The sequence below is a fragment of the Ruegeria sp. BHSA123 genome (assembly GCF_059613425.1).
Genome location: NZ_JBXWSL010000020.1, coordinates 1 through 50,618 on the forward strand (window position 1 = coordinate 1; position 50,618 = coordinate 50,618).

The window sequence follows — 50,618 nt, forward strand, 5'->3', positions numbered from 1 at the left end:
ATCGCGATGGAGCAGGGCCTGCGCTTCGCCATCCGCGAAGGCGGCCGCACCGTCGGCGCCGGCGTCGTGTCGAAGATTACTGAATAATTCGCACAAGCGAATGAACCAACGAAAAGGGCTTCCCTCGGGACGCCCTTTTTTCGTTTTTGCCTAAGCTGATTGTAATGCTACTTCTCTCATATTGAGGCATCACAATTAGAAAGAGGTCACAGCATGCACTTATTGGCGCGTTCAGTTGGTCTAGTTGCTGCACTTGTTTATTTATCCACATCAGCGTCCGCACAGCAGATCGCGGACAGGATTTATCTCGGAGGGCCTGTGTTAACGATGAACGATAAGGCTCCGTCCGCTGAAGCGGTCGCAGTCAAAGACGGACGCGTTCTTGCTGTGGGGTCGTTGTCTGATTTGTCGATGCATCGCGGTGAAGAAACCGAAACGTTTGACCTGGAAGGCCGCGCGATGCTTCCGGGTTTTGTAGATAGCCACGGTCATGTGGTCATGGGGGGGTTGCAGGCATTGTCCGCCAACCTTCTTGCGCCGCCTGATGGGAAAGTCGTTGATATCGCCAGTCTGCAAGCCACGTTGACTGACTGGGCCGACGAAAATGCGCAAGCCGTTGAACAGGTCAAAATGATCATCGGCTTTGGTTACGACAATGCTCAATTAAAGGAACTGCGCCACCCTACGCGACAAGAACTGGACATTGTGTCTGAGGACTTGCCGGTCGTTATCGTTCATCAGTCCGGGCATTTGGGAGTAGCAAACTCGAAAGCTCTAGAGTTGGCAGGCATCACAGCCGCTTCAAAAGCCCCTCCGGGCGGAGTGATTCAACGCGATGACGCCGGTGAGCCAAACGGTGTTCTGGAAGAGTATGCGTTCTTTTCGGTCCTTGTGCCCATGTTAGGAAATCTGGGTGAAGAAGGCCTGGCGGCATTTGCCAAAGCTGGAACCGAACTTTGGGCACAGTTTGGATACACGACCGGACAAGAAGGCCGAACCTCAGGAGAAATTGTTGACGTTCTCAAGAAAGTTGCCGCCGAAGATGGGCTCCCAATTGACGTGGTAGCCTTCCCGGATGTTCTTGAGGCCAGGGAATATATAGGTGCAAACACCTCCAAGAACTACGACGACCGGGTTCGGGTCGGGGGCTGCAAGCTAACGATTGACGGCTCGCCTCAGGGTTTCACGGCTTTGAGGGATCGGCCCTATTATGATCCAGTCGGAAGCTACTCCGCCGGTTATGCAGGGTATGCTGCTATTACGATGGAGCAGCTACAGGACGCCGTTAATTGGTGTTACGAAAATGGGTTCCAAATCCTTGTGCACTCTAACGGGGAAGGGGCTTCTGACATGCTGATAGCAGCTCTCGAAGAGGCACAGATGAAGTATGGCGACCCGGGGAATCGTCCGGTTCTGATCCACGGTCAGTTTCTAAGAGAGGATCAGGTTGCGAGTTTTAAACGCCTCGGCGTATTCCCATCGCTTTTCCCGATGCACACGTTTTACTGGGGGGATTGGCATCGTGATCACACCGTTGGGCCGGTCAATGCAGACAATATCTCACCCACAGGATGGCTGCTTGAGCGGGACATGATGTTTGGTACACACCACGATGCCCCGGTGGCCTTTCCAGATAGCATGCGTGTTCTTGCTGCGACGGTTACTAGACGCACACGCTCTGGAGATATTTTGGGGCCGCATCAAAGGGTCGATGTTATGACTGCCTTGAAAGCCATGACAATCTGGCCCGCTTGGCAGCATTTCGAGGAAGATGAAAAGGGGTCCATTGAGGTTGGCAAAGTTGCGGATTTCGTGATCCTGTCAGACGACCCCACATCCGTTGACCCAGAAACACTGGCGGAACTAGAAGTGCTTGTAACCGTGAAGGGCGACGAGATTGTTTATGAAGCCGAAGTGGGTGTCCGAGAGGGCAAATTGGATTACTCGCCGTTCTCAAATGATCCTGTGATTGCCCATCTGTATCTGCATGCGGTTTACCAAGGGATGAAGGTAGAAGACGCATGGCTAACCAATGGCGTGTCTGGCGGCGAATAAAACGGTGTTCTTTGTGACGTTTGCCCCTTGTCAAACCCCGCCAACCCCACTAATACGCGCAGGTTCTCAACAAGAACATCAAGGCGGGATGATTCCCGCCTTTTGGGTTCGATGAGGGTTGGCGATGCGCGTCTGTCCTCCTCTCAACCTCAACGCCTGATAAAAGGCTGTTACTATGCAAAGCCAAAATATCCGTATTCGGCTGAAGGCATTTGACTATCGCGTTCTGGATGCCAGCACGCAAGAGATCGTCAACACTGCCAAGCGGACCGGCGCGAACGTGCGCGGCCCGATCCCGCTGCCGAACAAGATCGAGAAGTTCACGGTTCTCCGTGGCCCTCACGTTGACAAGAAATCCCGCGACCAGTTCGAGATCCGCACGCACAAGCGTCTGCTCGACATCGTTGATCCGACCCCCCAGACTGTGGACGCGCTGATGAAGCTCGACCTGGCTGCTGGTGTGGATGTCGAGATCAAGCTGCAGTCGTAAGATCGGAGGGTATAGATTATGCGCTCTGGTATTATCGCAAAAAAAGTTGGCATGACCCGCCTGTTCATGGAAGACGGCAAGCAGATCCCTGTGACCGTTCTTCACCTGGACAACCTGCAGGTTGTTGCACAGCGGACCGCTGAAAAAGACGGCTACACCGCCGTTCAGCTGGGCGCTGGTGCTGCCAAGGCAAAACGCACCTCGAAGGCCATGCGCGGCCACTACGCCGCTGCCAAGGTCGAGCCCAAGCGCAAGCTGGCCGAGTTCCGCGTCTCCGAAGATGGCCTGATCGAAGTGGGAGCCGAAATCTCGGCCGAGCACTTCCTGGCTGGTCAGAAGGTTGACGTTTCGGGCACCTCGATCGGTAAAGGCTTTGCCGGTGCGATGAAGCGCCACAACTTCGGTGGTCTGCGCGCCTCGCACGGTGTGTCGATCAGCCACCGTTCGCACGGCTCGACCGGTCAGTGTCAGGATCCGGGCAAGGTGTTCAAAGGCAAGAAGATGGCCGGTCACATGGGTGCTGCCCGTGTTACCACCCAGAACCTCGAGGTTGTCAAAACCGACGCCGACCGTGGTCTGGTCTTCATCAAAGGCGCCGTTCCCGGACCGAAATCGGGCTGGGTCACCGTCAAGGACGCCGTGAAGAAGAAAGCACCGGAAGGCCTGCCTTTCCCGGCTGCTGTGAAATCGGCTGCAACCGAAGCACCTGCGGAAGAAGTATCCGCGGAAGGTGGTGAAGCATGAAACTTGATGTAATCAAACTGGACGGCGGCAAGGCCGGCGACATCGAGCTGGATGCAGACCTGTTCGGCCTCGAGCCGCGCGCGGACATCCTGCACCGTGTGGTCCGTTGGCAGCGCAACAATGCGCAGGCCGGCACCCACAAGGTCAAGACCCGCTCGGAAACCAGCTACTCGACCAAGAAGATCTATCGCCAGAAGGGCACCGGTGGCGCACGCCATGGTGACCGTAACGCACCGATCTTCCGCAAGGGTGGTGTTTACAAGGGCCCGACCCCTCGTTCGCACGGCCACGACCTGCCGAAGAAGTTCCGTAAGCTTGGCCTGCGCCATGCTCTGTCGGCAAAAGCCAAAGCAGGTGAACTGGTTGTGATCGAGAACGCCGAAGCAGAAGGCAAGACCGCCGCACTGGCCAAACAGGTTGCAAACCTGGGCTGGAAACGCGCTCTGGTCATCGACGGCGCGACCGTGAACGAAGGGTTCCTGAAGGCGTCGCGCAACATCGAAGGTCTGGATATCCTGCCGTCGATGGGTGCAAACGTTTATGACATCCTCAAGCGTGACACCCTGGTGCTCACCAAAGCGGCTGTCGAAGCACTGGAGGCTCGTCTGAAATGAGCGCGAAGGCAGAACACTACGACGTGATCCGCAAGCCGATCATCACCGAAAAGTCGACCATGGCGTCCGAAAATGGCGCGGTTGTCTTTGAAGTGGCGATCGAAAGCAACAAGCCGCAGATCAAAGAGGCCGTTGAGGCGCTGTTTGGTGTGAAGGTCAAGGCGGTGAACACCACCGTGACCAAAGGCAAGGTCAAGCGGTTCCGCGGCCAGCTGGGCCGTCGGAAGGACGTCAAGAAAGCATATGTGACCCTGGAAGAGGGTAACACAATCGACGTAAGCACCGGTCTCTGATCCGACGCTTACAGCGACACTTTACGGCCCCGGTGGATCACTCCGCCGGGGCCGATTTCGTTTCAGGCGTCGAAGCTGGGGACGCGCGTCAGGGCAGGGCGGTCACACGCCCTCCAGCGGTCGCCTCAGGGCGGTTCTGACGTTTCGGGCTCATTGGCCGCCTCAACAGCCATCGCACCCTCTGGCGGCCTCTGAGCGGCCTGCAAGCGGGGCAGAGCCAGCAACGGATATAGAAAAGGCGCCGTCAAGGCGCCTTTGGGTCGTTTTAATTGTGTGCGTGGTTATGAGCAATATACGTGCCGGTGCGCGATATCTGCGATGTCGCAGCGGCGGATGCCGATATCGTCCAGCTCACGGTTGCTCAGACGCTGCAACTCGGTATAGGTGCGCTGATACTCAGCAGCACGAGCGCGGGCTGTTTTGATCCGTGTGATCATGTCAGCGATCCGGGTGCCGAAGTTGAAGCCGGTATGGGTCAGTGTCGCAGTTGTCATCTCTGTATTCCTTTCTCGTATCAGGGCGTATTCCCTGACGTTTCCTTTTGAGTTCCTTCATTGGACAAGGCAGAGATAGGAGCGTTTGCTATCGCTAACAACGCAGATTTTGGTCTAGCCGGTATGCATGCGGCGAATAACTTTCGCTGGTTGGATTGCTCGTAGCCTGGTTCCTGTTCCTATTGGCATGGATTTTGCAGTTGACCTGCAGATTGACGCGATGGCCATCTGCGGTTTGCAGCGACTTTCAGTTTGTTCCCAATACCGGACCCACCTGCTGAAATGCAAAATAAAGTCCCGTCGGATCACGAAACACACGCGGTGCATGCTGCGCGCTTTGCCGTGATCGAACACGCACTTCGGACGCTCCAAGCGTCAAAGCATCACGTACCGCATCCTCGATAGCGGTGACCTTAATTCCAGGTAGCCAGGCGCATCTTTCACGTATCTTTATATCTGGTGAAGCAACCACAGGAATATGTGTAAGCCACTGACCTGGCCCGGCCGCGCCCGTGCCATCCGTCTTCGAAGATGTTCGGTCAAACAACGATTGGTAGAATTCGACTGGAAACTCCGGGCTTTCGCTCAGATAAACCTCTGTTGTGAACTGTTGTGTAGGTATCGGGTAATCGTGTTGTGAAACGGAAATGCCAAACCTGGCTCCCAAGGGGTCCAACAATAGGCAGTTTCGCCCAACGCCGGGCACATCAAAGGGGCGTCGAATGATGTGCGCGCCCAGCTTCTCGGCACGCTTTGAATACTTGTCAACATCGGGAACTTCGAAATAGGGAAGCCAGCCGGCATCAAAACCCGCTGGAGTTTTGGTCAATCCACTTCCGGCCTCCCCATTCAGAAGAGCAAGAGTGAATTCCCCTTTTCCCCGACCCCAGACATAGTCTTCGGTGCTTTCCTTAATGAAATCCCACAACGCTACACGGCCATAGAAAGCCTCGGAAGCGTTCAGATCAGGCGTAAAGAGGTCATGCCATACGATCCGTCCTGTCTTATCCGCACTCACTTCAAGAACCTCCTGCGTGGAACACGCTGGGTAGTTCATCACAACCCATTTGGTCATTGATACAGATCAATCAGAACACGCCGCTCCTGAGATCCGGGTTGGAGGAAGGAATCCCCAAGAAGCTGAAGTGCCAACAAAAAACGCCCCCGAATTGACCGGAGGCGTTTTTGTTCTTTCCGATGAAGGCGGGCTTAACCGCGCTCTTCGACGATCTCAACCAGATGCGGGATCTTGCGGATCATGCCGCGCACCGAAGGAGTATCCTCCAGCTCACGGGTTCTGTGCATCTTGTTCAGGCCCAGGCCGATCAGGGTTGCGCGCTGTTCGGCGGGGCGACGGATCGGCGAACCGACCTGTTTGACGACGATGGTTTTTGCCATGACGTGCTCTCCTTATGCTTCTGCTTCAGCAGCAGCCGGTGCTTCGTCCCGCTTGGGCAGGATGTCAGCAACCTTTTTGCCACGACGTGCGGCAACCGAACGCGGGCTCTGCTCTTTCTGCAGGCCATCGATGGTGGCGCGGATCATGTTGTACGGGTTCTGCGAGCCCAGCGACTTGGACACAACGTCCTTGACGCCCAGCATTTCGAACACGGCACGCATCGGACCACCGGCGATGATACCGGTACCTTCAGGCGCGGCGCGCATAACCACTTTACCGGCGCCGTGACGGCCCTCGATGTCGTGGTGCAGGGTCCGACCTTCGCGCAGCTGCACGCGGATCATCTGACGCTTGGCTTGCTCAGTCGCCTTGCGGATGGCCTCAGGTACTTCTTTCGCTTTACCCTTGCCAAAGCCGACGCGGCCTTTCTGATCGCCGACAACCACCAGAGCGGCGAAGCCAAAGCGCTTACCACCTTTTACGGTTTTCGACACGCGGTTGATTGCGACCAGGCGATCTGCAAATTCCGGTGTTTCTTCACGGTCGCGGCCACGGCCCCGACGGTTTTCACGTTCTGCCATTTGGCATCCCTTTTCCTCTAGAGGCGCTTGCGGCGCCAATTACTCAATCGAAGTGAACCCGTGAATGACATTCTGGGGCTCCCCGATCATCGAGGCGGGCGGACCCGCCTTCAAAGTGCCGGTGCCGGGCTGAAGCCCGGCCTACGGCGTCGTATCCGGTAGGCCGGGCTTCAGCCCGGCACACCATCAGATCTTCAGGCCACCTTCACGCGCAGCGTCGGCGACAGCCTTCACTTTGCCGTGGAACAGGAAGCCGCCACGATCGAAATAGGCCTCTTCGACGCCTGCCTTCTTGGCACGCTCGGCGATGGCCGCGCCGACTTTCGTCGCCGCTTCGACGTTGTTCTTGCCAACAACACCCAGATCTTTTTCCAGGGTCGAGGCCGAGGCCAGGGTCACGCCACGTACGTCGTCGATCAGCTGAACAGAGATGTTCTTGTTCGAACGGTGTACGGACAGGCGCGGACGACCCGCGTTGACCTTGCGAAGTTTGTTCCGAACGCGCAGGCGGCGCTTCAGAAACAGGGTTCTTTTGCTGTTTGCCATTGTCTGCGTCCTTACTTCTTCTTGCCTTCCTTGCGGAAGATGAACTCGCCCTTATAGCGGATGCCCTTGCCTTTGTACGGCTCGGGGCGGCGCCACTCGCGGATTTTGGCCGCGGTTTCGCCCACCAGCTGCTGGTCGATACCTTCCACAACGATTTCGGTCTGCTTCGGTGCGGTGATGGTGACACCTTCCGGAGCCGTGAAATCAACATCGTGGCTATAGCCCAGGTTCAGCTTCAGGGTGTTGCCCTGCATCTGCGCCCGGTAACCAACACCCTGGATCTCCAGCTCTTTTTTGAAGCCTTCAGTCACACCGGTTACCAGGTTGGCAACCATGGTGCGGCTCATGCCCCACTGCTGGCGGGCACGCTTGGACATGCCGCGAGGGTCGATCTTGACCACGTTGTCTTCAACCGACAGCGTTACGTCGTCGGTGGCGGTGAAGCTGCGGGTGCCTTTCGGACCTTTGACTTCGATGGTCTGACCCGACACAGAGGCGGTTACGCCGCTGGGCAGCTCGACCGGTTTTTTACCAATACGAGACATTGCAGACCTCCTTAGAAGACGGTGCAGAGCACTTCGCCGCCAACATTGTTGGAGCGAGCGTTTGCGTCCGACATCACACCTTTCGGAGTGCTGACAATCGACACGCCCAGACCCTGACGGACCTGCGGGATGTCATTGACGCCCATGTATACGCGGCGACCGGGTTTCGAAACCCGCTTCAGTTCGCGAATGACAGGGGTGCCTTCGTAGTATTTCAGGCTGATTTCGATGGCCGGATGACCGTTTTCGCCGGTCGTCTTTTCATAGCCTCGGATGTAGCCTTCGTCCGCCAGCACGTCCAGAACCCAAACACGCAGCTTTGACGCCGGAGTGGATACGGTGGATTTGCCGCGCATTTGCGCGTTGCGGATACGGGTGAGCATATCGCCGATAGGATCATTCATATCTATGTCTCCCTTACCAGCTCGATTTCACCATGCCGGGGATCTGACCAGCAGAACCCAGCTCGCGCAGCATGATACGGCTGACCTTCAGCTTACGGTAGTAAGCGTGGGGACGACCGGTCAGCTGACAACGGTTGTGCAGACGGGTAGCCGAGCTGTTGCGCGGCAGTTTCGCCAGTTTCAGACGCGCTTTGAAACGCTCTTCCATCGGCTTGCTCTCGTCATTCGCGATTTCTTTCAGCTCGGCACGCTTTGCGGCATATTTGGCCACCAGGCGTTCGCGCTTCTTTTCGCGTTCGATCATTGCTTTTTTAGCCATGTCTCAATCCTCCCGGCGCTTACGCGTTGAACGGCATGTTGAATGCTTTCAACAATGCCTTTGCTTCAGCGTCGGTTTTCGCTGTGGTGGCAATTACGATATCCAGGCCCCAGACCTCGTCGACCTTGTCGAAGTCGATTTCCGGGAACACGATGTGCTCTTTCATGCCCATGGCAAAGTTGCCACGACCGTCGAAAGAAGGCTTAACACCGCGGAAGTCACGAATACGCGGCATTGCGATCGTGATCAGACGATCCAGGAATTCGTACATCCGGTCACCGCGCAGGGTCACTTTCGCACCCAGCGGCATGTCTTCCCGGACGCGGAAACCCGCGATCGACTTCTTCGCCTTAGTTGAAACGGCCTGTTGACCGGCAATTGCAGTCAGATCCTCGACAGCAGCTTTCGCTTTCTTCGAGTCTTTGACGGCCTCGGCACCACAGCCGATGTTCAGAACGATTTTTTCCAGCTTGGGCAGCTGCATGTCGTTCTTGTAGCCGAACTCTTCTTTCAGAGCGGCACGGATGGTCTCGGCGTACTGCGCTTTCAGACGCGGGGTGTAGGTTGCGTTATCAAGCATCGATCACGTCCCCTGTGGTCTTGGCGAAGCGAACTTTCTTGTCGCCTTCCACGCGGAAGCCAACGCGGGTTGCTTTGCCGTTCTTGTCCAGCAGTGCCAGGTTCGAAAGATCGACCGGCAGAGCTTTGGGCAGGCGGCCGCCTTGCGAGGTTTGCGACTGGCGGGTGTGGCGGATGGCGATGTTGATGCCATCGACCACAGCTTTGCCGGCTTTGGGGTCAACCGAGGTGATAGTTCCCTCTTTGCCCTTGTCCTTGCCGGACAGCACGACGACCTTGTCGCCTTTGCGGAGTTTAGCAGCCATGATTACAGCACCTCCGGAGCCAGCGAGATGATTTTCATGAAGTTCTTCGCGCGCAGTTCACGAACAACGGGGCCAAAGATACGGGTACCTACGGGCTCGTTGTTGTTGTTCAGGATGACGGCGGCGTTGCGATCGAAACGGATCGCGGTGCCGTCTTCGCGACGGACTTCCTTGGCGGTGCGTACGACGACGGCCTTACGGACGTCACCTTTCTTTACGCGGCCGCGCGGGATGGCTTCCTTCACCGAGACGACAATGATGTCGCCAACGGAGGCGTATTTACGCTTGGAACCACCCAGGACCTTGATGCACTGAACTCGGCGTGCGCCAGAGTTGTCAGCGACATCCAGATTGGTCTGCATCTGGATCATGTGGTTTCTCCCGACCTGTGGGGGCTGGTCTGATTAAATCCCCCAGGGTTTCGACAAATGAAAAATCCCGGAAGCTTACGCTTCCAGAACTTCCCAACGTTTCGTCTTCGATTTCGGCGCGCATTCGATGATGCGTACAGAGTCGCCGACCTTGAAGGCGTTCTTTTCGTCATGAGCCCGGTATTTCTTGGACTTACGAACGGTTTTGTGCAGCAGCGGGTGCTTGAAACGGCGCTCGACCAGCACGGTGATGGTCTGTTCGTTGGCGTCGCTGGTCACGGTGCCTTGCAGGATACGCTTGGGCATCTGATTACTCCTCGGATGCCGCAGCAGCGGCCTTTTCGTTCAGGATGGTTTTGACGCGGGCAGCGTTGCGGCGGGCCGCTTTGATGCCAGCAGTGTTTTCCAGCTGACCGGTTGCCTGTTGAAAGCGCAGGTTAAAGCTTTCTTTCTTCAGGTTGACCAGTTCCTCGCGGAGCTGATCAGGGGTCTTGTCACGCAGTTCTTGGGCGTTCATCGCCTTTTCCTTTGCTCAAAACACCAGAAGGCCCCGTACTCGGGTCACCTTTGACCTGGTGGATGAATGATAGACATACGAATCGCCCGACAACGCCGGGAGACCGCAAGATGCCGCTCTATAGGGGGTTAGGGGTGGGGTGGCAAGGGAAAGTTTGCCATGCGGGAACAGGGAATTTCCCGAAATCAAAAACCCGCTTGTGTCACCGTGTCAGACCCTGGCTATTTGCCACTCTGGTCAATACGGACAGCATCTCGGAAACCTCTTCCGGCGAAAGACGGCCATGACCGTCCAGGAACGCTCCGATGTCACGCCCGGTATATCGCCCCGTCAGCTTCCCTTCGTCAAGGATCAGATTGTTTCGCGCAAGCTCCACGGCGGTCACATGGCAAATACGGCATTTCTCGATGAAGACACCGCCCGAGTCCCGAATAATCCGGAAATGAGCAAGCAGTACCTCGGCCTTGTCCGTAGTCACCCCGCCATGACCGGAGCGCAAGTAATTTTCGACCGCCCGTCCGGACCGGGCTCCGACCAGCACACCATCTGACACACCAAGCTCCTCCCAAACGAAATCACCGGAATGGGGGGCGTGGCATCCGGCACAGCTGTCTTCGTAGATGCGGTGCGGGTTCGCAACTTGCCCCACAGCACTTGTCGTGCAGGCAATTGTCGCAACCAGAACGAATGAGAATAGGGCTTGCATCGTAAATGCCTGACCAAAGCCTGAACAATACACCTCAACATGACGGGCGGGTGCATAGCTTGGATTCTATCGTGTGTCTGAACCCAATGGAATGATTGAGATCAGATGGCTCAAATTCGCTTTTACGAAAAACGCGGCCCCGTTTGCACGAGACCGCGTCTGCAACTGTCTAAGTCTGGGCGACTTACGCCAGAGCGATGTTCACAGCCGACTCGCGGCCGTCACGGCCGGGCTCGATGTCGAATGTTACTTTCTGGTTGTCGGCCAGACCGGTCAGACCCGAGCGTTCGACAGCAGAGATGTGTACAAACACGTCTTTGCCACCGGTCTCCGGTGCGATGAAGCCAAAACCTTTAGTTGTGTTGAACCATTTTACGGTGCCATTGGCCATATCCGTATTCTCCAAATAATTGCTGTCCGCGGAATTGCGACAGCGCGGCGTGGTCGGTCTGGATCGAGAGACTGAACGCCGAATATCGGGAGACAGTGGTCGAAAAAGAAAAACGTAAGCGTGCCTCACATGGTCCATGTCGGCACATATTGCAAGTGTTATCGAAAACTCTTTGTGAATCGTGATTGGTAGGGGGCCGCCCGTTCGTCTCGCAAACGCTACACTGAACAACTACCGTGCAATGAGCTGATGCTCACTCCCACTTATAGTTGAAACTCACTGAAATCCGCTCTTCCTCGGCCATGTTCATCGGCACCTCGTGGCGCAGCCAGCTTTCCCACAGCAGAACATCGCCCACCTGCGGCTTCACATAGATGAAGGGCTGCAAATCGCGTCGCCCACCTTTCAGCCGCGTCGGCGCGGCCATCATGCGGCCTGAGCGGGGGTCTTCCAGCTTCAGCGCGCTCGCGCCTTCGGGCATCGCCACATAGGTGGTGCCGGAAATCACACTGTGCGGGTGCAGATGGCTGGAATGCATGCCACCCTCGGGCAGGATGTTGATCCACAGGTCTTCCAGCTTCAGCTCACCCTCACCCAGATCAAACTCCAGATCCTTGGCAAAAGCCGCCACATGGCTGTCCAGCGCTTTGACCAGATCGGCGAATATCGGAAACCGCCAGGGCAGGTCGGTCAGCGAAGCATAGCTGGTGTAACCGGGATAGCCGTTTTCTTCGCACCAGTCCTGACCGGCCTCGTCATCCTCGGCGATGACAAGGCACGAGCTTTCCAACTCCTCCGCATCGATCGGGGGACCGAACTCGGACAAAGAGGCACGATAGAGGCGGGTGACGAAGAGTGATTCAATCTGTGGCATGGCGCTGTCTTAAACCAGCCGCGCGGTGAAGGCGATGGCTGTTTTGCGAGGCTCTGCCTCGCGCTCCGGGATATTTGCAGCCAGATGAAGAACGGATCCCCTGCTTCATCTGGCCCAAAATATCCCGGGGGAGGCGCGCGGCACGCGCGGCGGGGGCAGAGCCCCCTAAAGAAAAACCCCCGCCGGTGTTCCGACGGGGGTCAATCTTGTCACGAGCGGGGGTGCCCCGGATCGCTTACCAGTCTTCGCGAACCACGACGCGGGTCTTGATCGGCAGCTTCATCGCAGCCAGGCGCAGGGCCTCGCGGGCGATGTCGTCATTGACGCCGTCGATCTCGAACATCACGCGACCGGGCTTGACCTTGCAAACCCAGCGGTCGACCGAACCCTTACCTTTACCCATACGAACTTCGATCGGCTTTGCCGTGACCGGAGTGTCGGGGAAGATGCGGATCCAGACACGGCCCTGACGCTTCATGTGACGCGTCATGGCACGACGTGCAGCCTCGATCTGGCGTGCGGTTACACGCTCAGGCTCAATCGCTTTCAGGCCGTAGGTGCCAAAGTTCAGATCAGAGCCGCCCTTGGCTTCGCCCTTGATCCGGCCTTTGTGCAACTTGCGGAATTTTGTACGCTTTGGTTGAAGCATATCTTTCCCTCCTTAGCGACGACCGCCACCAGCACCACGAGGTGCAGGGCCGTCCTGGAGTTCCTGTGCTTTACGGTCACGTGCCTGCGGATCGTGCTCCATGATCTCCCCTTTGAAGATCCAGACCTTGATCCCGATGATCCCGTAGGGGGTCATCGCTTCGGCATGTGCGTAATCGATGTCGGCGCGCAGCGTGTGCAGCGGCACACGGCCTTCGCGGTACCATTCGGTCCGTGCGATTTCGGCACCACCCAGACGGCCAGCGACGTTCACCCGGATACCCAGGGCGCCCATGCGCATAGCGTTCTGTACGGCACGCTTCATCGCGCGGCGGAACGAAACACGGCGTTCCAGCTGCTGAGCGATCGACTCGGCAACCAGTTGACCGTCAAGTTCGGGCTTGCGCACTTCGACGATGTTCAGGTGCAGTTCGCTGTCGGTCATCGCAGCCAGCTTCTTGCGCAGGACTTCGATGTCCGCACCTTTCTTGCCGATGATGACACCCGGACGTGCGGCGTGGATCGTAACGCGGCACTTCTTGTGCGGACGTTCGATGATCACACGGGCAACACCGGCCTGCTTGCACTCTTTCTGGATGAACTCACGGATCTTGAGGTCTTCCAGCAGAAGATCACCGTAGTCCTTGGTATCTGCGTACCAGCGGCTGTCCCAGGTGCGGTTGACCTGAAGGCGCATGCCGATCGGATTGACTTTATGTCCCATTAGGCTTGCTCCTCAACTTGACGCACCTTGATGGTGATCTCCGAGAACGGCTTCATGATCTTGCCGAAACGGCCACGGGCACGCGGGCGACCGCGCTTCATGACCAGGTTCTTGCCAACCCAGGCTTCGGCGACGATCAGCTCGTCAACGTCCAGGTTGTGGTTGTTTTCGGCATTCGCGATTGCGGACTGCAGGCACTTCTTGACGTCCTGCGCGACGCGCTTGTTCGAGAAAGTCAGGTCGGTCAGGGCCTTCTCGACTTTCTTGCCGCGGATCATTTGCGCAACCAGGTTCAGTTTCTGCGGGCTGGTGCGAAGCATGCGCGTTTTCGCCATTGCTTCGTTTTCAGCCACGCGGCGGGGGTTCTTTTCCTTGCCCATGACTTACTTCCGCTTCGCTTTTTTGTCTGCGGCGTGGCCATAATAGGTCCGGGTCGGCGAATATTCACCGAACTTCTGACCGATCATGTCTTCCGAGACGTTTACCGGGATATGCTTCTGGCCGTTGTACACACCAAAGGTCAGACCCACGAACTGGGGCAGGATGGTGGAACGACGCGACCAGATCTTGATGACTTCGTTGCGGCCCGACTCGCGCGCTGCTTCGGCTTTTTTCAGCACGTAAGCATCGACGAAAGGACCCTTCCAAACAGAGCGAGACATGGATTAACGTCCCTTCTTCTTGGCGTGCCGCGAGCGGATGATCAGCTTCTGGGACGCTTTGTTCTTGTTGCGGGTACGCTTACCCTTGGTGTCCTTACCCCACGGCGTAACCGGCGTACGGCCACCCGAGGTACGACCCTCACCACCACCATGCGGGTGGTCGATCGGGTTCATAGCAACACCACGAACCGACGGACGCACGCCCTTGTGGCGCATACGACCGGCTTTACCGATGTTCTGGTTGCTGTTGTCGGGGTTGGACACGGCACCGATGGTGGCCATGCATTCCTGACGGACCATGCGCAGCTCGCCCGAGCTCAGACGGATCTGAGCGTAGCCGCCATCGCGGCCCACGAATTGCGCGTAAGTACCGGCCGCACGTGCGATCTGACCGCCTTTGCCAGGCTTCATCTCGATGTTGTGGACGATGGTACCGATGGGCATGCCCGAGAACGGCATTGCGTTGCCCGGCTTGATATCGGCCTTTGCCGACGCGATGACCTTGTCACCAACAGCCAGACGCTGCGGAGCCAGGATATACGCCTGCTCGCCGTCTTCGTATTTTACCAGTGCGATGAACGCGGTCCGGTTCGGGTCATATTCGATCCGCTCGACGGTTGCCGCGACATCAAATTTGTTCCGTTTGAAGTCAACGATCCGGTAGAGACGCTTTGCGCCACCGCCGCGGCGGCGTGAAGTGATCCGTCCGGTGTTGTTCCGGCCGCCCGATTTGGTCAAACCCTCTGTGAGAGACTTGACCGGACGTCCTTTCCAAAGCTCCGAACGGTCGATCAGCACCAGCCCGCGCTGGCCCGGCGTCGTCGGCTTGTACGACTTGAGTGCCATGCTTTCTGTCTTCCGTTTAGCAAGTGCAGGGGAGGTCCCCCGCTATGTGATAGGCCCCCGTAGGTGCCAAAGGTATAGGGCCCCGAAGGTCCCCGGTTGCAAAATATCTAAGGCCCCGGAACGAATCCGAGGCCGCAAGATTGGGTGCGTTTAGCAGTGTTGGCGGTGGGTGTCTATAGGATAAAGCACATTCTCTTAGCACATATCAGAAAGCCTGCACACGCACGTTTCGGCGTTTAAGAGCGCGAAAGACGATCCGCTCCTGCACGATCACTTTTTGTCGCGCGCGGCCTTCTCGTCCTTGGTCAGCTTGTTATTCCAAACATTGTTGCATAAACCAAGCTCAACGCGTGCAGGATTGGTTTTTCCGACGCTGACTTTGCCTCCCTTATCTAGGAACTCTTTAATAAGGGCGTCATCTGTCGTTTCTTTGGGGATATATTTCATTAGAATGACACTATCCGCATCAAACTCTAGGGGCAATGACCGCAATGCGGGACAATGCAGCCGTTCAGTCGGTCGCGTCCAGCAGATCAAGAACCTGATATTCAGATATGCGGGTTCTTGCGCTAGCCCGCAGTAACCGCAGTCAAATTCATGGTGATGAGGGCATTTTCCTTTGGGAGACCAACCACAGATATTGCCGTTCTCGCCGGCCGCAGGTGTGCCATCTTGCTTTCATAGGCAGCGTTCATCGCCTCGAAATCCTTCATGTCCTTGAGAAAGACGTTGATGTGAAGGATGTGGGCGAGATTGGATCCAACAGATTCAAGCATGATCTCGAATGAGTTCAGTATCTGCAGGGTTTGCGATATGACATCCGGCCCCGCGAGACGCCCGGTTGCTGGATCAACGCCAGCCGTTGCGCCAATTGCGATGAAATCTCCTGATTTGGCGATATGGCTGTACGGCCCGATTGGGTTCATCGTGTTGGGAGGTGTGGAGTACTCCACTTTTGGCGGCACAGGCTTTCTCCTCAATCGTTGATGACGTTTCTTTATACACCCAACGAGCATAATGAGAAACATGAGCAGAGTAACTGTGCCCGCCTCACATCACCGAAAGATCAGCCGCCCGAAGGCAGTTTTGGGCTCCCAGCAGAAACTCATCTAAGTAAAAGAACTCCTGCTTTTTCGAAGTTTTCTTTCCGGCGTTCAGAGCCGTTGAACGAACCCCTCACCCATAAAGCGCGCGGGCCTCGGCAAAGGACAGCAGACGGCGGCTTTGCTCATCCCACAGGTGCAGGCGCGCGTTGGCGAGGCTCTCGCGGATGGTCATCCGGTTGCTGTTGGCCAGCTCATCATGGTCGCGCAGCACTTCGGTCAGGCGATAGAACGGAATGCGGCTGTACAGGTGATGCACGTGGTGGATGCCGATATTGGCGGTGAACCACTGCAACACGGACGGCAATATATAATGAGAGCTTCCGTGCAGCGCCGCTTCGTGCAACTGCCAGTCTTCATCGGCGTCCCAATGTGTGTCCTCGAACTGGTGTTGCACATAGAACAGCCATACCCCGGCGGTGGCGGCAATCAGGGTCGAGGGCAGGAAGATCAGCACCATCGGCATCAGCCCGCCAAAATAGTAGATGGCCACAAGCGCAACCAGAATTGCAAGATTGGTGGCCATCGCGCTGACCCAGAACCGGACGCTGTCGGTCAGACCCAGTGGAAGGCGGTTCTGAAACAGGAACAGATATCCGGGGCCAAAGACGAACAGGGTGATCGGGTTTCGATACACACGATACCAGAACCGGTTCATCGGGGTTTTCGCCTGATATTCGGCCACGGTCAGGGTGTGGATATCACCCATCCCGCGTTTGCCCAGATTGCCGGAACTGTTGTGATGTGTGGAATGCGTGCGGCGCCAGACATCATAAGGTGTCAGCGTCAGAACTCCGATCGAGCGTCCAACCCAGTCACTGACCGTCCGGTTCTTGAAGAACGCGCCGTGCCCGCAATCGTGCTGGATGGCAAACAGGCGCAACAGAAAGGCCGCGTTGAGAACGGAAATCGCAAAAGCCAGCCAATAGCTGACCGACAGCGACATCCAGGACAAAGCCCAGAGCGCGAAGAAGGGGATGACACTGACGCCCAGCTCAAACGCGCTGCGCAGCTGGTCGGGTTCGCGATATTTGGCAAGCGTTGTTACCCAGTCACGTGCAGCGGTAGTCTCCGGCTGTTTCCGGGTCGAGAGAGTGGTTTCAGTCATGCGCCTGCCAAGTTCTTGTTTGTGGCAATCCGGATAGACTACCGCCCGGTCATGGCAAGCGATAATTGCCAAAATCGCCATATTTCGTGCTCGATTTTCGGTCAGACCCCGGTGAAGGTGTCCTTTTGGGTTCACCCGCGGGGCCGGTCCCGGGGCTTTTGCCGGTCATGACAAGCGGCTGGCGATCTACAGTCTTGCCAAGCCCTGCCATCGGGCCTATACGCCTGCGGTGGCTTTTTGGCCGCGAGAATCAAAACCAAGAAATGCCGTGTTTGGCCCATCACGCTTCGGGGGTCATATCCGGCTTAGGAGAAGCGAAATGAAACTGAACGAATTGCGCGACAATCCTGGCGCCGCCCCAAAACGCACCCGCGTTGGCCGTGGTCCGGGTTCCGGCAAAGGTAAAATGGGTGGCCGTGGTATCAAAGGCCAGAAATCCCGCTCGGGTGTGGCCATCAATGGCTACGAGGGCGGTCAGATGCCCTTGTACCAGCGTCTGCCCAAGCGTGGCTTCAACAAGCCAAACCGCAAGGAATTCGCCGTCATCAACCTGGGCCTGATCCAGAAATTCGTCGAAGCCGGCAAGCTGGACGCCAAGGCCGCGATCACCGAAGACGCTCTGGTTGCGTCCGGTCTGGTCCGCCGCAAGCTGGACGGTATCCGCGTTCTGGCCAAAGGCGAGATCAGCGCCAAGGTTGATCTGGAAGTGACCGGTGCGTCGAAAGCTGCCGTCGAGGCAGTTGAAAAAGCGGGCGGTTCACTGAAAGTCACAAAAGCCGCTGCGGCAGAGTAAGCGCTTGTGAGCGGGCAAAGACCCGCTTACATAGACTTCAGAGTTTTCCAAGACGCCGTCCGAGCCGGAAAACGGTTCCGGGCGGCGTTTGCATAAGAGAGACCGACTTTATGGTATCAGCAGCAGAACAAATGGCAGCCAACACAAGCTGGGCTGCCCTTGGCAAGGCCACCGATCTGCGCAACCGCATCCTGTTCACGCTGGGTTTGCTGATCGTCTATCGTCTGGGCACCTTCATTCCGGTGCCGGGGATCGACGGAGCAGCATTGCGCGAGTTCATGGAGCAGGCGGGGCAGGGCATCGGCGGTATGGTTTCGATGTTTACAGGCGGGGCGCTTGGCCGAATGGGCATCTTTGCCCTTGGCATCATGCCCTATATCTCGGCCTCGATCATCGTGCAGCTGCTGACGTCGATGGTTCCCGCGCTCGAACAGCTCAAGAAAGAGGGCGAGCAGGGCCGCAAGAAGATCAACCAATACACCCGTTTCGGCACCGTGGCGCTGGCCACCGTCCAGGCCTATGGTCTGGCCGTTTCGCTGGAATCGGGCGATCTGGCGACCGATCCGGGGCTGTATTTCCGCATGTCGACCATGATCACACTGGTCGGCGGCACCATGTTCCTGATGTGGCTGGGTGAGCAGATCACCGCACGCGGCATCGGCAACGGTATCTCTCTGATCATTTTCGTCGGCATCATCGCCGAGGTCCCCGCCGCCCTGGCGCAGTTCTTCGCGTCGGGCCGTTCGGGCGCAATCAGCCCCGCCGTGATCGTTGGCGTGATCGTGATGGTGATTGCCGTCATCATGTTCGTGGTCTTCATGGAACGGGCGCTGCGAAAGATTCATATTCAGTACCCGCGCCGTCAGGCCGGGATGAAAATCTACGAAGGCGGCTCCAGCCACTTGCCGGTCAAGGTCAACCCCGCGGGCGTGATCCCGGCGATCTTTGCCAGCTCGCTGCTGCTGCTGCCGGTGACGATCTCGACCTTCTCGTCGGGCGCGGCAAATGGGCCGGTCATGTCGTGGCTGCTGGCCAATTTCGGCCCCGGACAGCCGCTGTATCTGCTGTTCTTCGCGTCGATGATCGTGTTCTTTGCGTATTTCTACACGTTCAACGTGTCGTTCAAACCGGATGATGTGGCGGACAACCTGAAAAAGCAGAACGGGTTCGTGCCCGGTATCCGCCCGGGTAAGAAAACCGCCGAGTATCTGGAATACGTGGTCAACCGCGTGCTGGTTCTGGGGTCGGCCTATCTGGCACTGGTCTGCCTGCTGCCCGAGATTCTGCGCAACCAGTTTGCCATCCCGTTCTATTTCGGCGGCACCTCGGTTCTGATTATCGTCTCCGTGACCATGGATACGATCCAGCAGGTTCAGAGCCATCTTCTGGCGCATCAATACGAAGGGCTTATCGAAAAGTCTCAACTGCGCGGCAAAAGCAAGAAACGCGGCAGGAAGGGACCCTCTCGTCGATGAATATCATTCTGTTGGGCCCCCCGGGGGCTGGGAAAGGAACGCAGGCCCGTCACCTGGTGGAAACACGCGGCATGGTGCAGCTCAGCACGGGCGACATGCTGCGCGAGGCCAAGACCTCGGGCACCGAGATGGGCCGGAAGGTTGCGGCGATCATGGATGCGGGCAAGCTGGTCACCGATGAAATCGTGATCGGCCTGATCGAAGAGAAACTGACCACCGAAACAGGGGCCGGTTTCATCTTTGACGGCTTTCCCCGCACGCTGGCGCAGGCCGATGCTCTGGCCGCTTTGCTGGCCAAGCTGGGCCAGTCGCTGCACACCGTGATCGAGATGCGCGTTGATGACGACGCGCTGGTGGGCCGGATCACCGCACGCTCAACCTGTGGCGGATGTGGTGAAGTCTATAACGACAACACCAAGCCAATTCCGGCGGATGGCAAATGCACCAATTGCGGCAAGGAAAATGACTTCCAGCGCCGCGCCGATGACAACGAAGACAGCCTGCGCACACGGTTGATGGAGTACTATAAAAAGACCTCGCCGCTGATCGGTTATTACTACGCCAAGGGCGATCTGCGTCCGGTGAATGGGCTGGCGGATATCAAGGAAGTCACCGCGTCGATCGAGGCGATACTGGGTTAGTCCGCCGGGACTTCGTATGATTTATCGAAACGCAGCTGTGCCTCCTGAATTGGAGCCAAAGATTGATCTTTATAGAGATCTTTTGGAAGAGGGGCGCAGCCTTTTCATAAAGTCTACGAAGCGATGGTTCTTGCTTGGATTACCCATCGTTGCATTGTGGCTGTTCTTGGCAGAGTACATTTTGCAGCATATCAGCGTGTCTCTGTTTTACCTCCTTACTGTATTTGGTCTACCTGCTTTGATCACGTGGGACATCCGTCGTAAGCGTGATGCTTTGCAAAACCAGATTTTAGCTATTCAGTATGAGTTTCAACGAATGGGATTGAGCATCGCTCACGATCCAGGGTCAAACATCAGCGTTGATAAGTGGTCTTAACTGCTCCAAAGTTCGCGATATCTAGGCTTTTGAGTTCTCTGTAATTACCATCGAGATTGATGGTCCTCGTTTCGGACTTGACGCCAGCGCCAAAAGCCCATATCGACCCCCATCCCTAAAGGGAATCAAGACCGCATGCGGGATTCGTCCCAATTGCCCCGACCACCTCGAATAATACTGGACCCTCTGGCGTCACTGCCACGGTAAAGTGTTGTGAAAAAAGGTTCCGGAGTTACGGAACCGCAACAAAAAGGAAAGTGACACGTGGCACGTATTGCCGGCGTAAACATCCCGACTGCAAAGCGGGTTCCAATCGCCCTTACATATATCACCGGTATCGGCAACACCTCGGCCAACGCGATCTGCGAAGCCGTGGGCATTGAAGCGCACCGCCGCGTCAATGAACTGTCGGATGCCGAAGTTCTGGCCATCCGCGAACATATCGACGCCAACTACACCGTCGAAGGTGACCTGCGTCGCGAAGTTCAGATGAACGTCAAGCGTCTGATGGACCTGGGCTGCTATCGCGGTCTGCGTCACCGCCGCAACCTGCCGGTTCGCGGTCAGCGTACCCACACCAACGCTCGTACCCGCAAAGGCCCCGCAAAGGCCATTGCCGGTAAGAAGAAATAAGGGAGGGTCTGACCGATGGCACGCGATAAGACTCGCATCAAGCGCAAAGAGCGCAAGAACATCGCATCGGGCGTTGCCCATGTGAACTCGACCTTCAACAACACCAAGATCCTGATCTCGGACGTACAGGGCAACGCCATCTCGTGGTCGTCTGCCGGTACCATGGGCTTCAAGGGATCGCGGAAATCTACCCCGTATGCCGCGCAGATGGCTGCGGAAGACGCAGGCAAGAAAGCGCAGGAACATGGCGTCAAGACGCTGGAAGTCGAAGTTCAAGGCCCCGGTTCGGGTCGTGAGTCGGCTCTGCGCGCACTGGCTGCCGTGGGCTTCAACATCACGTCGATCCGTGACGTGACCCCGATTGCTCACAACGGCTGCCGTCCGCCGAAGCGTCGTCGCGTCTAAGCGATCTGAAATTAAGCTGGGGCTGTGTTTTTACACGGCCCCAGCACGTCATTTTGAACCTCGGGCGTCTGCACCTTGTTGGTCATGGGGCGCGGGCAGGAATGGAGGGATTACATGATCCACAAGAATTGGGCAGAATTGATCAAGCCGACCCAGCTGGAAGCCAAGCCGGGCAACGACCCTGCGCGTCAGGCGACTCTGGTTGCCGAACCGCTGGAGCGTGGTTTTGGTCTGACCCTGGGCAACGCCCTGCGTCGCGTCCTGATGAGCTCGCTGCAAGGCGCGGCCATCACCAGCGTCCAGATCGACAACGTCCTGCACGAGTTCTCCTCGGTTGCGGGCGTGCGTGAAGACGTCACCGACATCATCCTGAACCTCAAGCAGGTTGCCCTGCGCATGGAAGTCGAAGGCCCCAAGCGCCTGTCGATCAATGCCAAAGGTCCGGCAATCGTTACCGCAGGTGACATCAGCGAAAGCGCAGGTATCGAGGTTCTGAACCGCGATCACGTCATCTGTCACCTGGACGACGGCGCCGACCTGTTCATGGAGCTGACCGTCAACACCGGTAAGGGTTACGTTTCGGCTGAAAAGAACAAGCCGGAAGATGCGCCCATCGGCCTGATCCCGATCGACGCGATCTATTCGCCGGTCAAGAAAGTCGCCTACGACGTGCAGCCGACCCGCGAAGGTCAGGTTCTGGACTATGACAAGCTGACCCTGAAGATCGATACCGACGGTTCGATCACCCCCGATGACGCACTGGCCTACGCCGCGCGCATCCTGCAGGATCAGCTGTCGATCTTCGTCAACTTCGACGAGCCGGAATCGGCAAACCGTCAGGACGAAGACGATGGTCTGGAGTTCAACCCGCTGCTGCTGAAGAAAGTGGACGAGCTGGAACTGTCGGTCCGTTCGGCAAACTGCCTAAAGAACGACAACATCGTCTATATCGGCGACCTGATCCAGAAGACCGAAGCCGAGATGCTGCGCACCCCGAACTTCGGCCGCAAGTCGCTGAACGAGATCAAGGAAGTGCTGTCCGGCATGGGTCTGCACCTCGGCATGGATGTCGAGGATTGGCCGCCCGACAACATCGAAGATCTGGCAAAGAAATTCGAAGACGCATTCTAAGCATCTTCGGCTGCGGCGGCGGGTCCAACCTGCCGTCGCAGGTTTTGTACATTTCGGACCAATGGGGTCTGAAAGCCGGTACAAAACGTACAATCCGGGCAATCCTGCCCCAAGGTGAGCCTCTGACACGCATCGGAGGCCGGACAAAGCAAAACGCGAAAGAAGGAATTGAAAAATGCGTCACGCACGTGGTTACCGCCGCCTGAACCGTACTCATGAGCACCGCAAGGCTCTGTTTGCAAACATGGCTGGCTCGCTCATCGAACATGAGCAGATCAAGACAACTCTGCCCAAAGCAAAAGAACTGCGCCCGATCATCGAAAAACTGATCACCCTGGGCAAGCGCGGCGACCTGCACGCCCGCCGTCAGGCCGCAGCACAGCTGAAAGAAGACAAAGACGTCGCCAAGCTGTTCGAAGTTCTGGGCCCCCGCTATGCTGAGCGTCAGGGCGGTTATGTCCGCATCCTGAAAGCCGGATTCCGCTATGGTGACATGGCTCCGATGGCGATCATCGAATTCGTCGATCGCGACATCGATGCCAAAGGCGCCGCGGACAAAGCCCGCGCTGCCGCCGAAGAGGCCGCAGCCGAAGAATAAGCACAACGGTCATCGACCTGATGCGCCTGCCCGAGCAATCGGGCGGGCTTTTTTGTGCCTCAGCTAACCAATTGCCTTCATTCGATTTGCGCCATAAGTTCAGGCTGTTATGGCAAGTGAACCCGCAGCAGGATACTCGGGCAAACCGCTCTGGGCGAAACTGGGATTCAAACCCGGATACATGGTCCGTACGCTCAACGCCCTTGCCCATTATGCAAACCTGACAGCGGGTGCCGACGGTGTTCTGTTCGACCCCGTAGCCGATCTCGCGGATGCGGTTCACATGTTCCTGAACCACCCGAACCAGATCGCCGAAATGGCCGCTGAGCAAATCGCCCACATACGGCCCGGAGGAATGCTGTGGGTGTCCTGGGCCAAGAAATCTTCGCCACTGCACGCAGGTGTGACCGAGGATATGCTGCGCAGTGAAATCCTGCCGCTGGGCTGGGTCGACGTGCAGGTTTGCGCGGGTGACGCCGATTGGTCCGGGCTCAAGTTCCTGCGCCGCCGAAGCTGAGCGCGCGGCTTGCATTTATCGCCTTTGCCCCGCATATCCCAAGGATGATCTAATCCGGAGCCCCCATGATCCGCGTATCCATTATTTCTCTTATGATTGTCATGGCCCTGCCAGCATTTGCCGAAACCCGCGTCCCGCAATCACAGTCCGAAATCTCTCTGGGCTTTGCTCCGGTGGTCAAAAAGGCCTCGCCTGCGGTGGTGAATATCTACGCCAAGATCGTGCGGCAGGGGCGGGCCAGCCCGTTTTATTCGGACCCGTTCTTTCGGGATTTCTTCGGCGGCAGCCTGGGAACACCGCAGCCGCGGGTTCAGAATTCGCTGGGCTCCGGGGTCATCCTGTCTGAAGATGGTTACGTTGTGTCCAACTACCATGTTGTAGGCTCGGCGACCGAGATCAGGGTCGTGACAACCGATCGGCGCGAGTTTTCTGCCACGGTCGTACTGGGGCACGAAGAAAGCGATATTGCGATCCTGCGTCTGGAAGAGGCGCAAGATCTGCCCTACCTGACCCTGCGCGATTCCGATCAGGTCGAGGTTGGCGAACTGGCCCTTGCCATCGGCAACCCGTTCGGGGTGGGGCAGACGGTGTCCTCTGGCATCATCTCGGGCTTGGCGCGTACAGGTACGGCGACGGGCAATGCGCGCGGGTATTTCATTCAGACAGATGCAGCGATCAATCCGGGGAATTCCGGCGGTGCGCTGATTGATATGAACGGGGACCTGATCGGGATCAACACGTCTATTCTGACACGCTCGGGCGGGTCGAATGGCATCGGTTTTGCCATCCCCGCAAATCTTGTGGCCGAGTTCCTGAAACAGGCACAGCAGGGCAATGACAGTTTTGTCAGCCCTTGGGCAGGCATGACCGGTCAGCATATGAGCGCGGATATTGCTGAATCCCTTGGTCTTGCCATCCCACTGGGTGTTGTCATCTCGGACCTGCATGACCTTAGCCCGCTGCGCGAGGCGGGGCTTAAGGTGGGGGATGTCGTGACCCATGTGGACGGGGACGAAGTGAACTCACCTGCCGAGATGAAGTTTCGCATGTCTGTCGCAGGGGTTGGGGGAACATCGGTTCTGACACGGCTGCGTGGCACCCAGAGCGAAGAGGTTGAGGTGGCACTGATCAAAGCGCCCGAAGTCCCGGCGGCTGAAGAGACGACATTGGATGAAGACACTGTCCTGCCGGGGCTGGTGGTGTCCCGCGTCAACCCTGCGGTGATCTCTGATATGGGCTTGCCACTGTCCCAGACAGGTGTCGTTGTTGTTGATCCCGGTCCCTATGGTGGACGCGCGGGTTTGCGATCGGGGGATATTCTTGAAAGCATCAATTCCAATGACATCGAACGTCCTGGGGATGTAGAGAATGCGCTGACAGATCCGGGTCGTCGTGTGCAGATGGGTCTTCTGCGCGGTGGCCGGTCAGTCTCATTGCGGTTCCGGCTGTAACCCGTGAGCGATCTGTTCGATACCGGGCCAACGGAACCCACCGCTGCGCCACACCGTCCCCTGGCGGACCGGTTGCGCCCGCAGACTCTTGCCGAGGTCATCGGTCAGGAACAGGTTCTTGGCCCGAATGCGCCGCTGGGGGTCATGCTGGCGTCGGGCAGTCTGTCCAGCCTGATCTTCTGGGGGCCGCCCGGTGTCGGAAAGACGACGATCGCACGGTTGCTGGCGCAGGAAACCGATCTGCATTTCGTTCAGATCAGTGCGATTTTCACCGGTGTGCCGGATTTGAAGAAGGTTTTCGAAGCGGCCAAGATCAGGCGTCAGAATGGGCAGGGGACCTTGCTGTTCGTGGACGAGATTCACCGCTTCAACAAGGCACAGCAGGACGGTTTTCTGCCGCATATGGAGGACGGCACGATCCTTCTTGTCGGGGCAACGACCGAGAACCCGTCCTTTGAGCTGAACGCCGCTGTTCTCAGCCGGTCGCAGGTTCTGGTGCTGGAACGGCTTGGCCTTTCCGATCTTGAACGCCTGACCCAGCGTGCCGAAAAAGAGCTGGGCCGCGCGTTGCCGTTGACACCCGCAGCCCGCGATGCGTTGCAGGAAATGGCCGATGGGGACGGACGGGCGTTGTTGAACCTGATCGAACAGGTTTCGGCTTGGAAGGTTGATGCGCCGTTGGACACGGACGCGCTGTCGACGCGTCTGATGCGGCGGGCGGCGAAATATGACAAGTCGGGCGATGAACATTACAACCTGATTTCAGCCCTGCACAAATCGGTACGCGGGTCCGACCCGGACGCGGCGCTGTACTGGTTCGCGCGAATGCTGACAGGGGGCGAAGACCCGCGCTATCTGGCGCGTCGGATCACACGGATGGCGGTCGAGGATATCGGTCTGGCCGACCCGCAGGCGCAGGCCATATGCCTGCAATCCTGGGAAACGTATGAGCGGCTCGGCTCCCCCGAAGGTGAGCTGGCGCTGGCGCAGGCGCTGGTCTATCTGGCCCTGGCCCCGAAATCCAACGGCGCCTATGTCGGCTATAAGGCAGCGATGCGGCTGGCCAAGCAATCGGGAAGCGAGCCACCGCCCAAACATATCCTGAATGCCCCCACATCACTGATGAAGGATCAGGGATATGGTGCCGGCTACGCGTATGACCATGACGCCGAAGACGGGTTTTCCGGTCAGAACTATTTCCCCGAAACGATGAAACGCCCGGTTCTGTATCAACCGGTCGAGCGTGGGTTCGAGCGTGAGCTGAAAAAGCGCCTCGATTACTTCGCCAAGCTTCGGACCCAGCGCAACAGCTAGGCTGGCTGGGAATGCACTGATCGTGCCGAGAAGTGGCGGGCGGCGCTGAGCCCTCGCGAACGCCAAAGGTTCCTGTCTGATACCTTGACTCTTGCCGCGTTGCGCGCGAGAGACCCCCATGATTTCTGGGATACGGACAAAGACGCAATCCGGGCGGATCACCCGCGCGGCGCAAGGGGCAATGGCATGAGTGGCGTACAGATGATTACAGTCGCTGAAGGGGACGGCGATCAGCGTGTGGACCGCTGGTTGCGCCGCCTGTTCCCGCATGTCAGCCAGGGCCGCATCGAAAAGATGTGCCGCAAGGGGGAACTGCGCGTGGATGGCAGCCGGGCCAAGGCCTCGACCCGATTGGAGGTCGGGCAGGTGGTTCGTGTGCCGCCGTTGCCGGGGCCAGATCACAAACCGGTTGAGGTCAGGCATCGTATCTCGGATGCGGATGCCAAGATGATCCAGTCCTGCGTGATCTACCGTGATGATCACATTCTGGCCCTGAACAAGCCGCAGGGCCTGCCGGTTCAGGGCGGCAGCGGGCAGACCCGGCATGTCGACAGCCTGTCCGAGGCGTTGCGGTTTGGGTATGACGAAAACCCGCGTCTGGTTCACCGCCTGGACAAGGACACGTCAGGTGTTCTGCTGCTGGCCCGCACGCGCGAAGCCGCAAAGGGGCTGACAGCCGCTTTCCGTCACCGCGACACGCGCAAGATTTACTGGGCGCTGGTTGCAGGTGTTCCCACGCCATATCTGGGTGAAATCAAGACGGGTCTTGTGAAAGCAGCTGGTCATGGCGCGCACGGCGAGGGTGAAAAGATGATCCCCGTCCATATGAACGAGATCGACAGCACCCCCGGTGCGAAACGGGCACATACACATTATGCGACCCTCTACCGTGTGGCCGGGCGCGCCGCTTGGGTCGCGATGGAGCCAATCACGGGCCGCACCCACCAACTGCGCGCGCATATGGCAGCGATCGGGCATCCGATCATCGGCGACGGCAAATACGGTGGCTCGGGGCAGGAAAACCTGGGTGATGGCTGGGGCGCGCAACTGGGTGGGATCATCAGCAAAAAGCTGCATCTGCACGCGCGGCGACTGTCATTCCTGCATCCGACAACGCGCAAACCTGTGACCGTGACAGCGCCCTTGCCGGAACATATGAAACACAGCTGGGACACCTTCGGCTGGACCGAGGATCTGGCCGCCGACGACCCGTTTGAGGCGCTGCAATGAGCGCACCCCTGCGGCTGGTTCTGTTTGATGTAGATGGTACTCTGGTCGACAGTCAGGGCAGTATCGTTCACGCCATGACCACCAGCTTTCAGGCCGCTTCGATCCCTGTACCGACGCGAGAGGTGATCCTGTCCATCGTCGGGCTGTCCCTGCCACATGCTATCGCACGGTTAGTGCCGGACCAACCTTCCTCGGTCCAGAACGATCTCGTTGAAGGGTATAAGGAAGCCTATCACGCGCATCGTGTGGATATGGGCGCGGCCAGCTCTCCGCTCTATCCCGGTGCGAGAGAGGCGATTGAAGCCTTGCACGCCGTGCCCGAAGTGCTTCTTGGGGTGGCAACCGGCAAATCCCAGCGCGGGCTTGATGCGTTGATCGAAGTGCATGGGCTTGAGCCCTACTTCGTCACCCGGCAGGTTGCCGACCACCATCCGTCGAAACCGCATCCATCCATGGTGCAGACCGCGTTGACCGAGACTGGTGTCGAACCCGACTGCGCGGTGATGGTCGGCGATACAAGCTATGACATGGACATGGCTGCCGCTGCCGGAGTGCGCGGCATCGGCGTGGCATGGGGGTACCATGATCGGTCTGCTTTGACCTCGGCCACCTGCGTGATTGAGACCTTTGACCAGTTGCCCAATGCGCTGGCCGGGATATGGAACTGAAACATGAGCGACTGGAAACCGAAACGCTTCTGGAAAGAAAGCCGGATCACCGAGGTCGACGGCGGGTTTACGGTTGAACTAGATGGCCGCCGCGTCAAGACCCCTGCCAAAGCGGCGTTGATCCTGCCGACCCGCGCCATGGCCGAAGCGGTTGCGGCAGAATGGGATGCCCAGCAGAAAGAGGTAGATCCGTCGACAATGCCATGCACCCGTTCGGCGAATGCGGCAATCGACAAGGTTCGGTCCCAGCACGGGGAAGTTGCCGATATGCTTGCGGATTATGGCGATTCCGACCTGCTATGTTATCGGGCGACACACCCGTCAGAGTTGCAGGAACGTCAAAGCGCCGAATGGGACCCGGCGCTGGACTGGGCCGAGGCCGCGCTGTCTGCTCGCTTGCAGCCAGTTATCGGTGTGCTGCACAAGCCGCAATCTGATGCTGCCCTGTCGGCGCTGCGTGCTCGCGTCCACGCGCTGGATGCGTTTCAACTGGCGGCGTTCCACGATCTGGTCAGCTTGTCGGGGTCATTGATTCTCGGGTTTGCGGCGGCCATGGATTGGCGCGAACCAGCCGAAATTTGGCACATTTCGCGGCTGGACGAAACCTGGCAGGTCGAACAATGGGGTCACGATGACGAGGCCCATGTGGTCGCCGAAACGAAGAAAGCCGCGTTTCTGCATGCTAAACGCTTCTTTGATATGTCGGTTTGATCCTTATTTTCCGATTTTTGGCCAAATGTTCAAATTGGTTGGGGTCTGATCCATCGTTTTCGATGATCCGACCCTTGACGTTTGTTTATGAATACGCCCAAACTCAGTGCCACTAAAGGGGAGACACCTTTGGAGTAACCTATCCGGCATCCACTTGCCGGGCAGAGCCGCCTCTGATGGGGCGGGAAATCAGGAAGAGGTAAAAATGAAAAAATCCGTAATCTTGGGCGCGGCAACGATTGCCGGTCTTGCTGCTGGCGCAGCCGTGGCAGGGACCGTTGACGACGTTAAAGCGCGCGGCAAGCTGAACTGTGGCGTGACCACCGGTCTGGTTGGCTTTGCTGCTCCCGATGCCAATGGCGAATGGCAGGGCTTTGACGTATCGCTGTGCCGTGCCGTTGCTGCTGCTGTTCTGGGCGATGCAAGCGCGGTAGAATTCGTTCCGACCACCGGTAAGACACGTTTTACCGCTCTGGCCTCGGGCGAGATCGACATGCTGGCGCGTAACACCACCTGGACCTTCAGCCGCGACGTCGACCTGAAGTTCGAATTCACCGGTGTGAACTACTATGACGGTCAGGGCTTTATGGTTCCCAAGGCACTGGGCGTAAGCTCGGCCAAGGAACTGGACGGCGCAACCGTTTGTATCCAGACCGGCACCACAACCGAGCTGAACCTGGCGGACTTCTTCCGTTCGAACAACATCAGCTACGAACCGGTTCCGATCGAAACCAACGCCGAAGCACAGCAGCAGTACCTGGCTGGCGCATGTGACGTTTACACCACCGACGCTTCGGGTCTGGCGGCAACCCGCGCCACATTCGAAAACCCCGGTGATCACATCCTGCTGCCTGAAATCATCTCGAAAGAGCCGCTGGGCCCGCTGGTCCGTCACGGCGACCACGAGTGGGGCGACGTTGTGCGCTGGACTCTGAACGCGCTGATCTCGGCTGAAGAACTGGGCGTAACCTCGGCCAATATCGATGAACTGGCCGCTGGCACCGAAAACCCCGAAATCAACCGCCTGCTGGGTACCGAAGGCACCCTGGGCGAGATGCTGGGTCTGAACGCTGACTGGGCAGCCAAGGCGATCAAAGCCGGCGGCAACTATGGCGAAGTGTTTGCCAAGAACATCGGTGAAGAAACCCCGATTGGTCTGGCACGCGGCCTGAACGCACAGTGGACCGAAGGCGGCCTGCTGTACTCGCCGCCTTTCCGCTAATATCGACGGAGAAGGGCGCAGGGCAACCTGCGCCCTTTTTCCATCCATAAGAATCACGCCCGTACGGTTTTGAGCAGGGATCAACTCTGCCGACATATTTACGGGATGCACGGGGATATACATAGGTCATGACGACTCTCACTGACCCGCCGAAGGAGCAGTTCCGGCTGTCCATGCTCCTTTATGATACGCGGTACCGATCTGCGACCATCCAGGTCATTGCAATGATTGGTTTTATGCTTCTGGCAGCCTGGATCATTTCCAATACCATCCAAAACCTCGAAGCGCTTGGAAAACCGGTTGAGTTCGGCTTTTTCGCAGAACCGGCCAGTTACGATATCAACCAGCGCTTGCTTGAATACGATTCGCGCGACAGTCACTTGCGCGCGGCCTTTATCGGCTTGCTGAACACACTGGTTGTGGCGGTTCTTGGTTGTATCACAGCAACGATAGTCGGTGTTTTGGTTGGTGTTCTGCGCCTGTCCAACAACTGGCTGGTTGCGCGTATCATGACCGTCTATGTCGAGATGTTCCGCAACGTACCTGTGCTGCTGTGGATCGTTCTGGCCATGGCCATTCTGATCGAAAGCCTGCCAGCACCAAGGGCGTTCCGCGGAGAAAACCCAGAAGCCACGATGAATCTGTTCGATTCTGTCGCGGTGACCAATCGCGGGGTCTATATCCCGGAGTTCCTGTTCTCGCGCAGCCTGGGTGATATACACATCTTCGGTGCGTCGAGCCTGCGGTTCGATATCTCGCTGGACCTGATCGCCATTCTGATCGTGCTTGGTGGCAGCATCTTTGCGATGCGCAAGGTGTCCGCCTGGGCACAAGCCAAGCAAGAGGCATCCGGTGATCGTCCGACTATCTGGCACATCCAGCTGGGTATTCTGTTTGTGCCGATGATTGTCCTTCTCACCATCCTGGGGTTTCACCTTGGTTTCCCTGAGCTGAAAGGCTTCAACTTTACCGGCGGCACACATTTGCGTAACTCGTTGATCGCGCTGTGGCTGGCCTTGTCGCTTTACACGGCGGCCTTCATCGCCGAGATCGTTCGTGCGGGTATCCTGGCCATCTCAAAAGGCCAAACCGAAGCCGCATCGGCGCTGGGTCTGCGCCCGGGCCGGACCATGCGCCTTGTGATCCTGCCGCAGGCATTGCGGGTGATCATTCCGCCCATGATCTCGAACTACCTGAACCTGACCAAGAACTCGTCACTGGCGATCGCGGTCGGATATATGGACATCACGGGGACCCTTGGCGGCATCACCATGAACCAGACCGGTCGCGAGCTGGAATGTGTTCTGCTGTTGATGCTGGTCTATCTGTCCATCTCGCTGAGCATCTCAGGGGTGATGAACTGGTACAACAACCGTGTAAAACTGGTGGAGCGGTAATATGAGTGATGTTTCATTTGTCCGCACGGAAATGCTGCCCGAGCAGGCACCGCCTGCTTCCGAGGTCGGTGCGCTGGGATGGGTCAAGCACAACCTGTTCTCAAGTTGGTTTAACACGATCCTGACGGTGGTTTCGCTTTATGCGATCTACTACGTGCTGTCAGGTGTTCTGCCATGGATTTTCCAGTCCGTGTGGAATGCCGACTCTCTCAACGAGTGCCGCGAGATCATGATGGCCACCTGGGGGTCGACCCATGGGCACGCCTGCTGGGCGGTTATCAATGACCGATGGTTACAGTTGCTGTTCGGCTTCTATCCAAGCCATCTGTACTGGAGACCGATCCTTGCGCTGGTTCTGTTGCTGGTCGCATTGGCGCCGGTTCTGTATTCGGATCGCGTCCCAACCAAGATGCTGATCTTCACGGCAATCTACCCGTTCCTGATGCCGTTCCTGATGTGGGGCGGAACCATCTGGGGGCCAATCTCGGCCGCGCTTGGGTTTGTCGTCGGTTGGTTCGTGTATTCGGTCCTCAGCAAGCAGGTGAGTGAACTGGTGGGTATGATCGGTGCGGTCGTTGCCGCAGTGATCTGGTGGCTGGTGCTGTCCAGCTATTTCACGGGCGCGTTGGACTCGGTTCTGCCGATTGGCATCGAAGCTGTTGAAAGCCGTCAGTTCGGTGGTTTCATGCTGGCGATCCTGCTGGGCGTTGTGGCCATTGGTGTCTCACTTCCGATCGGTATCGTTCTGGCGCTGGGGCGTCAGTCGGACCTGCTAATCGTCAAATACCTGTGCGTGGGCTTTATCGAGTTCATTCGCGGTGTGCCGCTGATCACCTTGTTGTTCGTGGCGTCGCTGCTTCTGAACCTGTTCCTGCCACCGGGCACCAACTTTGACATCATCCTGCGGGTGATGATCATGATGACCCTGTTCTCGGCGGCCTACATGGCCGAGGTGATCCGGGGTGGTCTGGCTGCCCTGCCACGAGGACAGTACGAAGGCGCCGACAGTCTGGGCCTGAACTACTGGCAGGCGCAGAGGCTGATCATCATGCCGCAAGCCCTGAAAATCTCAATTCCGGGCATCGTGAGCACATTCATCGGGATCTTCAAGGATACGACGCTGGTGTCGATTATCGGGTTGTTCGACGTGATCGGATTGGCATCTGCTATCCGCGCCGACACAGCCTGGAACGGCATCTATTGGGAACTGTTCGCGTTCATCGCGTTCCTGTTCTTCATCGTCTGCTTCTCTATGTCCCGTTATTCCATGTATCTGGAGCGCAAGCTTCAGACTGGCCACCGTTAAGGAGTTCAACACATGTCTGAACTTGCAATTGACCGCGAAATCGACCGTTCCAAAATGCAGGTGAGCGACGAGGTCGCCATCGAAATCACCAACATGAACAAGTGGTACGGTTCCTTTCACGTGCTGCGCGACATCAATCTGACCGTCAATCAGGGCGAGCGGATTGTTATTGCGGGTCCGTCCGGGTCAGGGAAATCTACCCTGATCCGCTGCCTGAACGCGCTGGAGGAACACCAGCAGGGCACGATCATCGTGGATGGGACCGAGCTGTCGAATGACCTCAAGAACATCGACAAGATCCGGTCCGAGGTTGGCATGGTGTTCCAGCACTTCAACCTGTTCCCGCACCTGACCATTCTGGAGAACTGCACGCTGGCGCCGATCTGGGTGCGCAAGACGCCCAAGAAAGAGGCCGAAGAGCGCGCGATGCATTTCCTGGAGAAGGTGAAAATCCCCGAGCAGGCCGACAAGTATCCTGGTCAGCTTTCGGGTGGTCAGCAGCAGCGTGTGGCGATCGCCCGCTCACTGTGCATGATGCCGCGGATCATGTTGTTCGACGAACCGACATCGGCGTTGGACCCGGAGATGATCAAAGAGGTGCTCGACACCATGATCGAACTGGCCGAGGAAGGCATGACCATGCTGTGCGTGACGCACGAGATGGGCTTTGCCCGTCAGGTTGCCAACCGCGTGATCTTCATGGATGCGGGCCAGATCGTGGAACAGAACGAACCGGAAGAGTTCTTCAACAACCCGCAAAGTGAGCGGACCAAACTGTTCCTCAGCCAGATTCTGGGACACTGAACGTTTCAAGATGGTGGAAAGGCGGGGTTTTGTCCCGCCTTTTTCTATTCCAGCAACTCACGCGCGGTGGTGAAACCCAGCACAGTGCCCGTATGCCAGCGCACGTCCGACCAGCTGTCGGCGTCAAATGTCATCACAGTTGTTGCACAAGTCGGATAGTCTAAAAAGCGCATGTGATCCGGCGACTGTCGCACAAGTTGGCTGGCGAACTCGGCGATGCCGGGGTTATGGCCCAGCATCAATATTACGGGTTCCGTAGCGCCTGCCAATTCACGCAACATGTCTTCTGCGTCGGCGTGGTAGAGCGCTTTGTGAAAGCGGACCTTATCGGCCTTTAACCCCATTCCATCCCATGTCTCGCGGGTGCGGTTAGACGTCGAGCTGAGCACTTCATCCGGCATCCAGCCGTTTTCGCGCAGCCATGCACCAATGGCCGGGGCCGACCTGCGCCCGCGCTTGTTCAGGGGGCGTTCATGATCGGCAAGTCCTGGGTTATCCCAGCTGGATTTTGCGTGTCGCGTCAGGATCAGGGTGCGGGTCATGACGGATGAAAAGCCTTCATATGATGGGCTGATTGTTCGGGGTTGCGCCCTGCGCCCACGCTGAGCGGGCAGGCGAGACGGGCCAGACAGCCGCCTGTCATGCAGGTCTGACCCTCAGCAGTTTCAAGATGGTCGTGGCAGGCAACAAGGTCATAGAAGTTTTGCGCGTTCAGTGCGCCGACAGGGCAAGCTGTCGTGCACGGGGCGGCGCAGGTGTCACAGGGGGAAACGCCGGGCGCCTCAGGGATGGTAAGCTCATGGGCGAAATGCAGTGCGCCGCGATATGAGATCATCATGCCGACCGTGTCATGTACCAAGGCCCCCACCGGGCTGCTGAAGGTGCGTCCCGATTTCAGGGCCCAGTCGATGAAAGGCGCATAGGGTGGATCACCAAAGGGGAAATAGGCCTGTGCACCGAACGTATGTGCCATCTGGCCGACGACTCTGGTTGACCAGCGGTCTACTGGATCAGGCCCCCGCCATTCGGGCGAGGCTTTCAGAGCAGGCCAGAAATCAGAACCCGCGCCCAGCAAGATCAGCGTGCCTGTGTCGAGTTGCCGGGCTGCCACACGATGGGGATGCAGCGCGCCCATGACAATCAACCCCGCCTGACGCGCCGCGTGTTCAACGCGGCCATAAGTTCCCGCATCCGGGCCAGAGGAAGGTCGCGCGAGATCTGTCATCTTCCCTCGGCTGTTGCAGTGATCAGTCTGGCCGTATCAGAGACCCGGCGCCATGTTCTGTGAACAGTTCAAGCAGAACCGCATTTGGCGCACGCCCGTCAAGTATCACGACGGCCCGAACGCCGCTGCGCAGGGCGTCCAGGGCAGTTTCGGTCTTGGGGATCATGCCGCCTGCGATGGTGCCTTCGCGGGTCATTTCGCGGATCTGGCCGGCTTTCAGCTCGGTCACCACTTCACCAGCCGCGTTCTTGACGCCCGAGACATCAGTCAGCAGCAGAAGGCGGTCAGCTTTCAATGCCGAGGCAATCGCCCCGGCTGCCGTATCGCCGTTCACGTTGAACGTTTCACCCACACGGCCCGCACCCAGCGGGGCGATTACCGGGATCACATCATGTGAGAACAGATCATGCAGGATTTTCGGGTTCATCTCGGCAGGGGTGCCGACATAACCCAGCGACGCATCCGTCTGGTCGCAGATCATCAGGTTTGCATCCTTGCCCGACAAACCCACGGCCGAACCGCCCTGACCATTGATCGCCTGAACGATGCGCTTGTTCACCAGGCCAGACAGAACCATCTCGACAACTTCGACGGTTGCCGTGTCAGTCACGCGCTTGCCGTTCACAAAGTCGGACTGGATATTCAGCTTGTCCAGCATCGCGTTGATCATCGGACCACCGCCATGCACAACGACGGGGTTCACGCCGACCTGACGCATCAAGACGACATCGCGCGCAAAGCTCTCCATCGCCTCGTCACTGCCCATGGCGTGCCCGCCTAGCTTGATGACGACGATGGCTCCATCATAGCGCTGCAGATAGGGTAATGCGCTGTTCAGGGTTGCTGCGGTGGCGATCCAGTCCCGGTTCATGTCACGTGTCTTCATTGCTAAGGTCCCTCTGACCGTCCGTGTTAGGGCCTTTGCACCGCGCTGCCAAGGGCGAAGCTATTCCAGATGTGCAATGATCGAGCGCAGGGTCGGAATCCCGTCGCCTTTTTCGGACGAAGTCAGGACGATTTCCGGGAATGCTGCGGGATGTTTGGACAAGGCCGCGCGGGTTTGCTCCAGAACCTTTTCGCGCTCGTTGGCCTTGACCTTGTCGGCCTTGGTGAGAACGCATTGAAAGGTCACGGCACTGGTATCCAGCAATTTCATGATTTCAGCGTCGACCGGTTTTACCCCGTGTCGTGCGTCGATCAGGACAAAGGCACGGCGCAGTGTCTGACGACCGCTCAGGTATTGCTTGAGAAGCTTCTGCCATTTTTCCACCACGTTAACCGGTGCATTCGCATACCCATAGCCTGGCAGGTCCACCAGATAGAGGTCGGGGCCTTGCGTGAAGAAGTTGATTTCTTGCGTGCGGCCTGGTGTGTTCGAGGCACGCGCCAGACCCTTTGTTCCGGTTAACGCATTGATCAGGCTGGATTTGCCGACATTCGAGCGTCCGGCAAAGCAAACCTCCAACCGGTCAGGGGCGGGCAGGCCCGTCATGGCGACCACGCCTTTGACAAATTCGGACGGGCCGGCAAACAGTTTGCGACCGTGTTCTTTGGCGAAGTCATCCGGCTCTTCGGCCAGCGGAAACGGAAGCGTGGTCATAGCAACTCCAGCGTATCATTCAGGCGGATTTCACCACCCTGAACAACTTCTGCATAAACACCGAAATCCTGATGATCCCAGCTGTTCAGCGCGCCCAAAGTATCCGCGTCGCGTTCGCCGGTTTCCGGATTTGCGGTCGTGGCCAGACAGCGGGTGATACGCTCGCGAACCCGGAGTACGGTTTCGCCAATGCGAAGGTCACTGCCCAGCCAGTCGAATTCATCCCACTCAGGCAGGCCTTCGAACCAGATGTTTCCCCGCCACCGCGCCGCAGACAAAGACTGGCCCAGCTTTTGTTCAACAGCGCGATGAGAGGCCATGTTGCACAGGCTGATTGACGGGAAATCGGTATCGGTCATGCCGCGCCCGGGCACCCGGACAATTCGGGCAGACGCAGCACGGTCTGTGGGCATAAGCGGCTTTACCCAATCCAGGAAAACCGATTGCTCCGTGTCGGGGTGAAAGCTCAGATCCGGGCGGTCCGGGTGGTGCAAAGTGACCTGCTCGCCGTCCAGTTTCGCCCAAATCGCCATCAGCTTGGGAGCTTTTGAACCGCGGCTGAAATTCACACACGGGGCCCATTCCGTTCCGTCGGTCTTGGTCGCTTCATGGGCAACCGCCCAAACGCGATCCCCGGGCATGGTCTGCCCGGGGTTGAGGGTAATCAGGCTCAGGGCTTCACGCCCATGGCTTTTGATCGGGTGACGCCAAAGGCCTGAAACAGTTCCGCTCATTTCTTGTCCGTGTTCGGCAATCGCTTAAATCCGGATTTGATGTTTCCGAATACGTCCGGCGAATAGCCCTGACTGCGCATGATCAGATACTGTTGGGTAAAGGTGATCGTGTTGTTCGCAATCCAGTACACGACCAGACCGCTTGCAAAGCCGCCCAGCATGAACATGAAGACCCAGGGCATCCACGCGAAGATCATCGCTTGTGTGGCATCAGTTGGTGCCGGGTTCAGTTTCTGTTGCAGCCACATCGAGATCCCCAGCAGCAGCGGCAGAATACCGATAAAGATCAGCGCCATCAGGGTATCCGGTTGCGGGCCGGCCCAGGGCAGCAAGCCAAAGAGGTTCATGATTGAGGTCGGGTCAGGTGCGCTCAGGTCCTGGAAGGGGCCAAACCACGGTGCTTGACGCAGTTCGATTGTGACGAAAATCACCTTGTACAGCGAGAAGAAGATCGGGATCTGCAACAGGATTGGCAAACAACCGGCAGCGGGGTTCACCTTTTCCTTCTTGTACAGCTCCATCATGCCCTGCTGCATCTTCTGGCGGTCGTCGCCCGCGGCTTCTTTCAGGGCTTCCATCTGCGGTTGCAGTTCCTTCATCTTCGCCATCGAGACGTAGGACTTGAAGGCCAGCGGGAACAGGATTGCCTTGATGATCAGCGTCAGGCCAATAATGGACCAACCCATGTTGCCGATCAGCGCATGAATGTTGTGCAGCAGCCAGAAAATCGGCTTGGTCAGGAAGAAGAACCAGCCCCAGTCGATACTGTCGATGAATTTCTGCACACCGTCAGCCTGGTATTCGCGGATGGTCTCCCATTCCTTTGCGCCAGCAAACAGCTGCGTTGTCACCTGCTCGGTTGTTCCCGGTGCCACGGTCAGCGTCGGAAGTACCGTTTCTGTCTGGTAAATCTTGCGACGCGAGTCGTATTTGGCAGCCGCCTTGAAAGCAGAACCGGGTTCCGGGATCAGCGTGGTCATCCAGAAATGATCGGTGAACCCGATCCAGCCGTTTTCCTTGACCTGGAATACCTCGGCCTGCGCGCGTTCGTCCGGATCGATATCGAAATCACGAACGTCGCCATAATCCACTTCGGTCAGAGTGCCGTCGGCCATACCGATCACACCTTCATGCAGAATGAAGAAGTTTTTCAGGTCCGGCAGGTCGCCGTCTTCGCCAATGCCGTGGCGCGCAAGAATGCCATAAGGTGCCAGTCCAACTTCGGTTCCGGTGGCGTTTTCGACAGATTGCGTGACCGTGAACATATAGTTCTCGTCAACCGCAATGGTGCGGCGGAATGTCAGTCCATTGCCGTTTTCCCAGGCCAGTGTCACAGGTGTGTCAACACCCAGGGTTTCACCCTGCTCAAGCATCCAGATGGTATTTGGTCCGGGTACGTCTGTACCGGTCAGGCCCGCGCCGGGGGCCCAACCATAGAGGGCGTAATAGGCGGATTGCGACCCGACCGGCGACAACAGCTCGACAATCGGAGAATCCTCGGCCAGTGAGACCTTGTAGTCTTTCAAAGACAGCTCGTCGATCCGACCGCCAGCAAGGGACAGGCTGCCGGTCAGGCGGGGCGTGTCGATATTGATGCGGGGCGCTTCGGCCTTGGGCTCAGCTTCGGTGGCGGCCGCAGTTGCCTCTCCGACAGTGCTGGTATCGGCTGTGCTGGGCGCCTGAACCTCATTGCCTTCGACGCTGGTTACTTCAGCCTGATCCGGCGTTGTCGTCTGTTCCGGAGGGGGGAACAGCACGAACCAGACCAGGATCACGAGAAAGCTGAGCGCGGTTGCGAGGATAAGGTTCTTGTTCTGATCGTCCATCGGGGACAGCCACCTTGAGCAGTGAAAGACACCCGCAGGGTTCAACAGAGTGCAGACCCAAAGGTCAAGCGGAATCGCCCGTCATTTCGTCACGGAGGGGTCTTCTTTGTCACGATTTCCGGTTCCCTACCGCGTTTGCCGCCCGATTTTAGGAACTCCTTCGATCTTGTTGCGGTAAGACGAGATCCAATCCTTGGTTTTCTCAAATGGCATGGGCTTGCCGATGCCAAACCCCTGAACATGATCGCAACCCAGTTGGGCCATCAGAGCGTGTTCACCCGGTGTTTCGACACCTTCGGCCAAAGTTTCCAGATGCAAACGTTCCGCCATCATCAGAATGGCGCTGGCAAGCTGTTGCTGGCTTGGGTCCAGATCCGCTTTGGCAACAAATGACCTGTCTATCTTGATGCGGGATACGTTGAACCGTTTGATAGAACCGATCGAGGCATGTCCTGTCCCGAAATCGTCCAGATCAATACAGCACCCCATTGCGGCAAGCCCGGTGACGTTGCGGGTGATGACATCGTCGGGCCGTCTGGAGAACACGGTTTCCAACACCTCGACCGCCAGCCTGTCAGGGGTCAGATCGAATTGATCCAATTCCCATTTCAGACGGTCGATCAGGCCCGGATTGCGCAGTTCGTCAGATGAGAAATTGATCCCGATGCGCGGCACCGACAGCATGGACCGATCCCATTCGCGCATTGCAGAGAAGGAATGATGCCGCATGGCCTGCCCCAGCCGGTCCATCAGTTCGGCCTGTTCGGCAAAGGGCAGGAACACATTGGGAGCAAGAACCCCTTTTTTCGGATGTTCCCAGCGGGCCAGAGCCTCAAACCCACTGATACGCCCAGTATCGGTTGAGATCTGGGGTTGAAACCACGGGCGGATTTCACCGCTGTCCAGCGCCGCCTCGAACTCTTTGCGCAAGTTGATCCTGACCTGCGCCCGTCTGCGCGTCTGAGAGGAAAAAGCGCGAATCGTGGAAGGCCCATTTTGTTGCGCCTCCAAAAGGGCGTTATTTGCGGCTTCCTGCCATTCGATTGCCGAGCCGTCAGTGATATTGCTGCTCAGGCAAAAGCCAATGGAACAGGACATATACACGCCGGTGCCATTCAACATGATGGGGTCTTCAACGGCGTTTTGCATACGGCCCGACATCTGAATACATGCTTCCAGATCCAGTTGCCGTGCCGGGTGCAGAACAACCATCATCCTGTTTCCACCCATCCGGGTTGCGCAATCATTGGAGCGGATCATGGACAAAACGCGCGAGCAGAATTGCTGTGCAACGTGGTTTGCCGCCGCCTGTCCGTGCAGATCAAGCAATTGCGTGAAGTCATCCAGAACCACCGCGAAACAGGCCGAGTTTTCCCCCTTCAGGCGGGCGTCGGCAAATACCTTCTCCAAAACTGTTTCAAACTGGTCCTTTGACAGCAGACCGCCGGGGCGCCAAAGCCCCTTACGCGACGGATCGGCTGCGAATGCATTGATGCCTGCGACGATCAGAGGCAAAATCAGGGCCAGTGCAACCAGGGCCTGTTCACCCCCAATCCAAAACGCACTCAGACAAAGCGCAGGAACAAAGGCCAGCGCGGCTGGGCCGCCCAGAACGGTTTTCAACGAATGGACAAAACGGTCGGTAAGGGGATGGTTCCGCATCAGCTTTCTGGCCTTGGGCATGATCTGCACAAGGCAAAGCCTATGAAACCAGTCTAAGTCAGTCGTTAACGCAGAAGCGGAATCTCTTCTAAGTTCCCAGATTTTTCGTCGGAATTTCGTGAAAGGTTAATGAAATCAAACAGCTTTCCATCCAGAAGGTGCGATGGCCGCGCGTTTGTTAACGCTCGGAACATAACCTGTCGCCGACCCGGGCTGTTCTTTTCCCATTGATCCAGAATCTGTTTGACCTGCTGGCGCTGCAACCCATCCTGACTGCCGCACAGGTCACAGGGAATGATCGGGTATTGCATCGCCTTGGCAAATTTCTCGCAATCGGCTTCGGCGACATGGGCGAGCGGGCGGAATACAAAAAGATCGCCTTCTTCGTTCACCAGTTTCGGCGGCATCGTGGCCAGGCGTCCGCCGTGGAACAGGTTCATGAAAAACGTCTCAAGGATATCGTCGCGGTGATGCCCCAGGACGACCGCCGAGCACCCTTCCTCGCGCGCGATGCGATAGAGGTTGCCACGGCGCAAACGGGAACACAGGGCGCAATAGGTCCGGCCCTGCGGAACCTTGTCCATCACAACGGAATATGTGTCCTGATATTCGATCCGATGCGGCACGTCCATTCGACCAAGAAACTCGGGCAGGACCGTCGCCGGAAAGCCCGGCTGGCCCTGATCCAGATTGCAGGCCAGCAGATCGACAGGCAACAGGCCCCGCCACTTGAGCTCGTAGAGAACGGCCAGCAATGTATAGCTGTCCTTGCCACCCGAAAGGCACACCAGCCAGCGGGGTGGCTTACCATCCTTTTTGTGGGCGGACGGATCCACCATCCCGTATTGCTCGATCGCTTCACGGGTCTGGCGCACAATGCGTTTACGCAGCTTCTTGAACTCGGTTGTCGAGGGCGCGCCGGCAAACAGCGGGTGGATATCGTCTGCATCATCAAACATGCGCCGTGGTTACAGCGGACAGAAGGCCCGGGCAAGGCGTAGAAGCAGGATCAACCGCATTTGGAGAGTAGTTACACCCGTGTTACCCTGCGCGTATTTTTCAGGAGGTATATTATGGACTATTTCTTTTCCGTCCGCGCCCGCAGCGGCGAACACTATTCAAATAAGATGGGCACCGCGCGATATCTGGTTATTCCGGGGAATGTCGGGCAACCGGCACGGCAGCATGAAATACCGCAATCTCAATGGATAAGCCGGATTCAGGCCGAAGCCGGGGCGACGGCTACCGAGAACGGGCATATTGTTGTCTTCGTGCACGGGTTCAATACCGAGCAATACCAGATGCTGGAACGTCACCGCAAAATTCGCACCGGTCTTGAGATGCATGGCTTTAACGGTGTGGTCATCAGCTATGACTGGCCAAGCGATGGATCTGTTCTGGGCTATAACGTTGACCGGGCTGACGCGCGGCGTGCGGCAGAGAAATTGTTCAGTCACAGGATCACGCGGCTGTCCCGGATGCAGACTGCGGATTGCCGGTACAACGTCCATGTTCTGGCACATTCCATGGGCACGTTCTTGGTGCGAGAAGCCATGGATTATGCCGATGACGACCACGAAACCGCGCAACACAGCTGGATGACCAGCCAGATCGCGTTTGTCGCGGCGGATGTATCCGCGAAATCGTTCCGCGATGGCAGTTCCAAGACGTCCTCTCTGATGCGACGTTGTACAAGGCTGACATGCTATTACAGCCCGTTTGACGAGGTTTTGTCGATCTCAGAGGTCAAGCGTGTCGGAGTATCGCGCCGACTGGGCCGTGTCGGAATGCCAAACGACCGGCCTGAAAAAGCGGTTAATCTGTATTGCGGGTCCTATTTCTAAAACACCCGCGATGAATACGGGGATGGGCCATCTGCGACACACAACTGGTATTTTGATTCGCCCCGGTTTTTCGAAGACCTGCACCATACATTGATGGGAAAACTGGACCGAGAGGTCATTCCGACCCGCAGCTTCACCGACCGCGGCAATCTGGCGTTGATTTAAGGGTCTGTATTGTCGGGCACCGGATCGTAACCGTCACCGCCCCAGGGATGGCAGCGGCATATCCGGTGCGCAGCCAGCCATGATCCCCGGATCGCGCCATGTTTTTCCAATGCTTCCAGCGCATAGGCCGAGCATGTGGGCTGATAGCGGCAATTGAAACCAACCCAGGGGCTGAAAATCAGCCGGTACGCGCGAACGGGCAGGGCGACGATATGGGACAGGAAGGTCATTTGTGGCCCGCATGCACTTTGCGAAGCGCATACCGCAAGTCGCTCAGCAGGACATCATAAGGAAGATCGGCGGTTACATCAGCCCGCCCGATCAGCACATAGTCCCATCCCTCAAGACCGGACACAGGCAAGACCGCCCGTGCGACTTCTCTCAGGCGGCGCTTGGCACGATTGCGGGCCACGGCATTTCCGACTTTCTTTGAGCAGGTAAAGCCAACGCGCAGCCCGACCGCTTCATCCGGAGCGCGTCGGCGGGCCTGCACCATCATCGAAGACGTTCCCTGTCTGCGCGCGCGCGCGGCTTTCAGGAAATCGGCTCTTTTTTTTAGGATCGTCAGAGATGTGGGTAGACAAACAGAAGCCGCCGGGGGCGTATTCCCGGGGTGGTTCTTACCATCCTCAGGGGCCTCCGGCGGCATCATGTTCATACCCTGATCAGTGGGCGGTTTTACGCGCTCAGCGATTTGCGGCCGCGGGCGCGGCGCGCATTCAGGATCTTGCGGCCGGCTTTTGTGGCCATGCGCGCGCGGAAACCGTGGCGGCGTTTGCGAACCAGGTTCGAAGGCTGATAGGTGCGTTTCATCGCTCCGTCTCCAATCTATAGCGGTCGGGTGCGGCGCGGATTCGCCTGGCCCTAGTGTTCGAAGCCCGTCCTCTACTGCCAAGCGAAGTGTAAGTCAAACCCCAACGGCCCGGTTTTCGCGGCTTTTGCAACAATTCTGTAAACCGATTGCTGAAAAGATTTCAAATCGGTCGATTATCGTCTGAAACTGTCACGTTCGCGGCCACATAGATCAAGGCCCCGTGAACCCCCTGTTGCCAAAAGCGCAAGCAGCGCATGTTGGGCGTAAGATGAAACAAGAAGAACCGGAAGGCCAGATGTCCGAAACAAGCCAGGCTCCACGAAACGGGTTGGCGCGTCATATCCCCTTGCTGGTGATTCTCGGTGTCGCCGCGGTGGGGTTTTTCACGCTGGGTGATTACCTGACTTTCGAAACCCTGCGAGACAACCGCGAAGCGTTGCTGGCGTGGCGGGACGCAAACTATTGGGCCATGGTGGCCGGGTTCGTTGCCGTCTATATCGTGATCGTCGCGTTTTCGCTGCCCGGGGCAGCTGTCGCCTCGATGACCGGTGGGTTCCTGTTTGGACTGTTTGCCGGAACGGTGTTCAATGTATTTTCGGCCACTATAGGCGCATCGGCCATCTTTTTGGCCGCCCGCTGGGGGTTGGGCAATGCTTTGACGGCCCGGCTGAATGCCTCAAAGGGGACGATTGGGAAGCTGAAGGACAGGTTGCGCGAGAACGAAATCTCGGTGCTGTTCCTGCTGCGGCTTGTCCCGGTTGTGCCGTTCTTTGTGGCCAATCTGGTGCCTGCGCTGGTGGGCGTCAAATTTCGCAATTTTCTGATCACGACGGCGCTGGGCATTATCCCGGGGGGTATCGTTTACACCTGGATCGGCGTTGGGCTGGGCGGTGTGTTCGACCGTGGCGAAACACCGGACGTTTCTTTATTGTGGGAACCCTTCGTTATTGGCCCCATTGTCGGCTTGTGTGTGCTGGCTGCTTTGCCGATTGTCATCAAGTCCCTGCGTGGCGGAAAGGACGCCTGACCCATGCAACACCTCAAGACAGATATCCTGGTCATTGGGGCCGGGTCCGGAGGGTTGTCGGTTGCGGCCGGTGCCAGCCAGATGGGTGCGAAGGTGATCCTTCTGGAAGGGCACAAGATGGGCGGCGACTGCCTGAACTTCGGCTGCGTCCCGTCGAAAGCGCTGATCGCAAGCGGCAAAGCGGCCTTTGGTCAGGCGCATTCCGCCGCGTTTGGCGTGGCCGATGTAAACCCTCAGATCGACTATGCGGCGGCGAAGGATCATGTGCGGGATGTGATTGCCCAGATCGAACCAATGGACAGCCAGCAACGCTTCGAAGGTTTGGGTGTCAAGGTGATCCGCGAGTTTGGCAGCTTTATCTCCCCGACCAAGGTGCAGGCCGGAGATCATGTCATCACCGCGCGCCGGATCGTGATTGCAACCGGGTCGTCGCCAATGGTTCCGCCGATCCCGGGACTGGACACAGTGCCTTATCAAACAAACGAAACCATTTTCGACCTGCGCGAGCGTCCGGAACACTTGCTGATCATTGGCGGTGGTCCGGTGGGTATGGAAATGGCGCAGGCTCATGTCCGGTTGGGCAGCAAGGTAACAGTTGTTGAAGGGCAGAAGGCATTGGGCAAAGACGACCCCGAGGCCGCGTCCGTGGTGCTGGAGGCTTTGCGCGGCGAAGGTGTCATGGTCCACGAAAATGCCGTGGTGGCCCAGATTCGCGGAAGGGAAGGCGTTGTGGAAATCGTGATCGAGAATGGCGATATTCACAGGGGCTCTCATCTTTTGATTGCTACAGGGCGCAAAGCCAATATCGAGCGTCTGAATCTGGCCGCGGCAGGAATTGACCGCACCCGAACCGGAATCAAGACGGATGACAGCTTGCGGACGTCAAACCGCCGGGTCTATGCGATTGGCGATGTCGTGGGGGGGCTGCAATTCACCCATGTAGCCGGGTATCATGCGGGTATCATCATTCGATCCGCCTTGTTCGGCCTGCCCGCTAGGGCGAAAACGGCGCATATCCCATGGGCAACGTTCACCGACCCTGAACTGGCGCAGGTTGGTCTGACCGAAACTCAGGCCCGCGACCGGCATGGCGACAGGGTGCGGGTTGCGCGCTTTGACTATCATCATAATGACCGCGCTTTGGCCGAGCGCAAAATCAAAGGGTTCATCAAGGTCATGGTGGTGAAGGGCAGGCCCGTCGGTGCCACGATTGTGGGCCTTCAGGCGGGCGAGTTGATCAACATGTGGTCGCTGGCTTTGGCCAATAATCTGAAGATGGAACAGATCGCTGCTATGGTTTCACCGTATCCAACGATCGGAGAGCTTAACAAACGCGTTGCTGGCGCTTATTTCTCTCCAAGGCTGTTTGAGAATCAGACAGTTAAACGTGTGGTCAGGTTCGTCCAGCGCTGGATTCCCTGACCTGAAGAGGAGCGTATTTTGAACTCGCTGTCGGGCCGATTTCTGATCCTGACGACGGTCTTCGTTATGTTGGCCGAAATCCTTATCTTTGTCCCGTCGATTGCTCGGTTCCGCGAGGATTTCCTGCTAAACCGTCTGGAACGCGCCCAGATCGCATCGCTGGCGTTGCTGGCTGATGATATGCTGGCCGAAGATCTTGAGGCGGAATTGCTTGCGAATGCCGGTGTCTACAACGTTGTGTTGCGTCGGGATGAAGTCCGCCAACTCATGCTGTCGTCACCAATTCCCGAGGCAATCACCAAAACATTCGATCTACGGGATGCCGGTCCGTGGATTTTGATCCGGGATGCGGTGAGCCGGATATTCATACCCGAAAATGAAGTCATCCGTATCATTGGCGAGCCGGTCAAGGGCGCGGGGTTGCTAATTGAGGTTACGATCGACAGCGCCCCCCTGCGTATGGCGATGGTTGACTACGGCCTGCGCATTCTGGGGCTGTCCTTTGTCATCTCAATCATCACGGCGTCCTTACTGTTCCTTGCGGTGCGAGTGGTTCTTGTTCGCCCAATCAAAAGCGTAGTGGGATATATGCAGCGCTATGCCAGCGCACCCGAGGATGCGCGCGGCATCATCTCGCCGAATTCCAGAGTGACGGAATTGCGCGAGGCCGAAGAAGCGCTGAAGATGTTGCAAACGGAACTGACGCAGGCGCTCAAACAGCGCGAGCGGCTGGCGCAACTGGGTGGGGCGGTTGCAAAGGTCAGTCATGACCTGCGTAACATCCTGACATCGGCGCAGCTGTTCACGGACAGGATCGAATCCAGTGATGACCCGCTGGTCCGGCGAATGGCTCCGAAGTTGGTGAATTCGATCACCCGTGCTGTATCGCTGTGTGAAAGCACATTGGCATTCGGTCGCGCGGAAGAACCTGCACCCACTTTGACGATGGTGCCCTTGCGGACAATTGCGGCTGACGTCGCCACCAGTGAACAGCTGGCAGTCGCGGGGGGCTGCGTCGAGATTGTGAACGAAGTGCCTGAAGATCTGATCGCCCGCGCCGACCCCGAGCAGTTGTTTCGTGTCATCATGAACCTCGTGCGTAACGCAAGACAGGCGTTGGAAGCTTCGGGTAAGCCGGGTCATATCACCATCGACGGGTGTGAATATCAGGACGCCTGGTGTCTTGAAATTCGCGACACCGGGCCGGGTCTTCCGCCAAAAGCACGTGAAAACCTGTTCACACCGTTTCAGGGTGGGGTCCGCAAAGGAGGCTCTGGCCTGGGCCTTGCAATCTCTCAGGAACTGGTGCGCGGGCATGGCGGTAACCTGACACTGAAAGAGACCGGGCCCGAAGGAACGATCTTTGAAATAAGGCTTCCGCGCGGAGACATGACTTTTTGATTTTTTTTTGAAGAATCGGCTTGCACGTCTTTGACCACAGGTCTAAACAGCGCCTCACCAACGCGGACCGATAGCTCAGCTGGATAGAGTACTTGACTACGAATCAAGGGGTCGGGGGTTCGAATCCTCCTCGGTCCGCCACTTGGTAATTGTTGAACGTCACACGAACCTGAACCAACCGTCATAGTTGGACCAGAAACTAGGTGAACGTTCGACACTGGAAGGCACCCCAAAAATTTCTCATATTTGAAACGATAATAGATCCTGAGTTGCAGATCAGTTGCGGGAGCTAGAGCTTAATTCCTCTTTTTGGGTGTCGGTTTGCTGTTTCCGGCCCATAAGAGACATTCATCATCCAGTTCCGATGCTGCGGTCGCAGTCCGCTTACCGGCCATTCGCTGCAGGCGCACAGTTTTGATTAGATCGAACTCACAGACCGCGGGACGAAGCCGACTTTCGGTGTTTACCTGTATCACCTCAGTTGCCTGCGCCACAGTTGAAACTCGCAGGGTCCCGGGGGTCGCCACGACCGTCATATTGGGCAACACTTGGATAGGCGCAAACGGGTCGGCCACCGGCTGGCTGAGCGCTGTCATCCAGCCAAAGGGCCGTAATGTGATCAGGCGCTTCTCCGGTTTCCGCCCACTTGTCGATCTCAACCAGAAAATTGACCCAGGAGGGCCCGGGACCGCCAAAGCAGTGCTCTACGCCGGGCATCATGAACAGGCGAATATCGTCGGCTGCACTTGGATCATGAGCCAGAACGTCTTCGTAATACCCGACCATTGCAAGGCCCGATTGCGCGTTGTCGGACCAGCCGGAATACAGCAGCATCTTGCCACCACGAGCGCGGTAGGCGGACAAATCCGGGTTTGTCGCATTCAGAGTCTCCGCAGCCGCGGCAGAATCCTGTGCATAGGTGCCGAAATCGAAGTTCTCATAGGTCCAATTGGGATCGTGATAGACGAAATTCTGCATAATGCCGTTGCCAAAGCTGAAAAAAGCGCTCGGCGACACAGGTTCATCAAATCCACCTGATCCGACGCCCTCCTGGAAGCTCCCATCGTCGTCCTGATACTTCATGCCACCTGTCAACCAGCGGCTCCAACCTCCCTCGGCTGTTTCGCCGCCAAATGGGAAACCGTAATACATGCTGTCGCCATCGGAGTTCTTGGGACCGTCATAGACCGCCTTGAACGCAGCAACTTCTCTGGCGCTCAGACAGTCTTCGGAATTGTCGCCTTCGCATTGCAGGCTGGCCACGTCAAACCCGCACTTCCGGGGGTCATTGAGGATGCCATCCTCGAGCCCATCCAGCCCATCGCAGACGGCCAGATATGAACTCTCGACCAGCGCCTGAGCTTCTGGCCCAATGACAGCCTCTTCGATATTGTTTAGGTCTGGGTACATCGCCTGGTTGATCTGAGTTGCCTGCACGGCAATTCCCGTCCAGTCAACCGCATAGGCGCCAGCCGCAACCGCGTCAAAATCTTCTGGGTAACGCATAGCGGACATTATTGCCTGTCCACCGCCCCGGGAGCACCCGGTAAAGTAGCTGCGAGCAATTGGTTTTTCATAAAAAGCCTTGGTCAGGGCCTTGGCTGTGACTGCTGTTCGATGAACTGCCAGATGTCCGAAATTGACCAGCGCCTCGAGGTCGTTGAGGGCCCAACTGGCGTCGGCTGGATGCCCCTGATGTCCTGTGTCAGTGCCGACAGTGGCGTAACCCAATTGAAGTGAGCCATCGATAAGGGAGGTATTCATCACGGAACCGACGAATCCGCCTCCACCGCCCATAACAAATTTGCCGTTCCAATTTTCCGGTAGCAGGAGTTCGAAATTGATCTTGCCACCAATCACACCGGAAACTTTGCAATGTGGCGCAGGAGCGGACACTTCTGTGACCGAAGCAATTGAAACATCGGGGAGCTCAGGCAGGGTCTGGTTCGCACATATTGGCCGGGCATAGGACGGGCTGCCAATTGCTGACGCGCCCAATACTGCACAAGCCAGGAGTTGGTATGTTTTTATAACCTTTGTGTTCACTACGCTTCCCCCTCAATGGAATACCGAATTTTGCCCGAACCTGGCTTATGAGTAACATCCGATTTATGTTAGGCTATAGACTGGTTACCGTATACCCACCTCCATACCCACATTCGTTAGGAGACTTAGAATTTTGACCGTCCGTATTTTGCTAGCCTTATTTGTGATTTTCCCCGCGTCGGTTCTCGCTCAAAGCGTGGATAAACTTGGTGACAAGTTGGCCGACCTGCGATTTGAGGGGCGTATTGAAGCCAGCATGCGATCTCAGGTCGCCAATTCGGTGAATGGCTTTCTGACCGATATCCATTTCACAAAGGGAGACCGCGTCGAGGCTGGCCAATTACTCTTCTCGTTGAGCAGTGTGGTGTATGAGCATCAGGTGAATGCCGCCCAGGCTCTCTTGGACAGGCGGCAGATTGAATTGGCCCAAGCCGAGGCAAATGTCGCGCGTGTCAGCAAGCTCGAAGACAGGGGAACCGCGACGCAAGTGCAGCTAGAGGATGCGTCGGCAAGGCTCGCGCTTGCAAAGGTCGCCGTTGACGAGGCGAGGATCGGGCTGGATCTGAGAAAGCTAGAGTTGGCCAGCACAACGATTACCGCACCTATTACGGGGTACATCGACTCGCCGCGCTTGAGCCGCGGAGCGTACCTCAAAACCGAGACTGGAAAGCCGCTTGCGGAAATTGTTCAGGTTGACCCAGCTCTGGTTTCGTTTGCGCACCCATATGACTCTTTGCTGGAGTTGCACCATTGAGCCTCCCCATCTGAACTGGTCCACCGCTATGTTTAGGAAACGGAGGACCAAGAATGGCAAACAAGCGACCGAAGCCGGAAGAGATTGTCTCAAAGTTACGGCAGGTTG

The 50,618-nt window shown here is 57.5% G+C and carries 65 protein-coding genes and 1 tRNA gene; 30 read left to right on the forward strand and 36 right to left on the reverse strand.

The window, feature by feature from the left end; translation table 11 throughout:
• The 6 genes from AC2FNC_RS11900 to AC2FNC_RS11925 form a co-directional block, all read left to right on the forward strand.
• A partial coding sequence (locus AC2FNC_RS11900) for an EF-Tu C-terminal domain-related protein (protein ID WP_370001509.1) occupies positions 1–87 on the forward strand: 87 nt, incomplete at its 5' end.
• A 240-nt stretch (positions 88–327) separates the two neighbouring features.
• Positions 328–2,055 carry an amidohydrolase gene (locus tag AC2FNC_RS11905; protein WP_480554843.1) on the forward strand — a complete coding sequence of 576 codons (1,728 nt, stop codon included), beginning with the start codon at positions 328–330 and terminating at the stop codon, positions 2,053–2,055.
• A gap of 175 nt (positions 2,056–2,230) precedes the next feature.
• Complete coding sequence (rpsJ, locus tag AC2FNC_RS11910) at positions 2,231–2,545, forward strand: 30S ribosomal protein S10 (RefSeq protein ID WP_008756422.1); 315 nt, start codon at positions 2,231–2,233, stop codon at positions 2,543–2,545.
• 18 nt (positions 2,546–2,563) lie between these two features.
• Positions 2,564–3,289 (forward strand): 50S ribosomal protein L3, encoded by a 726-nt coding sequence (gene rplC / locus AC2FNC_RS11915; RefSeq protein WP_171638102.1) that lies wholly within the window; start codon positions 2,564–2,566, stop codon positions 3,287–3,289.
• Positions 3,286–3,903 (forward strand): 50S ribosomal protein L4, encoded by a 618-nt coding sequence (gene rplD / locus AC2FNC_RS11920; protein WP_480474058.1) that lies wholly within the window; start codon positions 3,286–3,288, stop codon positions 3,901–3,903. Before rplC ends, rplD begins: the two co-directional genes overlap by 4 nt.
• A complete protein-coding gene (locus AC2FNC_RS11925) occupies positions 3,900–4,196 on the forward strand; it encodes a 50S ribosomal protein L23 (protein ID WP_170609990.1) in 297 nt (98 codons plus the stop codon). The genes rplD and AC2FNC_RS11925 overlap by 4 nt, the downstream gene beginning before the upstream one ends.
• Before the next feature lie 281 nt (positions 4,197–4,477).
• Here the strand turns inward: AC2FNC_RS11925 and AC2FNC_RS11930 are convergent, their stop codons facing one another.
• From AC2FNC_RS11930 to AC2FNC_RS12045, 24 genes are all read right to left on the reverse strand, one after another.
• Entirely contained in the window at positions 4,478–4,690 is a 213-nt protein-coding gene (locus AC2FNC_RS11930) for a DUF1127 domain-containing protein (RefSeq protein WP_209505835.1), read from the reverse strand.
• A gap of 247 nt (positions 4,691–4,937) precedes the next feature.
• A complete protein-coding gene (locus AC2FNC_RS11935; protein ID WP_480520327.1) occupies positions 4,938–5,765 on the reverse strand; it encodes a VOC family protein in 828 nt (275 codons plus the stop codon).
• Positions 5,766–5,899: 134 nt separating this feature from the next.
• The gene (rpmD, locus tag AC2FNC_RS11940; RefSeq protein ID WP_480496045.1) at positions 5,900–6,088 is read right to left on the reverse strand and encodes a 50S ribosomal protein L30; all 189 of its coding nucleotides are present in this window, start codon (positions 6,086–6,088) and stop codon (positions 5,900–5,902) included.
• A gap of 12 nt (positions 6,089–6,100) precedes the next feature.
• A complete protein-coding gene (rpsE, locus tag AC2FNC_RS11945; RefSeq protein WP_480474056.1) occupies positions 6,101–6,670 on the reverse strand; it encodes a 30S ribosomal protein S5 in 570 nt (189 codons plus the stop codon).
• 186 nt (positions 6,671–6,856) lie between these two features.
• On the reverse strand, positions 6,857–7,216 hold the full coding sequence (gene rplR / locus AC2FNC_RS11950; protein ID WP_010437103.1) for a 50S ribosomal protein L18: 360 nt from the start codon (positions 7,214–7,216) through the stop codon (positions 6,857–6,859).
• 11 nt (positions 7,217–7,227) lie between these two features.
• A complete protein-coding gene (rplF, locus tag AC2FNC_RS11955) occupies positions 7,228–7,761 on the reverse strand; it encodes a 50S ribosomal protein L6 (protein ID WP_039523384.1) in 534 nt (177 codons plus the stop codon).
• Between the two features lie 11 nt (positions 7,762–7,772).
• Positions 7,773–8,165 carry a 30S ribosomal protein S8 gene (rpsH, locus tag AC2FNC_RS11960; protein WP_209505841.1) on the reverse strand — a complete coding sequence of 131 codons (393 nt, stop codon included), beginning with the start codon at positions 8,163–8,165 and terminating at the stop codon, positions 7,773–7,775.
• Positions 8,166–8,178: 13 nt separating this feature from the next.
• Positions 8,179–8,484 carry a 30S ribosomal protein S14 gene (rpsN, locus tag AC2FNC_RS11965; RefSeq protein WP_142639784.1) on the reverse strand — a complete coding sequence of 102 codons (306 nt, stop codon included), beginning with the start codon at positions 8,482–8,484 and terminating at the stop codon, positions 8,179–8,181.
• A 19-nt stretch (positions 8,485–8,503) separates the two neighbouring features.
• Positions 8,504–9,064, reverse strand: a complete 561-nt coding sequence (gene rplE / locus AC2FNC_RS11970) for a 50S ribosomal protein L5 (RefSeq protein WP_480484777.1) — start codon at positions 9,062–9,064, stop codon at positions 8,504–8,506.
• Entirely contained in the window at positions 9,057–9,368 is a 312-nt protein-coding gene (rplX, locus tag AC2FNC_RS11975) for a 50S ribosomal protein L24 (RefSeq protein WP_480484776.1), read from the reverse strand. Before rplX ends, rplE begins: the two co-directional genes overlap by 8 nt.
• A gap of 2 nt (positions 9,369–9,370) precedes the next feature.
• Complete coding sequence (gene rplN / locus AC2FNC_RS11980) at positions 9,371–9,739, reverse strand: 50S ribosomal protein L14 (RefSeq protein WP_005621870.1); 369 nt, start codon at positions 9,737–9,739, stop codon at positions 9,371–9,373.
• A 75-nt stretch (positions 9,740–9,814) separates the two neighbouring features.
• A complete protein-coding gene (gene rpsQ / locus AC2FNC_RS11985) occupies positions 9,815–10,045 on the reverse strand; it encodes a 30S ribosomal protein S17 (protein WP_209505845.1) in 231 nt (76 codons plus the stop codon).
• Positions 10,046–10,049: 4 nt separating this feature from the next.
• Positions 10,050–10,256 (reverse strand): 50S ribosomal protein L29, encoded by a 207-nt coding sequence (rpmC, locus tag AC2FNC_RS11990; RefSeq protein WP_209505847.1) that lies wholly within the window; start codon positions 10,254–10,256, stop codon positions 10,050–10,052.
• 202 nt (positions 10,257–10,458) lie between these two features.
• Positions 10,459–10,962 (reverse strand): hypothetical protein, encoded by a 504-nt coding sequence (locus tag AC2FNC_RS11995; protein WP_496715441.1) that lies wholly within the window; start codon positions 10,960–10,962, stop codon positions 10,459–10,461.
• Between the two features lie 184 nt (positions 10,963–11,146).
• Positions 11,147–11,353, reverse strand: coding sequence for a cold-shock protein (locus AC2FNC_RS12000; protein ID WP_480474053.1), 207 nt, complete (start codon positions 11,351–11,353; stop codon positions 11,147–11,149).
• A gap of 253 nt (positions 11,354–11,606) precedes the next feature.
• Positions 11,607–12,227: a 2OG-Fe(II) oxygenase family protein gene (locus AC2FNC_RS12005; RefSeq protein WP_480496041.1), complete on the reverse strand. Its 621-nt coding sequence runs from the start codon at positions 12,225–12,227 to the stop codon at positions 11,607–11,609.
• Positions 12,228–12,462: 235 nt separating this feature from the next.
• Entirely contained in the window at positions 12,463–12,876 is a 414-nt protein-coding gene (gene rplP / locus AC2FNC_RS12010; protein WP_267364819.1) for a 50S ribosomal protein L16, read from the reverse strand.
• A gap of 12 nt (positions 12,877–12,888) precedes the next feature.
• Positions 12,889–13,599 carry a 30S ribosomal protein S3 gene (rpsC, locus tag AC2FNC_RS12015; RefSeq protein ID WP_496715444.1) on the reverse strand — a complete coding sequence of 237 codons (711 nt, stop codon included), beginning with the start codon at positions 13,597–13,599 and terminating at the stop codon, positions 12,889–12,891.
• Entirely contained in the window at positions 13,599–13,979 is a 381-nt protein-coding gene (gene rplV, locus AC2FNC_RS12020) for a 50S ribosomal protein L22 (protein WP_039538267.1), read from the reverse strand. Before rplV ends, rpsC begins: the two co-directional genes overlap by 1 nt.
• A gap of 3 nt (positions 13,980–13,982) precedes the next feature.
• The gene (rpsS, locus tag AC2FNC_RS12025) at positions 13,983–14,261 is read right to left on the reverse strand and encodes a 30S ribosomal protein S19 (protein ID WP_005980699.1); all 279 of its coding nucleotides are present in this window, start codon (positions 14,259–14,261) and stop codon (positions 13,983–13,985) included.
• Between the two features lie 3 nt (positions 14,262–14,264).
• The gene (gene rplB / locus AC2FNC_RS12030; RefSeq protein ID WP_480474051.1) at positions 14,265–15,107 is read right to left on the reverse strand and encodes a 50S ribosomal protein L2; all 843 of its coding nucleotides are present in this window, start codon (positions 15,105–15,107) and stop codon (positions 14,265–14,267) included.
• 270 nt (positions 15,108–15,377) lie between these two features.
• Positions 15,378–15,554: a hypothetical protein gene (locus AC2FNC_RS12035; protein ID WP_496715445.1), complete on the reverse strand. Its 177-nt coding sequence runs from the start codon at positions 15,552–15,554 to the stop codon at positions 15,378–15,380.
• A 122-nt stretch (positions 15,555–15,676) separates the two neighbouring features.
• Positions 15,677–16,135 carry a RidA family protein gene (locus AC2FNC_RS12040; RefSeq protein ID WP_496715447.1) on the reverse strand — a complete coding sequence of 153 codons (459 nt, stop codon included), beginning with the start codon at positions 16,133–16,135 and terminating at the stop codon, positions 15,677–15,679.
• A gap of 148 nt (positions 16,136–16,283) precedes the next feature.
• Positions 16,284–17,318, reverse strand: a complete 1,035-nt coding sequence (locus AC2FNC_RS12045) for a fatty acid desaturase (RefSeq protein WP_480607377.1) — start codon at positions 17,316–17,318, stop codon at positions 16,284–16,286.
• A gap of 319 nt (positions 17,319–17,637) precedes the next feature.
• On the opposite strand from AC2FNC_RS12045, the gene rplO reads away from it, so the two are divergent.
• The 18 genes from rplO to AC2FNC_RS12135 all read left to right on the forward strand — a co-directional run bounded on the left by rplO (position 17,638) and on the right by AC2FNC_RS12135 (position 33,990).
• Entirely contained in the window at positions 17,638–18,111 is a 474-nt protein-coding gene (rplO, locus tag AC2FNC_RS12050) for a 50S ribosomal protein L15 (RefSeq protein WP_480496037.1), read from the forward strand.
• 110 nt (positions 18,112–18,221) lie between these two features.
• Entirely contained in the window at positions 18,222–19,586 is a 1,365-nt protein-coding gene (secY, locus tag AC2FNC_RS12055) for a preprotein translocase subunit SecY (protein ID WP_480474046.1), read from the forward strand.
• On the forward strand, positions 19,583–20,227 hold the full coding sequence (locus AC2FNC_RS12060) for an adenylate kinase (RefSeq protein WP_267363761.1): 645 nt from the start codon (positions 19,583–19,585) through the stop codon (positions 20,225–20,227). Before secY ends, AC2FNC_RS12060 begins: the two co-directional genes overlap by 4 nt.
• A 16-nt stretch (positions 20,228–20,243) precedes the next feature.
• Positions 20,244–20,603, forward strand: a complete 360-nt coding sequence (locus AC2FNC_RS12065) for a hypothetical protein (protein ID WP_480901035.1) — start codon at positions 20,244–20,246, stop codon at positions 20,601–20,603.
• A 264-nt stretch (positions 20,604–20,867) separates the two neighbouring features.
• Positions 20,868–21,236 (forward strand): 30S ribosomal protein S13, encoded by a 369-nt coding sequence (gene rpsM, locus AC2FNC_RS12070; protein WP_209505862.1) that lies wholly within the window; start codon positions 20,868–20,870, stop codon positions 21,234–21,236.
• 15 nt (positions 21,237–21,251) lie between these two features.
• Positions 21,252–21,641, forward strand: a complete 390-nt coding sequence (rpsK, locus tag AC2FNC_RS12075; RefSeq protein WP_170462414.1) for a 30S ribosomal protein S11 — start codon at positions 21,252–21,254, stop codon at positions 21,639–21,641.
• Positions 21,642–21,755: 114 nt separating this feature from the next.
• The gene (locus AC2FNC_RS12080; protein WP_480474044.1) at positions 21,756–22,772 is read left to right on the forward strand and encodes a DNA-directed RNA polymerase subunit alpha; all 1,017 of its coding nucleotides are present in this window, start codon (positions 21,756–21,758) and stop codon (positions 22,770–22,772) included.
• A 175-nt stretch (positions 22,773–22,947) separates the two neighbouring features.
• Positions 22,948–23,370: a 50S ribosomal protein L17 gene (rplQ, locus tag AC2FNC_RS12085; RefSeq protein ID WP_480474043.1), complete on the forward strand. Its 423-nt coding sequence runs from the start codon at positions 22,948–22,950 to the stop codon at positions 23,368–23,370.
• A gap of 109 nt (positions 23,371–23,479) precedes the next feature.
• The gene (locus tag AC2FNC_RS12090) at positions 23,480–23,887 is read left to right on the forward strand and encodes a hypothetical protein (RefSeq protein WP_496715449.1); all 408 of its coding nucleotides are present in this window, start codon (positions 23,480–23,482) and stop codon (positions 23,885–23,887) included.
• A gap of 65 nt (positions 23,888–23,952) precedes the next feature.
• The gene (locus AC2FNC_RS12095; RefSeq protein ID WP_496715450.1) at positions 23,953–25,338 is read left to right on the forward strand and encodes a trypsin-like peptidase domain-containing protein; all 1,386 of its coding nucleotides are present in this window, start codon (positions 23,953–23,955) and stop codon (positions 25,336–25,338) included.
• 3 nt (positions 25,339–25,341) lie between these two features.
• Positions 25,342–26,652 (forward strand): replication-associated recombination protein A, encoded by a 1,311-nt coding sequence (locus AC2FNC_RS12100; protein ID WP_480554832.1) that lies wholly within the window; start codon positions 25,342–25,344, stop codon positions 26,650–26,652.
• Between the two features lie 186 nt (positions 26,653–26,838).
• Complete coding sequence (locus AC2FNC_RS12105; protein ID WP_496715452.1) at positions 26,839–27,882, forward strand: RluA family pseudouridine synthase; 1,044 nt, start codon at positions 26,839–26,841, stop codon at positions 27,880–27,882.
• Positions 27,879–28,550 (forward strand): HAD-IA family hydrolase, encoded by a 672-nt coding sequence (locus AC2FNC_RS12110; protein WP_496715453.1) that lies wholly within the window; start codon positions 27,879–27,881, stop codon positions 28,548–28,550. The genes AC2FNC_RS12105 and AC2FNC_RS12110 overlap by 4 nt, the downstream gene beginning before the upstream one ends.
• Before the next feature lie 3 nt (positions 28,551–28,553).
• The gene (locus tag AC2FNC_RS12115; RefSeq protein WP_480520347.1) at positions 28,554–29,261 is read left to right on the forward strand and encodes an ATP12 family chaperone protein; all 708 of its coding nucleotides are present in this window, start codon (positions 28,554–28,556) and stop codon (positions 29,259–29,261) included.
• A gap of 205 nt (positions 29,262–29,466) precedes the next feature.
• Entirely contained in the window at positions 29,467–30,483 is a 1,017-nt protein-coding gene (locus tag AC2FNC_RS12120) for an amino acid ABC transporter substrate-binding protein (protein WP_480474036.1), read from the forward strand.
• 128 nt (positions 30,484–30,611) lie between these two features.
• Positions 30,612–31,880, forward strand: coding sequence for an amino acid ABC transporter permease (locus tag AC2FNC_RS12125; RefSeq protein WP_480474035.1), 1,269 nt, complete (start codon positions 30,612–30,614; stop codon positions 31,878–31,880).
• A 1-nt stretch (position 31,881) separates the two neighbouring features.
• Positions 31,882–33,186 (forward strand): amino acid ABC transporter permease, encoded by a 1,305-nt coding sequence (locus AC2FNC_RS12130; protein ID WP_480484763.1) that lies wholly within the window; start codon positions 31,882–31,884, stop codon positions 33,184–33,186.
• A 12-nt stretch (positions 33,187–33,198) separates the two neighbouring features.
• Positions 33,199–33,990, forward strand: a complete 792-nt coding sequence (locus tag AC2FNC_RS12135) for an amino acid ABC transporter ATP-binding protein (protein WP_480484762.1) — start codon at positions 33,199–33,201, stop codon at positions 33,988–33,990.
• Between the two features lie 44 nt (positions 33,991–34,034).
• Here AC2FNC_RS12135 and AC2FNC_RS12140 read toward each other — a convergent pair whose 3' ends face one another.
• From AC2FNC_RS12140 to ttcA, 8 genes are all read right to left on the reverse strand, one after another.
• On the reverse strand, positions 34,035–34,532 hold the full coding sequence (locus tag AC2FNC_RS12140) for a SixA phosphatase family protein (RefSeq protein ID WP_480520349.1): 498 nt from the start codon (positions 34,530–34,532) through the stop codon (positions 34,035–34,037).
• Positions 34,529–35,215 (reverse strand): ferredoxin, encoded by a 687-nt coding sequence (locus AC2FNC_RS12145; protein ID WP_496715454.1) that lies wholly within the window; start codon positions 35,213–35,215, stop codon positions 34,529–34,531. The genes AC2FNC_RS12140 and AC2FNC_RS12145 overlap by 4 nt, the downstream gene beginning before the upstream one ends.
• 22 nt (positions 35,216–35,237) lie before the next feature.
• Entirely contained in the window at positions 35,238–36,101 is an 864-nt protein-coding gene (argB, locus tag AC2FNC_RS12150; RefSeq protein ID WP_496715456.1) for an acetylglutamate kinase, read from the reverse strand.
• A 60-nt stretch (positions 36,102–36,161) separates the two neighbouring features.
• Complete coding sequence (gene yihA, locus AC2FNC_RS12155; protein ID WP_480607402.1) at positions 36,162–36,815, reverse strand: ribosome biogenesis GTP-binding protein YihA/YsxC; 654 nt, start codon at positions 36,813–36,815, stop codon at positions 36,162–36,164.
• Positions 36,812–37,549 (reverse strand): MOSC domain-containing protein, encoded by a 738-nt coding sequence (locus tag AC2FNC_RS12160; protein ID WP_496715457.1) that lies wholly within the window; start codon positions 37,547–37,549, stop codon positions 36,812–36,814. The genes yihA and AC2FNC_RS12160 overlap by 4 nt, the downstream gene beginning before the upstream one ends.
• Positions 37,546–39,375 (reverse strand): membrane protein insertase YidC, encoded by a 1,830-nt coding sequence (gene yidC, locus AC2FNC_RS12165; protein WP_496715459.1) that lies wholly within the window; start codon positions 39,373–39,375, stop codon positions 37,546–37,548. Before yidC ends, AC2FNC_RS12160 begins: the two co-directional genes overlap by 4 nt.
• Before the next feature lie 126 nt (positions 39,376–39,501).
• Entirely contained in the window at positions 39,502–41,058 is a 1,557-nt protein-coding gene (locus AC2FNC_RS12170) for a putative bifunctional diguanylate cyclase/phosphodiesterase (protein WP_480554819.1), read from the reverse strand.
• Between the two features lie 44 nt (positions 41,059–41,102).
• Positions 41,103–41,996 (reverse strand): tRNA 2-thiocytidine(32) synthetase TtcA, encoded by an 894-nt coding sequence (gene ttcA / locus AC2FNC_RS12175; RefSeq protein ID WP_480623445.1) that lies wholly within the window; start codon positions 41,994–41,996, stop codon positions 41,103–41,105.
• Between the two features lie 114 nt (positions 41,997–42,110).
• Between ttcA and AC2FNC_RS12180 the strand changes: the two genes are divergently transcribed.
• Positions 42,111–42,881 carry an alpha/beta fold hydrolase gene (locus AC2FNC_RS12180; protein ID WP_496715460.1) on the forward strand — a complete coding sequence of 257 codons (771 nt, stop codon included), beginning with the start codon at positions 42,111–42,113 and terminating at the stop codon, positions 42,879–42,881.
• A 161-nt stretch (positions 42,882–43,042) separates the two neighbouring features.
• On the opposite strand, the gene yidD is transcribed toward AC2FNC_RS12180, so the two are convergent.
• From yidD to rpmH, 3 genes are read right to left on the reverse strand one after another with little or no spacing between them, the layout of a single operon-like run.
• Positions 43,043–43,276: a membrane protein insertion efficiency factor YidD gene (gene yidD / locus AC2FNC_RS12185; RefSeq protein ID WP_209505895.1), complete on the reverse strand. Its 234-nt coding sequence runs from the start codon at positions 43,274–43,276 to the stop codon at positions 43,043–43,045.
• Positions 43,273–43,698, reverse strand: a complete 426-nt coding sequence (rnpA, locus tag AC2FNC_RS12190; RefSeq protein WP_480474021.1) for a ribonuclease P protein component — start codon at positions 43,696–43,698, stop codon at positions 43,273–43,275. Before rnpA ends, yidD begins: the two co-directional genes overlap by 4 nt.
• 26 nt (positions 43,699–43,724) lie before the next feature.
• On the reverse strand, positions 43,725–43,859 hold the full coding sequence (rpmH, locus tag AC2FNC_RS12195) for a 50S ribosomal protein L34 (RefSeq protein WP_005980833.1): 135 nt from the start codon (positions 43,857–43,859) through the stop codon (positions 43,725–43,727).
• 296 nt (positions 43,860–44,155) lie between these two features.
• Between rpmH and AC2FNC_RS12200 the strand changes: the two genes are divergently transcribed.
• The 4 genes from AC2FNC_RS12200 (at position 44,156) to AC2FNC_RS12215 (ending at position 47,851) form a co-directional block, all read left to right on the forward strand.
• A complete protein-coding gene (locus AC2FNC_RS12200) occupies positions 44,156–44,887 on the forward strand; it encodes a TVP38/TMEM64 family protein (protein WP_496715462.1) in 732 nt (243 codons plus the stop codon).
• 3 nt (positions 44,888–44,890) lie between these two features.
• Positions 44,891–46,309, forward strand: coding sequence for a dihydrolipoyl dehydrogenase family protein (locus AC2FNC_RS12205; RefSeq protein WP_496715463.1), 1,419 nt, complete (start codon positions 44,891–44,893; stop codon positions 46,307–46,309).
• Between the two features lie 15 nt (positions 46,310–46,324).
• Entirely contained in the window at positions 46,325–47,710 is a 1,386-nt protein-coding gene (locus tag AC2FNC_RS12210; RefSeq protein WP_480554848.1) for an ATP-binding protein, read from the forward strand.
• A gap of 64 nt (positions 47,711–47,774) precedes the next feature.
• A tRNA-Arg gene (locus tag AC2FNC_RS12215) sits at positions 47,775–47,851 on the forward strand.
• 336 nt (positions 47,852–48,187) lie between these two features.
• On the opposite strand, the gene AC2FNC_RS12220 is transcribed toward AC2FNC_RS12215, so the two are convergent.
• Entirely contained in the window at positions 48,188–49,756 is a 1,569-nt protein-coding gene (locus AC2FNC_RS12220; RefSeq protein WP_496715464.1) for a tannase/feruloyl esterase family alpha/beta hydrolase, read from the reverse strand.
• 133 nt (positions 49,757–49,889) lie between these two features.
• Between AC2FNC_RS12220 and AC2FNC_RS12225 the strand changes: the two genes are divergently transcribed.
• Complete coding sequence (locus tag AC2FNC_RS12225) at positions 49,890–50,510, forward strand: efflux RND transporter periplasmic adaptor subunit (protein WP_496715466.1); 621 nt, start codon at positions 49,890–49,892, stop codon at positions 50,508–50,510.
• Positions 50,511–50,618: the final 108 nt, after the last annotated feature.

Excerpts from the sequence above, each read along its gene's own strand:
- rplX (WP_480484776.1), bottom strand. The coding sequence starts at position 9,368 with ATGGCTGCTAAACTCCGCAAAGGCGACAAGGTCGTCGTGCTGTCCGGC.
- AC2FNC_RS11935 (WP_480520327.1), bottom strand. The coding sequence starts at position 5,765 with ATGACCAAATGGGTTGTGATGAACTACCCAGCGTGTTCCACGCAGGAG.
- AC2FNC_RS12105 (WP_496715452.1), top strand. The coding sequence starts at position 26,839 with ATGAGTGGCGTACAGATGATTACAGTCGCTGAAGGGGACGGCGATCAG.
- secY (WP_480474046.1), top strand. The coding sequence starts at position 18,222 with ATGGTATCAGCAGCAGAACAAATGGCAGCCAACACAAGCTGGGCTGCC.
- AC2FNC_RS12135 (WP_480484762.1), top strand. The coding sequence starts at position 33,199 with ATGTCTGAACTTGCAATTGACCGCGAAATCGACCGTTCCAAAATGCAG.
- AC2FNC_RS11995 (WP_496715441.1), bottom strand. The coding sequence starts at position 10,962 with ATGCAAGCCCTATTCTCATTCGTTCTGGTTGCGACAATTGCCTGCACG.
- AC2FNC_RS12000 (WP_480474053.1), bottom strand. The coding sequence starts at position 11,353 with ATGGCCAATGGCACCGTAAAATGGTTCAACACAACTAAAGGTTTTGGC.
- rpsJ (WP_008756422.1), top strand. The coding sequence starts at position 2,231 with ATGCAAAGCCAAAATATCCGTATTCGGCTGAAGGCATTTGACTATCGC.
- yihA (WP_480607402.1), bottom strand. The coding sequence starts at position 36,815 with ATGACCACGCTTCCGTTTCCGCTGGCCGAAGAGCCGGATGACTTCGCC.
- AC2FNC_RS11925 (WP_170609990.1), top strand. The coding sequence starts at position 3,900 with ATGAGCGCGAAGGCAGAACACTACGACGTGATCCGCAAGCCGATCATC.
- rplB (WP_480474051.1), bottom strand. The coding sequence starts at position 15,107 with ATGGCACTCAAGTCGTACAAGCCGACGACGCCGGGCCAGCGCGGGCTG.
- AC2FNC_RS12110 (WP_496715453.1), top strand. The coding sequence starts at position 27,879 with ATGAGCGCACCCCTGCGGCTGGTTCTGTTTGATGTAGATGGTACTCTG.
- AC2FNC_RS12005 (WP_480496041.1), bottom strand. The coding sequence starts at position 12,227 with ATGCCACAGATTGAATCACTCTTCGTCACCCGCCTCTATCGTGCCTCT.
- AC2FNC_RS12035 (WP_496715445.1), bottom strand. The coding sequence starts at position 15,554 with ATGAAATATATCCCCAAAGAAACGACAGATGACGCCCTTATTAAAGAG.
- rpmC (WP_209505847.1), bottom strand. The coding sequence starts at position 10,256 with ATGAACGCCCAAGAACTGCGTGACAAGACCCCTGATCAGCTCCGCGAG.
- AC2FNC_RS12095 (WP_496715450.1), top strand. The coding sequence starts at position 23,953 with ATGATCCGCGTATCCATTATTTCTCTTATGATTGTCATGGCCCTGCCA.
- AC2FNC_RS11930 (WP_209505835.1), bottom strand. The coding sequence starts at position 4,690 with ATGACAACTGCGACACTGACCCATACCGGCTTCAACTTCGGCACCCGG.
- rpsC (WP_496715444.1), bottom strand. The coding sequence starts at position 13,599 with ATGGGACATAAAGTCAATCCGATCGGCATGCGCCTTCAGGTCAACCGC.
- AC2FNC_RS12205 (WP_496715463.1), top strand. The coding sequence starts at position 44,891 with ATGCAACACCTCAAGACAGATATCCTGGTCATTGGGGCCGGGTCCGGA.
- AC2FNC_RS12140 (WP_480520349.1), bottom strand. The coding sequence starts at position 34,532 with ATGACCCGCACCCTGATCCTGACGCGACACGCAAAATCCAGCTGGGAT.
- AC2FNC_RS12160 (WP_496715457.1), bottom strand. The coding sequence starts at position 37,549 with ATGAGCGGAACTGTTTCAGGCCTTTGGCGTCACCCGATCAAAAGCCAT.
- AC2FNC_RS12120 (WP_480474036.1), top strand. The coding sequence starts at position 29,467 with ATGAAAAAATCCGTAATCTTGGGCGCGGCAACGATTGCCGGTCTTGCT.
- rplC (WP_171638102.1), top strand. The coding sequence starts at position 2,564 with ATGCGCTCTGGTATTATCGCAAAAAAAGTTGGCATGACCCGCCTGTTC.
- yidD (WP_209505895.1), bottom strand. The coding sequence starts at position 43,276 with ATGACCTTCCTGTCCCATATCGTCGCCCTGCCCGTTCGCGCGTACCGG.
- AC2FNC_RS12145 (WP_496715454.1), bottom strand. The coding sequence starts at position 35,215 with ATGACAGATCTCGCGCGACCTTCCTCTGGCCCGGATGCGGGAACTTAT.
- argB (WP_496715456.1), bottom strand. The coding sequence starts at position 36,101 with ATGAAGACACGTGACATGAACCGGGACTGGATCGCCACCGCAGCAACC.
- rpmH (WP_005980833.1), bottom strand. The coding sequence starts at position 43,859 with ATGAAACGCACCTATCAGCCTTCGAACCTGGTTCGCAAACGCCGCCAC.
- AC2FNC_RS12170 (WP_480554819.1), bottom strand. The coding sequence starts at position 41,058 with ATGCCCAAGGCCAGAAAGCTGATGCGGAACCATCCCCTTACCGACCGT.
- AC2FNC_RS12115 (WP_480520347.1), top strand. The coding sequence starts at position 28,554 with ATGAGCGACTGGAAACCGAAACGCTTCTGGAAAGAAAGCCGGATCACC.
- AC2FNC_RS11905 (WP_480554843.1), top strand. The coding sequence starts at position 328 with ATGAACGATAAGGCTCCGTCCGCTGAAGCGGTCGCAGTCAAAGACGGA.
- rplR (WP_010437103.1), bottom strand. The coding sequence starts at position 7,216 with ATGGCAAACAGCAAAAGAACCCTGTTTCTGAAGCGCCGCCTGCGCGTT.
- rplQ (WP_480474043.1), top strand. The coding sequence starts at position 22,948 with ATGCGTCACGCACGTGGTTACCGCCGCCTGAACCGTACTCATGAGCAC.
- rpsS (WP_005980699.1), bottom strand. The coding sequence starts at position 14,261 with ATGTCTCGCTCTGTTTGGAAGGGTCCTTTCGTCGATGCTTACGTGCTG.
- rplN (WP_005621870.1), bottom strand. The coding sequence starts at position 9,739 with ATGATCCAGATGCAGACCAATCTGGATGTCGCTGACAACTCTGGCGCA.
- rpsK (WP_170462414.1), top strand. The coding sequence starts at position 21,252 with ATGGCACGCGATAAGACTCGCATCAAGCGCAAAGAGCGCAAGAACATC.
- AC2FNC_RS12080 (WP_480474044.1), top strand. The coding sequence starts at position 21,756 with ATGATCCACAAGAATTGGGCAGAATTGATCAAGCCGACCCAGCTGGAA.
- rplO (WP_480496037.1), top strand. The coding sequence starts at position 17,638 with ATGAAACTGAACGAATTGCGCGACAATCCTGGCGCCGCCCCAAAACGC.
- yidC (WP_496715459.1), bottom strand. The coding sequence starts at position 39,375 with ATGGACGATCAGAACAAGAACCTTATCCTCGCAACCGCGCTCAGCTTT.
- rnpA (WP_480474021.1), bottom strand. The coding sequence starts at position 43,698 with ATGATGCCGCCGGAGGCCCCTGAGGATGGTAAGAACCACCCCGGGAAT.
- rplV (WP_039538267.1), bottom strand. The coding sequence starts at position 13,979 with ATGGGCAAGGAAAAGAACCCCCGCCGCGTGGCTGAAAACGAAGCAATG.
- rpmD (WP_480496045.1), bottom strand. The coding sequence starts at position 6,088 with ATGGCAAAAACCATCGTCGTCAAACAGGTCGGTTCGCCGATCCGTCGC.
- rpsH (WP_209505841.1), bottom strand. The coding sequence starts at position 8,165 with ATGAATGATCCTATCGGCGATATGCTCACCCGTATCCGCAACGCGCAA.
- rpsE (WP_480474056.1), bottom strand. The coding sequence starts at position 6,670 with ATGGCAGAACGTGAAAACCGTCGGGGCCGTGGCCGCGACCGTGAAGAA.
- AC2FNC_RS12045 (WP_480607377.1), bottom strand. The coding sequence starts at position 17,318 with ATGACTGAAACCACTCTCTCGACCCGGAAACAGCCGGAGACTACCGCT.
- AC2FNC_RS12065 (WP_480901035.1), top strand. The coding sequence starts at position 20,244 with ATGATTTATCGAAACGCAGCTGTGCCTCCTGAATTGGAGCCAAAGATT.
- rplE (WP_480484777.1), bottom strand. The coding sequence starts at position 9,064 with ATGCTTGATAACGCAACCTACACCCCGCGTCTGAAAGCGCAGTACGCC.
- rplF (WP_039523384.1), bottom strand. The coding sequence starts at position 7,761 with ATGTCTCGTATTGGTAAAAAACCGGTCGAGCTGCCCAGCGGCGTAACC.
- rplP (WP_267364819.1), bottom strand. The coding sequence starts at position 12,876 with ATGCTTCAACCAAAGCGTACAAAATTCCGCAAGTTGCACAAAGGCCGG.
- rplD (WP_480474058.1), top strand. The coding sequence starts at position 3,286 with ATGAAACTTGATGTAATCAAACTGGACGGCGGCAAGGCCGGCGACATC.
- rpsN (WP_142639784.1), bottom strand. The coding sequence starts at position 8,484 with ATGGCTAAAAAAGCAATGATCGAACGCGAAAAGAAGCGCGAACGCCTG.
- AC2FNC_RS12060 (WP_267363761.1), top strand. The coding sequence starts at position 19,583 with ATGAATATCATTCTGTTGGGCCCCCCGGGGGCTGGGAAAGGAACGCAG.
- AC2FNC_RS12200 (WP_496715462.1), top strand. The coding sequence starts at position 44,156 with ATGTCCGAAACAAGCCAGGCTCCACGAAACGGGTTGGCGCGTCATATC.
- AC2FNC_RS12090 (WP_496715449.1), top strand. The coding sequence starts at position 23,480 with ATGGCAAGTGAACCCGCAGCAGGATACTCGGGCAAACCGCTCTGGGCG.
- AC2FNC_RS12130 (WP_480484763.1), top strand. The coding sequence starts at position 31,882 with ATGAGTGATGTTTCATTTGTCCGCACGGAAATGCTGCCCGAGCAGGCA.
- AC2FNC_RS12180 (WP_496715460.1), top strand. The coding sequence starts at position 42,111 with ATGGACTATTTCTTTTCCGTCCGCGCCCGCAGCGGCGAACACTATTCA.
- rpsQ (WP_209505845.1), bottom strand. The coding sequence starts at position 10,045 with ATGCCCAAGCGTATCCTGCAAGGCACCGTGACCAGCGACGCCAACGAA.
- AC2FNC_RS12125 (WP_480474035.1), top strand. The coding sequence starts at position 30,612 with ATGACGACTCTCACTGACCCGCCGAAGGAGCAGTTCCGGCTGTCCATG.
- ttcA (WP_480623445.1), bottom strand. The coding sequence starts at position 41,996 with ATGTTTGATGATGCAGACGATATCCACCCGCTGTTTGCCGGCGCGCCC.
- AC2FNC_RS12040 (WP_496715447.1), bottom strand. The coding sequence starts at position 16,135 with ATGTTTCTCATTATGCTCGTTGGGTGTATAAAGAAACGTCATCAACGA.